This is a genomic window from Eoetvoesiella sp., from assembly GCF_035555955.1.
Classification (GTDB): domain Bacteria; phylum Pseudomonadota; class Gammaproteobacteria; order Burkholderiales; family Burkholderiaceae_B; genus Eoetvoesia.
This window is the reverse complement of record NZ_DATMGA010000016.1, coordinates 229,688-287,358: the sequence shown is the minus strand read 5'-3', so window position 1 is coordinate 287,358 and position 57,671 is coordinate 229,688. Positions and strand designations below refer to the sequence as shown.

The 57,671-nt window shown below is 60.2% G+C and carries 35 protein-coding genes (2 of these 35 running past the window's edge); 9 read left to right on the top strand and 26 right to left on the bottom strand.

Going from position 1 to position 57,671, the window contains the following annotated elements; translation table 11 throughout:
- Both VNT00_RS05645 and VNT00_RS05640 read right to left on the bottom strand, forming a co-directional pair.
- On the bottom strand, positions 1-395 hold the beginning of the coding sequence (locus VNT00_RS05645) for a TerC family protein (protein WP_325585345.1). The gene continues 1,183 nt to the left of window position 1, outside the view; the window shows 395 of its 1,578 coding nt (coding positions 1-395); the start codon lies at positions 393-395; the stop codon falls past the left edge of the window.
- Positions 396-502: 107 nt separating this feature from the next.
- A complete protein-coding gene (locus VNT00_RS05640; protein WP_325585343.1) occupies positions 503-1,294 on the bottom strand; it encodes an inositol monophosphatase family protein in 792 nt (263 codons plus the stop codon).
- A gap of 149 nt (positions 1,295-1,443) precedes the next feature.
- Here VNT00_RS05640 and VNT00_RS05635 point away from each other — a divergent pair, with 149 nt between their 5' ends.
- Positions 1,444-2,241, top strand: a complete 798-nt coding sequence (locus VNT00_RS05635; protein WP_325585341.1) for an RNA methyltransferase — start codon at positions 1,444-1,446, stop codon at positions 2,239-2,241.
- A gap of 79 nt (positions 2,242-2,320) precedes the next feature.
- Here the strand turns inward: VNT00_RS05635 and VNT00_RS05630 are convergent, their stop codons facing one another.
- Positions 2,321-3,154 (bottom strand): mechanosensitive ion channel family protein, encoded by an 834-nt coding sequence (locus VNT00_RS05630; RefSeq protein WP_325585339.1) that lies wholly within the window; start codon positions 3,152-3,154, stop codon positions 2,321-2,323.
- A gap of 444 nt (positions 3,155-3,598) precedes the next feature.
- On the opposite strand from VNT00_RS05630, the gene VNT00_RS05625 reads away from it, so the two are divergent.
- The 6 genes from VNT00_RS05625 to VNT00_RS05600 all read left to right on the top strand — a co-directional run bounded on the left by VNT00_RS05625 (position 3,599) and on the right by VNT00_RS05600 (position 13,034).
- Entirely contained in the window at positions 3,599-6,532 is a 2,934-nt protein-coding gene (locus VNT00_RS05625; protein ID WP_325585337.1) for a bifunctional diguanylate cyclase/phosphodiesterase, read from the top strand.
- Between the two features lie 551 nt (positions 6,533-7,083).
- Complete coding sequence (locus tag VNT00_RS05620) at positions 7,084-8,550, top strand: TolC family outer membrane protein (protein WP_414650893.1); 1,467 nt, start codon at positions 7,084-7,086, stop codon at positions 8,548-8,550.
- An 11-nt stretch (positions 8,551-8,561) separates the two neighbouring features.
- Positions 8,562-8,783, top strand: a complete 222-nt coding sequence (locus VNT00_RS05615) for a hypothetical protein (protein ID WP_325585335.1) — start codon at positions 8,562-8,564, stop codon at positions 8,781-8,783.
- Positions 8,758-10,977: a type I secretion system permease/ATPase gene (locus VNT00_RS05610; protein WP_414650890.1), complete on the top strand. Its 2,220-nt coding sequence runs from the start codon at positions 8,758-8,760 to the stop codon at positions 10,975-10,977. Before VNT00_RS05615 ends, VNT00_RS05610 begins: the two co-directional genes overlap by 26 nt.
- Positions 10,974-12,395, top strand: a complete 1,422-nt coding sequence (locus VNT00_RS05605) for an HlyD family type I secretion periplasmic adaptor subunit (RefSeq protein ID WP_325585331.1) — start codon at positions 10,974-10,976, stop codon at positions 12,393-12,395. The genes VNT00_RS05610 and VNT00_RS05605 overlap by 4 nt, the downstream gene beginning before the upstream one ends.
- A gap of 18 nt (positions 12,396-12,413) precedes the next feature.
- On the top strand, positions 12,414-13,034 hold the full coding sequence (locus tag VNT00_RS05600) for a helix-turn-helix transcriptional regulator (RefSeq protein ID WP_325585329.1): 621 nt from the start codon (positions 12,414-12,416) through the stop codon (positions 13,032-13,034).
- 28 nt (positions 13,035-13,062) lie between these two features.
- On the opposite strand, the gene VNT00_RS05595 is transcribed toward VNT00_RS05600, so the two are convergent.
- From VNT00_RS05595 to VNT00_RS05510, 18 genes are all read right to left on the bottom strand, one after another.
- Entirely contained in the window at positions 13,063-14,289 is a 1,227-nt protein-coding gene (locus tag VNT00_RS05595; protein ID WP_325585327.1) for a LapD/MoxY N-terminal periplasmic domain-containing protein, read from the bottom strand.
- 87 nt (positions 14,290-14,376) lie between these two features.
- Positions 14,377-15,060, bottom strand: coding sequence for a transglutaminase-like cysteine peptidase (locus tag VNT00_RS05590; protein WP_325585325.1), 684 nt, complete (start codon positions 15,058-15,060; stop codon positions 14,377-14,379).
- 79 nt (positions 15,061-15,139) lie between these two features.
- Positions 15,140-36,448: an Ig-like domain-containing protein gene (locus VNT00_RS05585; protein ID WP_325585323.1), complete on the bottom strand. Its 21,309-nt coding sequence runs from the start codon at positions 36,446-36,448 to the stop codon at positions 15,140-15,142.
- A gap of 229 nt (positions 36,449-36,677) precedes the next feature.
- A complete protein-coding gene (locus tag VNT00_RS05580) occupies positions 36,678-37,391 on the bottom strand; it encodes an ABC transporter ATP-binding protein (protein ID WP_325585321.1) in 714 nt (237 codons plus the stop codon).
- On the bottom strand, positions 37,381-38,139 hold the full coding sequence (locus VNT00_RS05575; RefSeq protein WP_325585319.1) for an ABC transporter ATP-binding protein: 759 nt from the start codon (positions 38,137-38,139) through the stop codon (positions 37,381-37,383). The genes VNT00_RS05580 and VNT00_RS05575 overlap by 11 nt, the downstream gene beginning before the upstream one ends.
- Positions 38,136-39,164 (bottom strand): branched-chain amino acid ABC transporter permease, encoded by a 1,029-nt coding sequence (locus tag VNT00_RS05570; RefSeq protein ID WP_325585317.1) that lies wholly within the window; start codon positions 39,162-39,164, stop codon positions 38,136-38,138. Before VNT00_RS05570 ends, VNT00_RS05575 begins: the two co-directional genes overlap by 4 nt.
- Positions 39,161-40,027 carry a branched-chain amino acid ABC transporter permease gene (locus VNT00_RS05565; protein WP_325585315.1) on the bottom strand — a complete coding sequence of 289 codons (867 nt, stop codon included), beginning with the start codon at positions 40,025-40,027 and terminating at the stop codon, positions 39,161-39,163. Before VNT00_RS05565 ends, VNT00_RS05570 begins: the two co-directional genes overlap by 4 nt.
- 220 nt (positions 40,028-40,247) lie before the next feature.
- Complete coding sequence (locus tag VNT00_RS05560) at positions 40,248-41,435, bottom strand: ABC transporter substrate-binding protein (protein ID WP_325585313.1); 1,188 nt, start codon at positions 41,433-41,435, stop codon at positions 40,248-40,250.
- Positions 41,436-41,514: 79 nt separating this feature from the next.
- Positions 41,515-42,474: a PDR/VanB family oxidoreductase gene (locus tag VNT00_RS05555; RefSeq protein WP_325585311.1), complete on the bottom strand. Its 960-nt coding sequence runs from the start codon at positions 42,472-42,474 to the stop codon at positions 41,515-41,517.
- Positions 42,475-42,559: 85 nt separating this feature from the next.
- The gene (locus tag VNT00_RS05550; protein ID WP_325585309.1) at positions 42,560-43,606 is read right to left on the bottom strand and encodes an aromatic ring-hydroxylating dioxygenase subunit alpha; all 1,047 of its coding nucleotides are present in this window, start codon (positions 43,604-43,606) and stop codon (positions 42,560-42,562) included.
- A 178-nt stretch (positions 43,607-43,784) separates the two neighbouring features.
- Positions 43,785-44,312, bottom strand: coding sequence for a MarR family winged helix-turn-helix transcriptional regulator (locus VNT00_RS05545; RefSeq protein WP_325585307.1), 528 nt, complete (start codon positions 44,310-44,312; stop codon positions 43,785-43,787).
- 113 nt (positions 44,313-44,425) lie between these two features.
- Positions 44,426-45,358 (bottom strand): helix-turn-helix domain-containing protein, encoded by a 933-nt coding sequence (locus tag VNT00_RS05540; protein WP_325585306.1) that lies wholly within the window; start codon positions 45,356-45,358, stop codon positions 44,426-44,428.
- A gap of 20 nt (positions 45,359-45,378) precedes the next feature.
- Positions 45,379-46,764 carry an amidase gene (locus tag VNT00_RS05535; RefSeq protein WP_325585304.1) on the bottom strand — a complete coding sequence of 462 codons (1,386 nt, stop codon included), beginning with the start codon at positions 46,762-46,764 and terminating at the stop codon, positions 45,379-45,381.
- Between the two features lie 41 nt (positions 46,765-46,805).
- A complete protein-coding gene (locus VNT00_RS05530; protein ID WP_325585302.1) occupies positions 46,806-47,534 on the bottom strand; it encodes an ABC transporter ATP-binding protein in 729 nt (242 codons plus the stop codon).
- Positions 47,531-48,250 carry an ATP-binding cassette domain-containing protein gene (locus tag VNT00_RS05525; protein ID WP_325585300.1) on the bottom strand — a complete coding sequence of 240 codons (720 nt, stop codon included), beginning with the start codon at positions 48,248-48,250 and terminating at the stop codon, positions 47,531-47,533. The genes VNT00_RS05530 and VNT00_RS05525 overlap by 4 nt, the downstream gene beginning before the upstream one ends.
- Positions 48,247-49,257 (bottom strand): branched-chain amino acid ABC transporter permease, encoded by a 1,011-nt coding sequence (locus tag VNT00_RS05520; RefSeq protein ID WP_325585298.1) that lies wholly within the window; start codon positions 49,255-49,257, stop codon positions 48,247-48,249. Before VNT00_RS05520 ends, VNT00_RS05525 begins: the two co-directional genes overlap by 4 nt.
- A complete protein-coding gene (locus tag VNT00_RS05515) occupies positions 49,257-50,123 on the bottom strand; it encodes a branched-chain amino acid ABC transporter permease (RefSeq protein WP_325585296.1) in 867 nt (288 codons plus the stop codon). Before VNT00_RS05515 ends, VNT00_RS05520 begins: the two co-directional genes overlap by 1 nt.
- 57 nt (positions 50,124-50,180) lie before the next feature.
- Positions 50,181-51,398: an ABC transporter substrate-binding protein gene (locus VNT00_RS05510; protein WP_325585294.1), complete on the bottom strand. Its 1,218-nt coding sequence runs from the start codon at positions 51,396-51,398 to the stop codon at positions 50,181-50,183.
- Positions 51,399-51,665: 267 nt separating this feature from the next.
- Here VNT00_RS05510 and VNT00_RS05505 point away from each other — a divergent pair, with 267 nt between their 5' ends.
- Together VNT00_RS05505 and VNT00_RS05500 are read left to right on the top strand one after the other, a co-directional pair.
- Entirely contained in the window at positions 51,666-52,118 is a 453-nt protein-coding gene (locus tag VNT00_RS05505) for a hemerythrin domain-containing protein (protein ID WP_325585292.1), read from the top strand.
- A gap of 195 nt (positions 52,119-52,313) precedes the next feature.
- Positions 52,314-53,762 (top strand): aldehyde dehydrogenase, encoded by a 1,449-nt coding sequence (locus tag VNT00_RS05500; protein ID WP_325585290.1) that lies wholly within the window; start codon positions 52,314-52,316, stop codon positions 53,760-53,762.
- On the opposite strand, the gene VNT00_RS05495 is transcribed toward VNT00_RS05500, so the two are convergent.
- The 5 genes from VNT00_RS05495 to VNT00_RS05475 form a co-directional block, all read right to left on the bottom strand.
- Positions 53,750-54,472, bottom strand: a complete 723-nt coding sequence (locus VNT00_RS05495; RefSeq protein ID WP_325585288.1) for a TetR/AcrR family transcriptional regulator — start codon at positions 54,470-54,472, stop codon at positions 53,750-53,752. The genes VNT00_RS05500 and VNT00_RS05495 overlap by 13 nt on opposite strands.
- Positions 54,473-54,666: 194 nt before the next feature.
- Positions 54,667-55,686: an SMP-30/gluconolactonase/LRE family protein gene (locus VNT00_RS05490; protein ID WP_325585286.1), complete on the bottom strand. Its 1,020-nt coding sequence runs from the start codon at positions 55,684-55,686 to the stop codon at positions 54,667-54,669.
- A 106-nt stretch (positions 55,687-55,792) separates the two neighbouring features.
- The gene (gene kce, locus VNT00_RS05485) at positions 55,793-56,758 is read right to left on the bottom strand and encodes a 3,5-dioxohexanoate:acetyl-CoA acetone transferase (RefSeq protein WP_325585284.1); all 966 of its coding nucleotides are present in this window, start codon (positions 56,756-56,758) and stop codon (positions 55,793-55,795) included.
- Between the two features lie 21 nt (positions 56,759-56,779).
- Complete coding sequence (locus VNT00_RS05480) at positions 56,780-57,556, bottom strand: cyclase family protein (RefSeq protein WP_325585282.1); 777 nt, start codon at positions 57,554-57,556, stop codon at positions 56,780-56,782.
- Positions 57,557-57,571: 15 nt separating this feature from the next.
- Positions 57,572-57,671, bottom strand: partial view of a TRAP transporter large permease gene (locus VNT00_RS05475; protein WP_325585280.1) — the 3' portion only. Its footprint extends 1,211 nt past the window's final position; 100 of the gene's 1,311 nt are visible here — the last part of the coding sequence; its start codon lies off the right edge, out of view; its stop codon occupies positions 57,572-57,574.

The following is a 57,671-nucleotide window of genomic DNA, read 5'->3' as shown; positions in this document are numbered from 1 at the left end:
ATTTGCGTCACGATGACGCCGAAGCTGGCATGCAGGCGCTCGCCCGACGCATGCTGAACCCGGCCTTCGATGCGGTCGTGCAGCTCGACCGTTCCCTTGAGGAGCAGGAAGAACCCCCCGACGATCAGAATGATGTCCCGGGCGGAGAAGCTGAACGGCCCCAGAAATGCCACCGGCTCGGTCAACTTTATGAGCCACGACATGATCGTCAGCAGCAGCAAGCGCATGATCAGCGCCAGCGACAACCCGAGTATCCGGGCCCGGTCGCGCAATTTGGGCGGCAGCTTGTCGACCAGGATCGCGACGAAGATAAGATTGTCGATGCCAAGGACAATCTCGAGAATGACCAGTGTGAGCAAACCGACCCATGCGGATGGGTCAAGCAACCACTCCATCAGGAGGCTCCGTTAAAAGCAAACGTAAATAGTAATCAAGAACGCCCGATCGCGCTTTGGCGTGCCATGCAGCAAGCTCCGCCCCGCACACGCTTGCGGCGCACGGATCAGGACTGCAGATGGCCCAGCATTTGCGCAAACACCTTGGGAGTGGCGGCAATGACGCTGCCGGACTTCATCCAGGTTTGCTCGCCTTCGAGGTCGGATACCAGGCCGCCCGCCTCCAGCACCAGCAGACTGCCCGCGGCCATATCCCATGGCTTCAGATGCATGCCGCAGAAACCGTCCACCCGGCCGCAAGCCACATAGGCAAGATCCAGCACCGTGGAACCGATGCGCCGCACGCTGGCGCACTCGGACAGCATGCCGGCGAATTTCGAAGGCGCGGCCGTGCCGCCGGCGGAGCCGGGCACATGGGCGCCGATCAGGGCATCGTGAAAACGAATCTGGCCCGAAACGCGGATGCGCCGGTCATTGAGGAAAGCGCCGCCCCCGCGGCTGGCGGTGAACATTTCATTGCGGGACGGATCGTAGATGACGGCTTGCGTGATTTGGCCGCGATGCGCCAGCGCAATGGAAACCGCATAGATGGGGAAGCCGTGGATGAAATTGGTCGTGCCGTCCAGCGGATCGATGATCCACTGATATTCGGCCTGGCCGCCCGCTGCCTGGCCCGGAGCCGGATGCTCGCCGGATTCTTCGCCCAGGAAGCCATGGTCGGGATACGCCGTACGTAAAATATCGATGACAGCCTCTTCGACAGCCCGATCGACCTCGGTGACGTAATCCTTGGGGCCCTTGCGTGCCACCTGCACGCGTTCCAGATCGATGCTGGCCCGGTTGATGATCGTGCCGGCACGGCGTGCCGCCTTGATGGCGGTGTTGAGCATGGGGTGCATAAAATTCCGTATAAAACGAGAAAGTGCCGGTATATGGCTCGCAAAAAGACAACGATGCCCGGGCTGCGGCGCCGGGCCGCGTACTCTCTGCGGCGCAAACTACTTGCACGTAAACTTGCTATTTTAAATGACATGAGCGCATTCTCTAAATGACCACGGCTTCTCCCTCGAAAACCGCCTCCATTTTCTCCCGGGTGCGCTTCGTCATGGTGCACCCCAGCCATCCCGGAAACGTCGGCGCGGCGGCGCGCGCCATAAAAACGATGGGGTTCCACGACCTGCACCTGGTGGCTCCGCGCTATCCCGATATATGCCAACTTGCCGAAGCCCAGGCGCTGGCCAGCGGCGCCACCGACGTCCTGACCGACGCCGGCATCGCCGGCACGCTGGAAGAAGCCCTGGCGCCGGTCACACTGGCCTTTGCCCTGACGGCCCGCGCGCGCGATCTCGGCCCGCCGCCCTGCGACATCCGCGAAGCCGCGACGGCCAGCCAGGCGCATCTGCGCGACCACGAACATGGAAAAATAGCCATCGTGCTGGGTACGGAGCGATCCGGCCTCACCAACGAAGACATCGCCCGCTGCCAGCGCATTTGCCATATTCCGGCCAATCCTGAATACAGCTCGCTGAACGTGGCCCAGGCCTTGCAACTGGCCGCCTGGGAACTGCGCTACGCCCTGGCCGTCGGGGCCAGCCTGCCCTTGCTGCCGTCCACCGACAAAGCGTCCCGTCCCGCGGGCAGCGAGCCCGCTCCCAACGAGAAAGTCCAGGCCTTGCTGGCCCATTGGGAACAAGCCCTCGTCGCCCTGCAGTTCCTGGATCCAAAGCATCCCAAAAAATTGATGCCGCGCATGCAGCACCTGTTTTCACGCAGCGAACTGAGCCAGGACGAAGTGGACATGCTGCGTGGCGTGTGCACCGCCATGATCAAGGCCGCCAATCACTGACGGCCTTCGGGCATCGCCCCGAAGTATGCGATACCGGAAAGCGGCGGCATGCCTGGCACCCCGCCGCCGGCCGAGCGCTTCAGGCCGCTTTGCCGGAGGCGGGCGCCGCAACCTCGTGCACGGGAATGGGCAAGCGCAAACCCGCGTTCTGCAGCACCATCGCCGCCGAGCGGTACAGGTCGAAGCGCAGGTTCCAGTAATCGTTCGCCAGGGCCCAGACCCGGATGGTGACGACCACCTTGCTGTCCCGGTACTCGGTGACCATGACCTGGGGCTTGGGATCTTGCAGTATCCACTTATGCCCCTCGACCAGCCGGGCCAGCTCGGACAGGGCCAGGTCCAGGTCGTCCCCGTATCGGACACCCACCTCGATGTCCAGGCGGCGCGTTGCATTGCGGCTGTAATTGATGATGGGATTGCCCCAGATGAGACTGTTCGGCAGGGTTATGTAGGTACCGTCCGATTGCTTGAAGAGCGTCAGGAACAGGCCCACCTCTTCCACGCTGCCGTCGGCCTTGCCCACCACGGACACCGACTCGCCGGCCCGGAGCGGCCGCAGCGCGAGCAGCATGATGCCCGAGGCAATGTTCTGCAAGGTTCCCTGCAGCGCCAAGCCGATGGCCAGCCCGGCTGCACCCAGCACAGCGATGATGCTGGCAGTCTGCACGCCCAAACGGGCCAGGACGGCAACGAGAACGAGGATGCGGATCGACCAGACCGTGACCGAATAGGCCATGGGCACAATGGTTATGTCGATTCTCGAGGAACGCTGCGCCAGCTTGCGCACCGTTCGGCCGGCCAGCGACGACAGCCACCAGCCCACCACCAGCATGCCCAGCGTCATGAGCAGGTTCATGCCGATGAAATCCAAAATGGGCGCCGCCAACTTGAGCCGGTTCAAAAATTCTTCCATATTGCCCCTCTCCAAGGATTGCTCTGGATTCGTTGTGCCATCATAATTCAAGCAAAGTATTTGCGAGGATGTTACACGCGGCAAACGGGCAGCCTCCATCAGGTTATCCACGCCGCATGTGGACAACCCCGCTAACAACCAGGCTGGTAGTGCAAATAGCCCTTAATAATCAAAACATTGAAAACAACGTACAAAAAACACCCAGGAGACAGATGACTTATCCACCAAAACTGTGGACAATCGCAAGGACAAGTCTTTAACTATCAAAAATATTGCTTCAATAACAAAGTCTTAGCACATATGTACCCACATGCGCCAAGCAATGGCCTCAGCCAGAGTCGTTAAAGTTTCAATAATTACCGTCGTTAACAGCCAAGCAAGCACGCGCCACAAGACGTCATGGCTGTCAGCACAACAAGGGAGCGGTCGATGCGGTTGCGACTCATGCATCTAGAAAGCATCTACACACGGATGTTCATTGTGATGTGCGCCGCCGTCGTGCCGATCGTCCTGGGGCTGTGCTTCTATGTGTACCAGCAACACAACTATCTGGTCGGCTACACGCAAAAAACCAGCCAGAGCCTCATCAACCTGGCCGCCCACGACGAAAGCGAACTCTTCAACAGCACGCACACGCTGTTGCGCTCCATGGCCGCCGTGCCCATCATCCAGTCCGGCGACTGGCAGCTATGCAGCAAATACCTGGCTTCGCTGCTGCAAAACCAGACCACCTACGTCAACCTGGGCGTCATTTCCCTGAACGGCGATGCATTGTGCGAAGGCACGCGCAGCCAGACAGTGCTGGGCACCAACTTCGCGGATCGCGGCTATTTCCAGCGCGCATTGGCCACGCGCGGCATCGTGGTCGGCGAATACCAGATCGGCCGGCTGTCCAAAGAACCCATGATCATGGTCGCCATGCCGCTGGTCAACGCGCGTGGCAAAACAACCGGCGTGCTCTACGCCGCGCTGGACCTGAACTCCATCGCCAGAAACCGCCATAAGGGGCAGCTTGCCGCCGACGCCCGCCTTACCGTGCTGGATAGAGACGGCACGGTGTTGAACACCATCCCCGCCAGCCCCTATATCGTCGGCAAGCCGTTTCCCGAACCGGACCTTCTGGCCCTGACCCGGGAATCGGCCCAAAGCGCCGATATCATCGAACGCTCCGACAAAAGCCAATGGCTGGTCAGCTACGCGCACGCAGGCGTGGGCAACGACCCCAGCGCCCTGACCCTCATCTACCAGGAACCCATCGCCTCGCTGCTATACCAGACCAATAAAAACTTCTGGGCGGGCGCAGCCATCATTCTCACGCTCACGGCACTTGCCCTGCTGATAGGATGGGGCGGCATACAGGCCCTGGTCGGACGCAACGTGCGCTACCTCACCGCCGCCGCCCGGCGCTACGGCCAGCGCAAGTTCAACACCCGCATCGGCAACATGCTCACCGGCATCGAATTCCAGGAAATCGGCCGTCGCTTCGACGCCATGGCGCGCGAACTAGGCAAGCAGGAGCGCCTGTGGGCCATGTCCATGCAGCGCCAGCAAGGCCAGAACCGCATTTTGCGCATGGTGGCGCAAAACACCAACCTGGACGACACGCTGGCCGAACTCGCCCGGTTCACCGAAGAACAGAACGAAGGCGTCATCGCAAGCATCATCCTGCTTGCCGCCGACGGCCAGCACGTCGAATCGTGCATCGCTCCCAGCCTTCCCGCGTCGTTCGGCGAGCAGATCGTCGGCTTGGCAATAGGCCCCAATACCGGCTCCTGCGGCACCGCCATGCACGAAAAGCGCGTCATCATCGCGCACGACATCAATCTTTCGCCTTACTGGGCCGATTACAAAAACGTGGCGCTGGCCTACGACCTCAGGGCGTGCTGGTCGCATCCCATACTGTCTCCCGAAGAGCGGGTCCTGGGTTCCGTCGCCATGTACAGCAAGACACCCCGCCGGCCCAGCCTCGAAGACCTGCAGGCCGGCCAGATGGTCGCCGAACTGGCCGCGGTGGCCATCGAGCACCGGCGCCAACGCCACATCCTGCGCTATCAATCCCGCCACGACATCCTTACCGGGCTGTACAACCGCACCGTTCTGGCAGACCACATTGCCCAGGCCATCAAAGAGGCCGCCAGCGCCGGCGGACAAGTCACGGTGCTTGTCATGGACCTGGACGGCTTCAAGGAAATCAACGACACGCTGGGCCATCTTCTGGGCGACAACCTGCTCCGGCAAGTCAGCGAGCGCCTGCGCTCCATCACCTACTTCGAGGCCGACATCGCCCGTTCAGGCGGAAACGAGTTCACCTTCCTCATCCGCAACCGGGACAAAACCGCCAGCATCCAGGAAATCATCGAAAACACGCTGGCCCTCGTCAAGCAGCCGTATCTCCTCGACGGCATACAGGTGCAGATCAGCGCCAGCGCGGGCGCCGCCCGCTACCCGGAAGCCGGGCTCGACGCCAATGCGCTCATGCTGCAGGCCGACAGAGCCATGCGCCAGGCCAAGCTGGAAGGCAGCGGCTATGTGCTGCACGATCCTTCGGTGGAAGACACCGAGCCGCAGCGCCTATTGATGCTGTCGCACCTGCGCAAAGCCCTGGCCAGCGACGAATTCATTCTGCACTACCAGCCCAAGCTCGATCTCACCAGCAACCAGATCGCCGGATTCGAAGCGCTGCTGCGCTGGCAGAACCCGGTACGCGGCATCATGTGCCCCATCGACTTCATCCCTACGCTCGAGCTCAGCGACCTCATCCATCCGGTTACTCTCTGGGTCATCGAAAATGCCGTCAAACAATGCAAGGCCTGGCACGACAAGGGATACCCATTGATCATGGCGGCCAATGTTTCCGCCCGCAACCTGCTCGATCTCCAGCTACCCGAAAAAATCGGCGACATTCTTGCCCGCAGCGGCCTGGATGCCGAATACCTCGAGCTCGAAATCACCGAAAGCTCCATCATTGCGGACCCCGACCGCAGCCTCAATGTATTGAAACGCCTGCACGACATCGGCATACAGATCTCCATCGATGATTTCGGCACGGGTTATTCTTCGCTGGCCTATCTGCAGAAGCTGCCGGTCGACAGCCTGAAAATAGACCGCTCTTTCGTCATCGCGGCCTCCCCAAAGACCGAAGGCCACTCCATCATCAGCTCGATCATCGGCCTGGCCCACAATCTTCGCCTGAGCGTCACCGCCGAAGGCGTGGAAAACGACGCCAGCCTGCGCTTGCTTCGGTACTTGAACTGCGACTACGCACAAGGCTATTACATCAGCCCGCCCCTGGCCGCCGACGAAGCCCTGGCCTGGCTGCGGGAGCACCCCGCCTGGGGAGCCCCCAGCCTGGGGCCCGTCGACACCCCGGCCGAATAAAAGAACGGCATGGCAATACAACTCTGCAGCGAGGATGCTGCCATATGGCCGGACGACGTCGCAAAATTGCGACAAATTTGCTTTTTCAACAGCAAGGATGGCGCTGGCGATTGGTATACGTTAGAATCCCCCATTACAAAGGCCAAGGTCTGTTCGCAAGTAGTTACAAATACAACTATGCGATCCATATGGATCCTAGCGCGCTTTTTGTACCAGGCAGCATCAAGACGCACGGTTATGCTTCAAGAATACAGGCCAGAAGCCTGTAGCTCCGCCGTGCCATACGGCGAGCGTAGCCGCATGGAATCCCCACTATTATCGAGCAGCGTCCGCCGCTGGCGGCAACGCTATTCCCATAAGCTTAGCCAGCTCTATCGGCGCACTCATGCTGCCCTCGCCTTGCGGGCCCGGCAAGGCGCTGCGCTGCGTCCGTCTGGCGTCCATGCGGAACCGGGAACTGGCTGCCTGCCCCGATCGCCATTGCTTTTTCAAAAGAAGGAATTTTCGTGCCGTTGATTCGACAGATTGCGCAGGCCGGCGCCGTTTCCGCCATGGCGCTGTATTTTTCACAGTCCGCCGGCGCGCAGCCCATCAACACCCTGCAACAGGCTGTCGAACGTACCGTACTCGCCAACCCCGAAATCCGGGCCCGTTTTCAAAGCCTGGAAGCGTCCCTGGCCGGCCAGGACATGGCCAAGGGCGGGCTGCTCCCCCAAATCGACGTCCAGGGCCAGGTCGGGCACGAATGGCGCACGCACATTCCGGATTCGCCGTCCTACAACTGGAACCGGCCCTCCTACACACTGCAGCTCAAGCAGCTTCTGTTCGACGGCAACACCACCCGCAACAACATCAAACAGCTGGGATTCGAAAAACTCTCCAACTACTACGAATTGCTGGCCACGACGGACAGCGTCGTCACCGATGCCATCAACGCCTATCTCGATGTAGAGCGCTACAGGGCAATGATCCAGCTGACAAAAGACAATTTCGCGGTGCACGAGAAAACCCTCAAGCTGCTGCAGGAACGGCAGGAGTCGGGCGTCGGCCGCGGCGTCGACCTCGATCAGGCAAAAGGCCGCCTTGCGCTGGCCCAGTCCAATTTCATGACCGAGGCCGGCAACCTCAACGATGTCATCCAGCACTACCGGCGCATCGTCGGCGAACCGCCCGCCGACAACCTGGTCGAACCCGAGGAAGTCACCGCCAAGCTGCCCAAGGCGCCCGCCAATTTTCAACAGTCACTGCTGAACAATCCCAGCGTGCTGTCCAAGCAGGCGCTGGTGCAGGCGGCCCAGGCCGGCAAGTCGGCCGCCACCGGGCGATTCGCACCCACCATCGAACTGCAAGCGTCCACGGGATCCGACCGGCAGTTGCCGGACGACTCGTATCGCGACGTCCACAGCACCAACGTCCAGGTGGTCCTGTCCTACAACCTGTACCGGGGCGGCGCCGACTCGGCCCGTCTGCGCCAGGCGTCGGCGCAATGGTATGCGGCCCGGGACGTGCGCGACTACACCTGCCGCAACGCCCAGCAGGAACTTTCCACCACCTGGAACAATATCCAGCGCCTGCGCCAGCAAATACCTTATTTGCGCATGCACGAACAGGCCATGAAACGGGTCGGCGTGGCAGCCGAACAGCAATTCAAGATCGGCCAGCGCACCTTGCTCGACCTGCTGGATGTCGCCAACGAGCTCTTCGACGCGCGCCGGGCCCTGCTCAACGGCAAATACGATCTGAAGCAGCTGGAATACCGCTGGCTTGCCCTGTCACACCAGATCCTGCCAGTCCTGGGCCTGAGCAATGGCGATCAGGCCATACCCGAAAACGCGCAATTGATTTTCCCCAAGGAAAGCCTGCAAGCATGCACGACGCCAACACCGGACACGCGAAACATGGAGCCACTGTCCATTACCTACCACGACGGAATGCTGCCGCCGACGCTCAGCCCGCTGTCCAGCGCGCCGCGCGGCCCGGTCCACGACGGGCCGAAGCAATCCGCAGCCAAACCCTGAACGGAGACCGCATGGACGAACGCCCCTCCGACAAACACGTACTTTCCGAGCTCGACGTAGACTTCATCCGGGTTCTGGAAGACTTGATCGACGCCCTGATCGCCAACGGTACTCTGCGCTTGACCGACCTGCCGCCCGAGGCGCTCGACAAACTGAACAAACGAAAAAGTATCCGCCAGCGGCTGCGCAATTCGCTGGACCTGCTTGATGACAATGATGAAACCCTTATCTGAAGCCAAGCCGCCCGAACTGGAGCCGCAAGCTTTACCGGCCAACGATTCGGACTGGCGGGTTCCGCCCCATACTGTCCATGACGACCCGCTTCTGGGCTGCCTGGTGGATATTACCCGGCTGCACGGCAACCCTCACACGCCCCAGGCGCTGTCCGCCGGACTGCCCCTGGTCGACAACCGGCTTACCCCTTCGCTTCTGGCTCGCGCGGCTGCCCGCGCGCAGTGTTCGACACGCATGGTGCGCCGCGCGCTGCCGGCGCTGCCGGCCAATATACTGCCGGCCATACTGCTGCTGAAAAACGGCCGCGCCTGCGTGCTGCTGGAGCTGCGCGGCAATGCCTACCTGGTGCAATATCCCGAAACCGGCTCTCCCATCGAAGTGCCCGCCGAAAGCCTGAATGCGCAATACACGGGCATCGTCTGCTTCGTCCATCCGCTTTTCCATTTCGATGCGCGCGCGCCCAAAGTCGCCCAGCCGACCAGCAGCCACTGGTTCTGGGCCGCCATCTTCGACAACCGAAGGCTGTATCGCGACGCCATCATCGCGGCCCTGCTGATCAATATTTTCGCGCTGGTCATGCCGCTGTTCACCATGAACGTGTACGACCGCGTCGTCCCGAACAATGCCGTCGAAACCCTATGGGTGCTGACCGTGGGCATAGCCTTGGCTGTGCTGTTCAATTTCGTGCTGACCACCATACGCGCCCACGTCGTCGACACCGCCAGCAAGCGCATCGACGTAACGCTCTCGGCGCGCATCATGGAACGGATACTCGACCTGCGGATGGAGAGCCGCCCGGTCTCGGTGGGATCGTTCGCGGCCAATGTCCGGTCGTTCGAATCCGTTCGGGATTTCATCGCCTCGGCCAGCCTTACCACCCTGGTCGATTTGCCGTTCATCCTGCTGTTCCTGGCCGCCCTGGCCTGGATATCTCCCTGGCTGTTGATTCCGCCTCTAGCCGCCATCGTGATCGTCCTGCTGGTTTCCCTGGCCGCGCAGTTGCGCATGGAAAAACTGGTCAAGGAAACCTTTCAGGCCAGCTCGCAGCGCAACGCCATACTCGTCGAGTCGCTGGGCACCCTGGAAACGCTCAAGACACTCAACGCCCAAAGCGCCGTACAGCGCAACTGGGAGCAATCCACCAAGTTCCTGGCGCACCTGGGGGCCCACATAAAGCTGATTTCCGCGGCGACCGTGGGCTTCGTGCAAACCGCCCAGCAACTGGTCACCATCGCCGTCGTCGTCACGGGCGTCTATCTACTGCACGATGCCGCCCTGTCGCTGGGCGGCATCATCGCCGCCTCCATGATTTCGGGCCGCTGCATTGCGCCGCTGGGGCAGGTGGCCGGCCTGATGATGCAATACCACAATGCCCGCGTATCGCTCGAATCCATCGACGAATACATGAAAATGCCCGTCGAGCATCCGAGTGCCAAAGTCTATGTGCCCCGCCCCGTCTTGCAGGGCGGCATCGAGTTCCGCAATGTAAGCTTCGGCTACCCGGCAAGCCGCGAAGCCGCCCTGCAACAAGTCAACCTGAAAATCGGTCCGGGAGAAAAAGTCGGCATCATAGGCCGCATCGGCTCGGGCAAGACCACCCTGGAAAAGCTGGTGCTCGGCTTGTACGCGCCCACGCAGGGCACCGTGCTGATAGACGGCATCGACATCGCGCAGATCGACCCCGCCGACCTGCGCCGCAACGTCGGCCACGTTCCCCAGGATCCCGTACTGTTCTACGGCAGCCTGAAGCACAACCTGACCATGGGCGCGCCATTCGCCGACGACGCCAGCATGCTGGCCGTGGCGCAGGTGGCGGGCGTGGACGAATTCGCGGCCTCCCACCCCGAGGGCTACGACATGAACATCGGCGAGCGGGGCGACTCGCTGTCGGGAGGACAGCGCCAGTCCATTGCCGTGGCGCGCGCGCTGATCAACGACCCGTCCATATTGCTGCTCGACGAGCCCAGCAGCAATATGGACCATCAAAGCGAAGCCGCCCTGAAAACACGCCTCAAGAACGCCTGCGCGGACAAAACCATGCTTATCGTCACGCACAGGATGGCGCTGCTCGAGCTGGTGGACCGCCTTATCGTCATCGATCACGGCAAAATCGTCGCCGACGGCCCCAAAGCCCAGGTTGTCGAGGCCCTGAAGCAAGGCCGGGTCAGCCGCGCCAGAGAGCATCACGCATGAACGCGCGCCGCCCCAACTTTGTCCTGCGCCTGCTGCGCCCATTCTGGGCCATCCCCCGCAATGCCATCGCCCGCCTGTTCGACCTGCTCATCGGCGGGCGCGACGCCAGCGAACAGTACTCACCCCGCGACCTTACCGCCGACGCCGAATGGGCGGTGGACCAGCAGCAGGCGCGCGGTTCCCGCGCACTGCTTTGGGTGTCGCTGCTGGTGATCGTCGCGCTGCTGACCTGGGCGTCGTTTGGCGAAGTCGACGAAGTCGTGCGCGGCGAAGGCAAGGTCGTCCCCTCGCGCCAGGTTCAGGTGGTGCAAAGCCTGGACGGCGGCATCGTCAAGGACATACTGGTGCGTCCAGGGCAAAACGTCGAGCCCGGCCAGCTCTTGCTGCGCATCGACTCGACCCGCTACTCGTCCTCGCTGGGCGAAAACCATGCCGAGTGGCTGGCCCTCACCGCCAAGGCGGCCAGGCTGCAGGCCCTGGCCACCGGCCAGCCCTTCGAATCTCCCGAAGCGGTCATGAAGGAGTCGCCCAAGGTCGTCGAAATGGAAAAACACGTCTGGGAGTCGCGCACGCAAGAGCTGAACGCCTCACTCGACGTCGCCCGCCAGCAATTGCATCAGCGCCAGGAAGAACAGCGCGAAACCCAGGCCAACCACGATCAGGCCAAGGCAAGCTGCAGCCTGACCTCGCGCGAGCTGCAGGTTACCAAGCCCCTGCTGCAAAGCGGCGCGGTTTCGGAAGTGGATCTGCTGCGCCTGCAACGCGACGTGGCGCGCTATTGCGGCGAGGAAAAAGCCAGCGCGGCCCAGCTTCTGCGCATTGGCTCGGCCATACTCGAAGCGCAAAGCAAGCTCGACGAAACCGAGCTCAATTTCCGCAACCAGGCGCGCAACGATCTCTCCGACACACGCGCCAAGCTGGCCACGCTGCATGAAGGCGGCCTGGCGCTGGCCGACCGGGTAAAGCTCACCGAAGTCCGCTCGCCGGTACGCGGCACCATCAAAACCCTCATGGCCAACACCGTCGGCGGCGTCGTCCAGCCCGGCAAGGAAATCCTGGACATCGTTCCCACCGACGACACCCTGCTGCTGGAAGTCCGGGTTCAGCCGCGCGACATCGGCTTCCTGCACGCCGACCAATCCGCCGAGGTCAAGTTCACCGCCTACGACTTCTCGATCTACGGCGGGCTGAAGGGCCATATCGAGCAAATCGGGGCCGACACCGTCACCGATGAAAAAGGAAATTCGTTTTATATCGTCAAGGTTCGCACCGATCGCGCCTACGTGGGCAACGACAAGCGCCCCATCATTCCGGGCATGATCGCCGAAGTCCATATGCTTACGGGCAAGCGCACCATCATGCAGTATCTACTCAAACCCATATTGCGCGCCAAGGAAAATGCATTTACCGAAAGGTAGGCAAGACATCACCTGACTATGCAACCCGAGCCGATTCTGTGCATTACCCACGACGACGCGGTGTGGCAACACTGGCGTCAGCTCCATGGTTCCCGCTGGATCCCGGCCCGCGGCCAGGCGCTGCAGGATCTGGATCGCTGGCGCAAGCAAGGCCGTTCCCTTGCCTTGCTCGATGGAAACCTGCCGCGCCTGCCGAGCTGGGGCGACCAGGCCTGGAAAACTCTGTCGCAGGACATGCAGATGCTGGTGGCCAGCACCAATCCCAACAACAACGAGGCTGCGCAAATACTGGCCGCCGGAGCCGGCGGCTACCTGCACGCCTACAGCCCCCCGGAAGTGCTGAGCCGGGCATTGAGTACCGTACAGGCCGGCAGCATCTGGGCCGGCCGCAGCCTCGTCGCGCAAATTCTGCACAACATCAACCAGCGCCTGCCCGGCGAAAGCGCATGGACGGACAACCTGACCCCTCGGGAAATCGAAGTCGCCCGGCGTGCCGCCTCGGGCATTTCAAACCAGGCCATCGGCGAGGACCTGGGCATCAGCGAGCGCACCGTGCGCGCGCATATGTCGGCGGTGTTCGAAAAGCTGGGCATCAACGACCGGCTGCTACTGGCCCTGAAAGTCCACGGCATACAGTAGATCCGGACGACACCAAGCGGGCCCGACGCTACACCTCCGGCGGCAAACCGTCCTGCTCGCCATCTCCCGCAGGTCCGATCACATGGATTTCATCGCTCTGCGGGCTCCCCAGACGCATCAGGCTCAGATCCAGCGTCAACAACAGGCCGGGTAGATCGTGTCCGGGAGCCCAGGATGCCAGAGCATAGGCCCAGCGGCTATGGCCGCCATCTTCCCACTCGACGCGCTGCCTTGAAAGTTCCGCGCGCACGGCATTGGCCAGCCGCAGCGCCTCGTCGCGCCCCGCCTTCTGAATGAACAAGGCAAAATCCGAACCATTCAAGCGAGCGACCAGGCAAGCCGCCTCGGCCCCGCTGCCTGTGGCCTGCACGATGCTCTGTCCAACCCCATATAGCCACTGATCGGTCCTGGGCCGGGTCATGGCCTGGTTGATGCGCGTCAGATCGCGTTGCCGGATAAGCAGCACATATGCCGAGCGCCCTGCCCGAGGACCTGCGCTTTCGGTTCCGCGCAGTATCTCATCAATGAAATACCTGCGGTTCGGAAGCTTGGTGACCGGATCGCGATTCACCTCGGTTTCAAGCGAATCGATGCGCTCGTTCAGCGCCTTGCTCGTGGCCCGCACCCTGGCTTCCGTGTCCTGGATAGCGGCGGACACATCGGCCAGCTCCCGCAAAGAGCTGGATTCCTTCTGGATCTCCAGATCGTGGCCCACCGCTTCCAGTTGATGCCGGATCTCCCGGGACAGCGCTCTTTCGAACCAATTGACAAGCAGCGCCACAAACAGCGCCCACACCACTCCAGCCAGGACGACCAGGACCAACAATTGCGAACTGCCCCGCCACAAGGCCTCGGCGGCAGAAGCGTCGTCCACGACAACCGTCAACTCTCCCACCTGCTTCCAGCCGTCGGTGATGTCACGCACCGCAGTGACTGGGGCAACCGGCAGCAAGCGGCGAAACCATTCAGGGACAGGCTTGCCGGAGGATGGCGCCAGGGTCCGGGCAAACAGCACGGCGCCCTCTTTGCTTTCGAGAGCAATCTTGCGGAACTGGCCGCTGTCGAACAAGGCCGTCATTAATGTCTCGCGCGTGGCCGGATCCTGGTTGGCGGGCTGCGACAGCAGCAACGCCAAAGCCGATGCGGCGTTGTCGCCTTGCGACTGCAGTTGTCCATTCAGGTATTGCCGCGCCGCACCCATGCTGACCACCATGGTTCCCACCAGAATGCACACCATGATAATGGTCACGCTCATCAAGAGCCGCTTAAGCAGAGACATTTTTCAACCTTTTCGCGTATCTGTCATAGAAACATATTGTCCAGCCGATTCGACGCCCGCACATCATGGCTGAAACCCCTCGCTGCGCATGCGCGCCAATAGCGACTTCCAGCGGCCAATACGGTCAACCGACGCCGGCCTGGCTCCCGGCACATATATGCCTCGGATATTGAAACTGAATACGGGAGTCAGGTCATGGCGACGGCTGGCCGAAACGATGCGTGACTCAAGGCTGTCCAGCACCAGAGGCTCCGAACCGGGAGTGGCGTAATAGCCCAGGACCATATGCGCAATGCTTTCCGTGCCAAGCCGGGCCTTCACGTAGATAAACCGCAGCTTTTCAGGCGGCATGCCCATGAAGACCAACGAAAAATATTTTCCGATCACGTAGTCTTCGCAATCCCCCGCTCCCTTGCCAAGGCTTTCCAGCGGCGTGGCCCAATAATCGTCCACCCCCCACACCGCCATGTCGTCGGCCGGCTTCAAATGGGAATTCCAGAAATTGTTGACAGCCCGAAGCTGCTCCAGCTCCGGCGCCGACCGCATTTTTTCCAGCAAGGACAGCCATCTGGATGACGCCGTCGCCGCCGAGGGTCCCAAAAGAACACGCGCGTTTTCGAGAACGACCGCAACCGCCACCCCTTCCGCGCGCGCCACCGCTGCCCCTCCCGAAGCGGCGATAAGAACGGCCAGCAGCGCGATGCGCAAGCACCGCGGAAAAAAACGTCTTGCCATGGGAACACGCATGCTGGCGCTCTTATCGCTCCGGTTTTTCTGTTACATCATAGTACCCAGTTTCACCGGCTTGCGAAACGCTTCGGATTGCTTATTGATCCACTTTGAGCTTGCCCTCGTTGATAAGGTTCTGGATAAGCTGCGACTGGTCATGGTAGCTGCCCATCAGATCGACGTTCTCGAGAACGATCTGATGATTGAACCCGGTGCCGTCGGCAGCCATGCCGCCATGCGTCGCCACGCTGATCACCGTGTTGGCCACCCCATTGTCGTGATTGACATCGATATGCAGGAAGCTCGTGAGGTCGCCGGAAGAATGTTCCCCAACCAGCAAATCGCGAAGATCCAGCACATCGTTGCCATTGGGATCGCTTGCATTCAGCCCGAAATCCTTCACGACATCTTGACCCGGCGTCGAGCCTTCGTCGCCCAGCTGCCATTTGAAGACATCGTCGCCGGCGCCACCATACAGTACATCGTTGCCGTGGTTACCGATAAGGATGTCGTTGCCGCTGGTGCCGACCAGGGTGTCGTTGCTGGTCGTGCCGACGATATTTGCCTGGAACAATTGAAGATTGGCGACCATAAGGTCATCGGTGTACTGACTGCCTTCGCTCTGCGGATCCCAACGCATCTCCAGTTGCCCACTCGACGCCACATCCTCCGGCAAGGTGATCTGCAAATGGTGGAAGCCGCTAAGATCCGATGGACTCAGGCCATTATTGCCATTAGCTGTGCTGTAGTCGTAAGACCAAGTCTCGATCTTGTCGATATTCACGCTGGCGCCATTCATAGCCGTCACCGTGGCATACCAGGAATCCCCGACTGCCTCGCCAGCGGACGGTGTGGTAATGATCGCATACACAACACCATCGAAGGAGATTTCCAGATGCATGGCATTGCCGGTATCCTTCGGCGCATTCCATGGGTCGTTCAAATCGCCGTTATTGGGGTTGTTCCAGGCAATATCCAGATCGAGACGGCTGCCGGCGGTAACCCCCGACACGTCCTGCGACAAGGTGATTTCGCGGCTGTCGTTGTTCCAGGCGCCAACATAAGGTCTATCGGCCATCAGCGATTTGCTCTCCAGGAATGGTCCGGTATACGCCCAGGCCTGGTAGCCTTGGTCGTTATTGCCGTCCCACCACTGGGTTTGATTGGCGAAATGCGAGAAGTCGCCATTGACCAACAGGCTGGTGTCGGAATAGGTGTATGCGGACGCCACGTGGCCAGCATCGGTAGAACCGGAGTCCGTGGAATCGGGCACGGTTGTACCGGAGTCCGTGGAACCAGAATCGGTTGACGTGTGTTCGCCACTTGCTGCCAATACTGCCGTGCTCGCACTCGAAGCCGTGGACCCATTGACCTCATACGCGCTGGCATGCACTGTCACGCCAGTAAAGTCGGCGCCCTCGGCTACGCCAGTGACTGTAAGCGTTACGTCTACATGTTGCATGGAGGCATGATCGGTGCCAGCATCCCAGCGCAGCTCCCACGTCTCGCCATTCTGGACCAGTGCAAGACCCGTCGGCAGAGTGCCGTCGACCGCGACAACCGCTCCCGCAGGTATGCCATCCAGCACCAGATTGCCCAGATATTCGCTGCCGTCCGTATCGGTGACTGCGGCAGAAACCGAAACTGCATACGAAACCTCGGTGCCCGTGGCGGCATGAACCGTGTTGAACGTGGTGTCATGGGAATCCGCCAAATAGGCGGTCTGGCCATTGCCGAAAATAACACCTTCCAATTGATTGCTGACCTGGCCGATCAACGACCCCGACCCATCGGGCCCCGAGTAATGCACCGTCACGCCATCCATCGTATTGACGTTGCTATCGTTATTATTGTTCGTGCTGTTGTTTACCGTGTACGAGTACCCATCCTCTTGCTGCACGAAGATGTAGTCCTTTTCTCCGCCTACGGCCGACATACTGTTGCCATGAACGGAGTCGAGGTGGCGCAACTGCTTCTGGTCCTCGGTCCAATCGCTTTGCCGATAGAAATAACCGCTCTGGGAATGCACGACAAAGATATCCGCATAGGAAGAATCGCCACCCACGTTGCCCTGAGTGTAATACTGGATCTGATCCGCGCTTGCCGCCTCGGGAACCGTATCCCCTTCCGTAAGCCAGACGCGGACGTTGTCGCCGATCTTGATGATCTTCCCATCCTGCACGTCGAAGCCATCCGGCGAGCCGCTGCCGCCGTTGACCTGGATGATGTCGGAACTGGAGCCCCCGGCAGGCGCGACCGTGGTTTCGGTGCTTACCACCGATACGCTGACATCGGGAGCATCCGCCACCGGCGTCACGTCCACCGTCAACACCGCCGCATCGCCGACATTATGCGCATCGACAGGCTGGTAGGTGATTTGCGCGTAGTCCACGTGGCCGTTGCCCAAACCTGCCGAACCCGAAGCGCTGCTCGACTCGTTCTCGGCCGGCACAAAGCGCAGCTTGCCGGCATCGATATCGGCCCGCGAGATGTCGTAGTGGCCATCCGTGAGTGTTACCGTCGTCCACACCGCATTGGCCGCGCCGGGGTCGCTGGAATACTCCAGTACGCCGTTGGTAGGCAGGCCCGTAATATGCAGCCCCTGCTCCGAAGACGAGGAATCGTCCGACACATTGAAGCTGTTCCAGGTCAGCACCAACGGCGTATCCTCCACGCCCTGCACGCTACCGTTTTGCGCCGTCGGCGCCGAATCCACGCTATAGGTATGCGTGTCACCGGCGACCGCCGTATTACCAGCCGCATCGCTAACCGCCACCGACGCAGTAATCGACGTACCGCCCACTAAGGCGGAGCCGGCCACGTCCACCGACCAGGTATTGTCTGCGTCGACCGTGGTAGTGAGCGTATGGTCGCCCACCGTCACGGTGACGACGTCACCCGCCTTCGCATCGCCACCCACCGAACCGGCAATAACGACCGGGCTGGACAATTCCGATGTGTCGATAACGTTATCGCCCGCCACATCGTTGATCATGATCGTCGCACTCGCGCTGGTATCGACGCTATAGTCATGGGTCGCATTGGCGGTTGTCGTATTGCCGCCCCCATCGCTGGCCGTCACCGAGGCGCTGATGGAGGCGTTGCCGGCCAATACAGAGCCATCGACACTCACCGTCCAGGTCTTGCCTTCGGCAACCGTCGCGACGAAGCTGTGATCCCCCACGTGAACCGTGACGGTATCGCCCACCTTGGCGTCACCGCCTACCGAGCCGGTCAGGACAACCGTGCTGGCCGCCTCCGTGGCATTGACCACGTTGTCGCCTGTCACGTTGTCGATCGTGATCGTGGCGCTGGCTTCCACGTCCACCGCATCTAGCGTCACTGTCGTCGTGCTCGAATTCGCACTCGCGCCGTATTCGCTGGAGGTCGCGCTGGCCGTCAGGCTGAACGGTTCCGTGCCGTTCGGAACACGCATCGTCAGGTGCGTATCCACCGTCAGCAGGCCCGAGCTGTTCGCCACGAACCAGTCGCCATTGCTCAGTTGCGTGGCGCCTTCTATCGTTACGCCTTCAGGCACCCCGCTTAGCGTCACCCCGGACAGCGACTCGCTGCCGTCCCGATCCGTCAGCGCCGCCACCACATGCACGTCCACATCGTGGTAGCCGCCCTCGACGGTCTGTGTATCCAGACCGGAAATATGCTTCGAGGCATCCCCGCCCACGCTGCCTCCGTCGCCAAACAATATTCCGCGGATATTGTTCAGGACAATGGTGATGCCGGTCGCCAGATCCTTCACCTGAGCTTCGATTTGCGGCACGCCGTCATGGACGTTGACCACAATGTGCACGATCTCGTAGGCGCTCTCCGGCTTGTTGAAGAACACATAATCGCCCTTGGCGTTGATCCCTTTCAAATCCTCCCAATCGTCGCCGTCCCGCCCAAGCACCACCTGGTCGAAATTGCCGATTACCGCAACAATGTCTGTCGCCGGATCCTTAACATGGAGGTTGCCGCCCGAATTCGCATCAAAAGGCGGCACGATCAAATTGCCCGACATCCCCGACGCGCTGACCGATGTGCCGTCGGAAGACATCACCAGCGTGATGCCGTCGAACGTGAAGGTCGTGCTGCCGCTGCCGCTACCTCCCTCACTGATATCGCCCAGCGACAGGCTTACCGTGGGCGCATCCGCCACAGGCGTCACATCCACCGTCAGCACCGACGACTGGCCGACGTTCTGGCCATCCACCGGCTGGTAGGTGATTTGCGCGTAATCGACATGGCCATTGCCCACGCCCGCCGCGCTCGAATCGCTCCAGCTCGACTCGTTCTCGCCCGGCACAAAACGCAGTTTGCCCGCCTCGATATCCGCCCGCGAGATGTCGTAATAGCCATCGGTAAGCGTCACCACCGTCCATACCGCATTGGCCGCTCCCGGATCGCTGGAATACTCCAGCACCCCATTGCCCGGCAAACCCGTAATATGCAGCCCCTGCTCCGAGGACGGCGAATCGTCCGTCACCTTGAAGTCGTTCCAGGTGAGCACCAGTGGCGTGTCTTCCACGCCCTGCACGCTGCCCGCTTGCACCGTAGGAGCCAGATCCACGCTGTACCCATGCGTAGCGCTGGCCGTCGCCGTATTGCCCGCGGCATCGGTCGCCGATATCGCCGCGCTGATGGAGGTGCTGCCCACCAGGGCGGAGCCGGCCACGTTCACCGACCAGGTATTGTCTGCACCCACAGTGGCGGTGAATGTATGGCCGCCCACCGTCACGGTGACGACGTCGCCCGCCTTGGCATCGCCGCCCACAGAACCCGAGATCGTTACCGTTTCGCCCGACTCCGTCGCATTCACAACGTTATCGCTGGTAACAGCATCAATGCTGATCGTCGCTTCCGCGGCCGTATCTACACTGTAAGTGTGGTTGGCGTTAGCTGTCGTGGTATTACCCGCCGCATCGCTGGCCGAAACTGAGGCACTGATCGACGTGTTGCCGGCTAGCACCAAGCCGGCAACATCCACCGACCAGGTGCCATTCTCTACGACCGTCGCTGCGAACTCATGTTCTCCGACATGAACCGTGACCGTATCGCCTGCCTTCGCGTCACCACCCACAGAGCCTGTAATCGTTACCGTGCCACCAGACTCCGCGGCATTCACCACGTTATCGCTGGTAACTGCATCAATACTGACCGTCGCATTCGCCACGGTGTCAACCGTATAAGATTGCGCCGCATTCGCCGTCGCCGTATTGCCAGCGGCATCCGTCGCCGTAATCGACGCACTCACCGAGGTATTGCCGGCCAAGATGGAACCCGCCACGTCCACCGACCAGCTCTTATCCGCGGTCACGTGTACGGTGAACTCTTGATCACCCACGTGAACCGTAACCGTATCGCCTTCCTTGGCATCGCCACCCACAGAACCCGTGATCGTTACCGTATTGCCGGATTCCGTCGCGTTCACAACGTTATCGCTCGTCACGTCGTTGATCGTGATCGTCGCGTTGGCGACAGTATCCACGCTGTAAGTGTGGTTGGCGTTGGCTGTCGTGGTGTTACCCGCGGCATCGCTGGCTGAGACCGAGGCACTGATCGATGTGTTGCCGGCCAAAATCGAACCTGCCACATCGACCGACCAGGAGCCATTTTCGGCCACCGTTGCCGAGAACTCACTCTCGCCAACATGAACCGTGACCGTATCGCCTGCCTTCGCATCACCACCCACAGAACCCGCGATCGTTACCGTATTGCCGGACTCCGCGGCATTCACCACGTTATCGCTGGTAACTGCATCAATGCTGATCGTCGCTTCCGCAGCTGTATCTACACTGTAAGTATGGCTGGCGTTGGCCGTCGCGGTGTTACCGGCCACATCGCTGACCGAAACCGAGGCACTAATCGACGTATTGCCGACCAAGACGGAACCTGCCACATCGACCGACCAGGTGCCACCTTCTGCCACCGTTGCCGCGAACTCGTGCTCTCCGACATGAACCGTAACCGTATCGCCTTCCTTGGCATCTCCGCCCACGGAGCCCGTGATCGTCACCGTGTCGCCGGACTCTGCCGCATTCACAACGTTATCCGAAGTAACCGAATCGATCGCAATCGTCGCGTTGGCCACAGTATCCACACTGTAAGTGTGGCTGGCATTGGCCGTCGTAGTGTTACCCGCCGCATCGCTGGCCGAAACTGAGGCACTGATCGACGTGTTGCCGGCTAGCACCAAGCCGGCAACATCCACCGACCAGGTGCCATTCTCTACGACCGTCGCCGCGAACTCATGCTCTCCGACATGAACCGTGACCGTATCACCTGCCTTCGCATCACCGCCTACCGTACCGGTAATCGTTACCGTACCGCCGGACTCTGCAGCATTCACTACGTTGTCGACCGCCACGTCGTTGATCGTGACCGTGGCACTGGCTGTGGTGTCAACCGTATAGGTGTGCGAGGCATCCGCTGTGGCCGTGTTACCCGCAGTATCCGTCGCCGTGATCGACGCACTCACCGACGTATTGCCGGCCAAGACAGAACCCGCCACATCGACCGACCAGGTGCCACCTTCTGTCACCGTTGCCGCAAACTCATGCACTCCAACGTGAATCGTGACCGTATCACCTTCTTTGGCGTCTCCGCCCACGGAACCCGTGATGGTTACCGTACCGCCAGACTCTGCCGCGTTCACAACGTTGTCAGCCGTCACGTCGTTGATCGTGATCGTGGCACTGGCTGTGGTGTCAACGGTATAGGTGTGCGAGGCATTCGCCGTGGCTGTATTGCCGGCGGCATCCGTCGCCGTAATCGACGCACTCACCGACGTATTGCCAGCCAAGACGGAACCCGCTACGTCGACCGACCACGTGCCACTTTCTGCCACCGTTGCCGCGAATTCATGTTCTCCAACGTGAACTGTGACCGTGTCACCTTCCTTCGCATCACCACCCACGGAACCCGTGATCGTTACCGTATCGCCGGACTCCGTCGCGTTCACAACGTTATCGCTCGTCACGTCGTTGATCGTGATCGTAGCACTGGCGACAGTATCTACGCTGTAAGCATGGCTGGCGTTAGCTGTAGTCGTATTGCCGGCGGCATCGCTGGCCGAAACCGAGGCACTTACCGACGTATTGCCAGCCAGAACAGAACCTGCTACGCCAACCGACCACGTGCCACCTTCTGTCACCGTCGCGGTGAACTCATGTTCCCCAACATGAACCGTGACCGTATCGCCTGCCTTCGCGTCACCACCCACAGAGCCCGTAATCGTAACCGTACCACCAGACTCTGCCGCATTCACAACATTGTCGGCCGTCACGTCGTTAATCGTGATCGTGGCATTCGCTGTGGTGTCAACGGTATAAGACTGAGCCGCATTCGCCGTAACCGTATTGCCAGCGGTATCCGTCGCCGTAATCGACGCACTCACCGAGGTATGACCGGCCAGGACGGAACCCGCTACGTCAACCGACCAGGTGCCACCTTCTGTCACCGTCGCGCTAAACGACTGCTCACCCACTGTGACTGTGACGGTATCACCAACCTTCGCATCGCCACCCACCGTGCCAGTAATGGCGACCATACCGTCGGACTCTGCAGCATTCACCACGTTGTCAGCCGTCACATCGTTGATCGTGATCGTCGCATTCGCCACAGTGTCAACCGTATAAGGCTGCGCCGCATTTGCCGTCGCCGTATTACCCGCGGCGTCCGTCGCCGTAATCGAGGCGCTCACCGACGTATTGCCGGCTAACACCGAGCCGGCAACATCCACCGACCAAGTGCCACCTTCTGCCACCGTCGCCGAGAACTCATGCTCTCCAACATGAACCGTGACCGTGTCGCCTTCTTTGGCGTCACCGCCAACGGAACCTGTGATGGTTATCGTGTCGCCGGACTCCGCAGCATTCACCACGTTATCGTTGGTAACAGCGTCAATACTGATCGTCGCTTCCGCTGCCGTATCTACACTGTAAGTGTGGCTGGCATTGGCCGTCGTAGTGTTACCCGCCGCATCACTGGCCGAAACCGAGGCACTGATCGAGGTATTACCAGCCAAGACGGAACCCGCCACACCGACCGACCAGCTGCCATTTTCTGTCACCGTCGCCGTAAACTCATGCTCTCCGACATGAACTGTGACCGTATCGCCTTCTTTGGCGTCACCACCCACGGAACCCGTGATCGTAACCGTACCGCCGGACTCCGCGGCATTTACCACATTGTCAGCAGTAATCGAATCGATCGCAATCGTCGCTTCCGCTGCCGTGTCAACCGTATAGCTATGCGAGGCATTCGCCGTAGCCGTATTGCCGGCGGCATCGCTAGCCGAAACCGAGGCACTAATCGACGTGTTGCCAGCCAAAATCGAACCTGCTACGTCAACCGACCAGGTGCCATTCTCTGTCACCGTCGCCGCAAATTCATGTTCTCCGACATGAACTGTGACCGTATCGCCTTCCTTGGCGTCGCCACCCACGGAACCTGTGATCGTTACCGTATTGCCAGACTCCGCAGCATTCACTACATTGTCGGCCGTAATCGAATCGATCGCAATCGTCGCGTTGGCTACAGTATCCACACTGTAACTATGGCTGGCGTTGGCTGTCGTGGTATTGCCCGCCACGTCGCTGGCCACCACCGAGGCGCTGATCGAGGTGTTTCCAGCCAGGATCGAGCCAGCCACGCCGACCGACCAGGTGCCACCTTCTTCCACCGTTGCCGTGAACTCATGCTCTCCAACATGAACCGTGACCGTGTCGCCTTCCTTGGCATCACCGCCAACGGAACCCGTGATCGAAACCGTACCGCCGGACTCTGCCGCATTCACTACGTTGTCGACCGTCACGTCGTTGATCGTGACCGTGGCACTGGCTGTGGTGTCTACCGTATAGCTGTGCGAGGCATCCGCCGTAGCCGTATTCCCGGCTGCATCCGTCGCAGTGACCGACGCACTCACCGACGTATTGCCGGCCAGAACCGAGCCGGCAACATCGACCGACCAGGCGCCATTTTCGGTCACCGTTGCCGAGAACTCATGTTCTCCAACATGAACTGTGACCGTATCGCCTTCTTTGGCATCCCCACCCACGGAACCCGTGATCGTTACCGTATCACCAGACTCCGCGGCATTCACCACGTTGTCACTCGTCACATCGTTGATTGTGATCGTGGCACTGGCGACAGTATCCACACTGTAAGTGTGGCTGGCATTGGCCGTCGTGGTGTTGCCCGCCGCATCGCTGGCCGAGACCGAGGCACTGATCGACGTATTGCCGGCCAAGACAGAACCTGCCACACCGACCGACCAGGTGCCACCTTCTTCCACCGTTGCCGTGAACTCATGCTCTCCAACGTGAACCGTAACCGTGTTGCCTTCCTTGGCGTCACCGCCCACGGAACCCGTAATCGTTACCGTATTGCCGGATTCCGTCGCGTTCACAACGTTATCCGAAGTAACCGAATCGATCGCAATCGTCGCTTCCGCTGTCGTATCAACTGTGTAAGTATGGCTGGCGTTGGCCGTCGTAGTGTTACCCGCCGCATCGCTGGCCGAGACCGACGCGCTCACCGACGTATTACCGGCCAGAACAGAACCTGCTACGTCAACCGACCAGGTGCCACCCTCTACCACCGTTGCCGAGAACTCATGCTCTCCAACATGAACCGTGACCGTATCGCCTTCCTTGGCATCGCCACCCACAGAACCCGTAATCGTTACCGTATTGCCGGACTCCGTCGCGTTCACGACGCTGTCGCTGGTAACAGCGTCAATGTTGATCGTCGCATTCGCAACAGTATCCACACTGTAAGTATGGCTGGCGTTGGCCGTCGTAGTGTTACCGGCGGCATCGCTAGCCGCCACCGAGGCACTAATCGATGTATTGCCTGCCAGGAGCGCACCATCCACGCCCACCGACCAGGTATTACCCTCAACCACTGTCGCGCTAAACGACTGCTCACCCACTGTGACCGTGACCGTATCGCCTACCTTCGCGTCACCACCCACAGAACCCGTAATCGTTACCGTACTGCCGGATTCCGTCGCATTCACAACGTTGTCGGCCGTAATCGAATCGATCGCAATCGTCGCTTCCGCTGTCGTGTCAACCGTATAGCTATGCGAGGCATTCGCCGTAGCCGTATTACCCGCGGCATCCGTCGCCGTAATCGACGCACTCATCGACGTATTGCCGGCCAAGACGGAACCCGCCACATCGACCGACCAGGTGCCATTTTCAGCCACCGTTGCCGAGAACTCATGCTCTCCAACGTGAACCGTGACCGTGTCGCCTTCTTTGGCGTCACCGCCAACGGAGCCCGTGATCGTTACCGTTTCGCCCGACTCCGTCGCATTCACAACGTTGTCGCTGGTAACAGCATCAATGCTGATCGTCGCTTCCGCAGCCGTATCTACACTGTAAGTGTGGTTGGCGTTAGCTGTCGTGGTATTACCCGCCGCATCGCTGGCCGAAACTGAGGCACTCACCGACGCATTCCCTGCCAGGAGCGCACCATCCACACCCACCGACCAGCTCTTATCCGCAGTCACCTCTGCAGTGAACTCTTGATCTCCCACGTGAACCGTGACCGTATCGCCTTCTTTGGCGTCACCACCCACGGAACCCGTAATCGTGACCGTATCGCCGGACTCCGCGGCATTCACCACATTGTCAGCCGTCACGTCGTTGATCGTGATCGTCGCGTTGGCGACAGTATCCACACTGTAAGTGTGATTGGCGTTGGCCGTCGTGGTATTGCCGGCGGCATCCGTCGCCGTAATCGACGCACTCACCGACGTATTGCCGGCTAACACCGAGCCGGCAACACCCACCGACCAGGTGCCGTTCTCTGTCACTGTTGCCGTGAACTCATGCTCTCCGACATGAACCGTGACCGTGTCACCTTCCTTGGTGTCTCCGCCCACAGAACCCGTGATCGTTATCGTGTCTCCGGACTCCGTCGCATTCACAACGTTGTCGCTGGTAACAGCGTCAATGCTGATCGTCGCATTCGCGACAGTATCCACGCTGTAAGTATGGCTGGCGTTAGCTGTAGTCGTATTACCCGCCGCATCGCTGGCCGAAACCGAGGCACTCACCGACGTATTGCCGACCAAGACAGAACCCGCCACGTCGACCGACCATGTGCCACCTTCTGCTACCGTCGCCGAGAACTCATGTTCTCCAACATGAACTGTGACTGTGTCACCTTCCTTGGCGTCACCACCCACGGAACCCGTAATCGTTACCGTATCGCCGGACTCCGCAGCATTCACGACGTTGTCGGCCGTAATCGAATCAATCGCAATCGTCGCTTCTGCTGTCGTATCTACACTGTAGGTATGGCTAGCGTTGGCCGTCGCGGTGTTACCTGCCACATCGCTAGCCACCACTGATGCACTGATCGATGTATTACCGGCTAGGACAGAACCTGCTACGTCCACCGACCAGGTGCCGTTCTCTGTCACTGTCGCGCTGAACTCATGTTCCCCAACATGAACTGTGACCGTGTCACCTTCCTTCGCATCGCCACCCGCGGAACCCGTGATCGTTACCGTCGCATTGGATTCAGCATGGTTGATCACGTTGTCGTTGGTAACAGCGTCAATGCTGATCGTCGCATTCGCTACAGTGTCAACCGTATAGGCGTGTGAGGCATCCGCCGTGGCTGTATTGCCGGCCGCGTCCGTCGCCGTAATCGACGCACTCACCGAGGCATTGCCGGCCAAGACGGAACCCGCCACATCGACTGACCACGTGCCACCTTCTGCCACCGTTGCCGCGAATTCATGTTCTCCGACGTGAACCGTGACCGTATCGCCTTCCTTGGCGTCACCGCCCACAGAACCCGTAATCGTTACCGTGCCACCGGACTCTACCGCATTCACGGCGTTGTCGGCCGTCACGTCGTTGATCGTGATCGTCGCGTTAGCGACAGTATCCACACTGTAAGTGTGGCTGGCATTCGCCGTCGCCGTATTGCCCGCGGCATCTGTCGCCGTAATCGACGCACTCACCGACGTATTGCCGGCCAAGACGGCACCTGCTACGTCAACCGACCAGGTGCCGTTCTCTGTCACTGCCGCGCTGAACTCATGTTCTCCGACATGAACCTTGACCGTGTCACCTTCCTTAGCATCACCACCCACGGAACCCGTGATCGTCACCGTACCGCCAGACTCCGTCGCGTTCACGACGTTGTCGGCCGTAACTGAATCGATCGCAACTGTCGCTTCCGCTGTCGTGTCAACCGTATAAGATTGCGCCGCATTCGCCGTAGCCATATTCCCGGCTGCGTCCGTCGCCGTAATCGACGCACTCACCGAGGCATTGCCGGCCAAGACAGAACCCGCCACGTCGACTGACCACGTGCCACCTTCTGCCACTGTCGCCGAGAACTCATGTTCTCCAACGTGAACTGTGACCGCGTCGCCTTCCTTGGCATCGCCGCCAACGGAGCCCGTGATCGTTACCGTATCGCCAGACTCCGCGGCATTCACAACGTTGTCAGCCGTCACATCGTTGATCATAATCGTCGCTTCTGCTGTCGTATCTACACTGTAGGTATGGCTGGCGTTGGCCGTCGCAGTGTTGCCAGCCGCGTCGCTGGCTGAGACCGAGGCACTGATCGATGTGTTGCCGGCTAACACCGAGCCTGCCACATCGACCGACCAGGTGCCGTTCTCTGCCACTGTCGCGCTGAACTCATGTTCTCCGACGTGAATCGTGACTGTGTCGCCTTCCTTAGCGTCTCCGCCAACCGTACCGGTAATTGTTACCGTCGTATTGGATTCAGCATGGTTGATCACGTTGTCGCTGGTAACAGCGTCAATGCTGACCGTCGCATTCGCTACGGTGTCAACCGTATAAGACTGCGCCGCATTTGCCGTAGCCGTATTCCCGGCTGCGTCCGTCGCCGTAATCGACGCACTCACCGAGGTATTGCCGGCCAGAAGCGCACCATCCACGCCCACCGACCAACTCTTATCCGCGGTCACCTGCGCGGTGAACTCTTGATCACCCACGTGAACCGTGACCATATCGCCTGCCTTCGCGTCACCACCCACGGAACCCGTAATCGTTACCGTATCGCCAGACTCTGCCGCATTCACAACATTGTCGGCCGTCACGTCGTTAATCGTGATCGTGGCATTCGCTGTGGTGTCAACGGTATAAGATTGCGCCGCATTTGCCGTGGCCGTATTGCCGGCGGCATCCGTCGCCATAATCGAGGCGCTCACCGACGTATTGCCAACCAGAACAGAACCCGCTACGTCGACCGACCAGGAGCCATTTTCGGCCACCGTTGCCGAGAACTCACTCTCGCCAACATGAACTGTGACCGTGTCGCCTTCCTTGGCATCGCCGCCAACGGAACCCGTGATCGTCACCGTGTCACCGGACTCCGTCGCATTCACAACGTTGTCGGCAGTAATCGAATCAATCGCAATCGTCGCTTCCGCCGTCGTGTCAACCGTATAGCTGTGCGAGGCATCCGCTGTGGCCATATTACCCGCGGCATCCGTCGCCGTAATCGACGCACTCACCGAGGTATGACCGGCCAGGACGGAACCCGCTACGTCAACCGACCAGGTGCCACCTTCTGTCACCGTCGCCGAGAACTCACTCTCGCCAACATGAACCGTAACCGTGTCGCCTGCCTTCGCATCGCCACCCACGGAACCTGTGATCGTTACCGTATTGCCGGACTCTGCGGCATTCACCACGTTATCGTTGGTAACTGCATCAATGCTGATCGTCGCTTCCGCAGCCGTATCTACACTGTAAGTGTGGCTGGCGTTGGCCGTCGTGGTGTTACCCGCCGTATCGCTAGCCGCCACCGAGGCGCTGACTGAGGTGTTTCCAGCCAGGATCGAGCCAGCCACGCCGACCGACCAGGTGCCACCTTCTTCCACCGTTGCCGTGAACTCATGCTCTCCAACATGAACCGTGACTGTGTCGCCTTCCTTGGCGTCACCGCCCACAGAACCCGTAATCGTTACCGTGCCACCAGACTCCGTCGCGTTCACAACGTTATCGCTCGTCACATCGTTGATCGTGATCGTCGCATTGGCTGTGGTGTCAACGGTATAGGTGTGCGAGGCATTCGCCGTAGCCGTATTGCCAGCGGCATCCGTCGCCGAAACCGACGCACTTACCGAGGTATTACCGGCCAAAACGGAACCCGCTACATCGACCGACCAGGCGCCATTTTCGGCCACCGTTGCCGTGAACTCATGCTCTCCAACATGAACCGTGACTGTGTCACCTGCCTTCGCATCACCGCCCACAGAACCCGTAATCGTTACCGTATCGCCGGACTCTGCGGCATTCACCACGTTATCGCTGGTAATCGCATCAATACTGACCGTCGCATTCGCAACAGTATCCACACTGTAAGTGTGGCTGGCATTGGCCGTCGTAGTGTTACCGGCGGCATCGCTAGCCGCCACCGACGCACTCACCGACGTATTGCCAGCCAGAAGCGCACCATCCACGCCTACCGACCAGGTGCCGTTTTCTGTCACCGTCGCCGTGAACTCGTGCTCTCCAACGTGAACTGTGACCGTATCGCCTTCTTTGGCGTCACCGCCCACAGAACCTGTGATCGTTACCGTCGCGTTAGATTCAGCGTGATTGATCACGTTGTCGGCCGTCACATCGTTGATCGTGACCGTCGCATTCGCCACGGTGTCAACCGTATAAGATTGCGCAGCATTCGCCGTCGCCGTATTGCCCGCAGCATCTGTCGCCGTAATCGACGCACTCACCGACGTATTGCCGGCCAAGAGCTCACCTTCCACCCCCACCGACCACGTGCCGTTCTCTGTCACTGTCGTGCTGAACTCATGTTCTCCGACATGAACTGTGACCGTGTCGCCTTCCTTGGCGTCCCCGCCAACAGAGCCTGTGATCGTTACCGTACCACCAGACTCTGCCGCATTGACAACGTTATCCGAAGTAACCAAATCGATCGCAATCGTCGCTTCCGCTGTCGTGTCAACCGTATAAGATTGCGCCGCATTCGCCGTAGCCGTATTACCCGCGGCATCCATCGCCGTGATCGACGCGCTCACCGACGTATTGCCAGCCAAGACAGAACCCGCTACGTCAACCGACCAGGTGCCGCCTTCTGTCACTGTAGCCGTAAACCCATGCTCTCCGACGTGAACCGTGACCGTATCACCTTCCTTAGCATCACCACCCACGGAACCCGTAATCGTGACCGTACCGCCAGACTCCGTCGCATTCACAACGTTGTCGCTCGTCACGTCGTTGATCGTGATCGTAGCACTGGCGACAGTATCTACGCTGTAAGTGTGGTTGGCGTTGGCCGTCGTAGTGTTACCCGCCGTATCGCTAGCCGCCACCGACGCACTCACCGACGTATTGCCAGCCAAGACAGAACCTGCCACATCGACCGACCAAGTGCCACCTTCCGCCACCGTCGCCGTGAACTCATGTTCTCCAACATGAACTGTGACTGTGTCGCCTTCCTTGGCATCACCGCCCACGGAGCCCGTGATCGTTACTGTGTCACCAGACTCCGCAGCATTCACCACGTTATCCGAAGTAACCGAATCGATCGAAATCGTCGCTTCCGCTGTCGTGTCAACCGTATAAGACTGCGCCGCATTCGCCGTCGCCGTATTGCCCGCGGCATCTGTCGCCGTAATCGACGCACTCACCGAGGCATTGCCGGCCAAGACGGAACCCGCCACATCGACCGACCACGTGCCATTTTCAGCCACCGTTGCCGAGAACTCATGTTCTCCAACGTGAACCGTGACCGCATCACCTTCCTTGGCATCGCCACCCACGGAACCCGTAACCGTTACCGTACTGCCGGATTCCGTCGCGTTCACGACGTTGTCGGCCGTAACTGAATCAATCGCAATCGTCGCTTCTGCTGTCGTATCAACTGTGTAAGTATGGCTGGCGTTGGCCGTCGTGGTATTGCCGGCGGCATCGCTAGCCGAAACCGAGGCACTAATCGATGTATTGCCGGCCAAAATCGAACCTGCCACGCCAACCGACCACGTGCCATTTTCTGCCACTGTCGCCGCGAACTCATGCTCTCCAACATGAACCGTGACTGTGTCGCCTTCCTTGGCGTCGCCACCCACGGAGCCCGTGATCGTGACCGTATCGCCGGACTCTGCGGCATTCACTACGTTATCGCTGGTAACAGCATCAATACTGACCGTCGCATTCGCCACGGTGTCAACCGTATAAGATTGCGCCGCATTTGCCGTGGCCGTATTACCCGCGGCATCCGTCGCCGTGATCGACGCGCTCACCGAGGTATTGCCGGCTAACACCGAGCCGGCAACATCCACCGACCACGTGCCGCCTTCTTCCACCGTCGCCGAGAACTCATGCTCTCCAACGTGAACCGTAACCGTGTCGCCTTCCTTGGCGTCTCCGCCCACGGAACCCGTGATCGTGGCCATACCGCCAGACTCTGCCGCATTCACCACGTTGTCATTCGTCACATCGTTGATCGTGATCGTGGCACTGGCGACAGTATCCACGCTGTAAGTGTGGTTGGCGTTAGCTGTCGTGGTATTGCCTGCCGCATCGCTAGCCGAAACCGAGGCACTAATCGACGTGTTGCCAGCCAGGAGCGCACCATCCACGCCCACCGACCACGTGCCACCTTCTGCCACCGTCGCCGCGAATTCATGTTCTCCAACATGAACCGTGACCGTATCACCTTCCTTGGCGTCACCGCCAACGAAACCTGTGATCGTCACCGTACCGCCGGACTCCGCGGCATTGACCACGTTGTCGCTGGTAACAGCATCAATGCTGATCGTCGCATTTGCTACGGTGTCAACCGTATAAGATTGTGCCGCATTCGCCGTAGCTGTATTGCCGGCGGCATCTATCGCCGTGATCGACGCACTTACCGACGTATTGCCAGCCAGAACAGAACCTGCTACGCCAACCGACCACGTGCCGCCTTCTGCCACCGTCGCCGAGAACTCATGTTCTCCAACATGAACCGTGACCGTGTCACCTTCCTTGGCATCCCCACCCACGGAACCCGTGATCGTGACCGTACCGCCAGACTCCGCGGCATTCACCACGTTGTCAGCAGTAATCGAATCAATCGCAATCGTCGCTTCTGCTGTCGTATCAACTGTGTAAGTATGGCTGGCATTGGCCGTCGTGGTGTTGCCCGCCGCATCGCTGGCCGAGACCGAAGCACTAATCGACGTGTTGCCAGCCAGAACAGAACCCGCCACATCGACCGACCAGGTGCCGTTCTCTGTCACTGTCGCGCTGAACTCATGTTCTCCGACATGAACCGTGACCGTATCGCCTTCCTTGGCGTCGCCACCCACAGAGCCCGTGATCGTTACCGTCGCGTTGGATTCAGCGTGGTTGATCACGTTGTCGGCCGTCACGTCGTTGATCGTGACCGTCGCACTGGCTGTGGTGTCTACAGTATAGCTGTGCGAGGCATCCGCCGTAGCCGTATTGCCGGCGGCATCCGTCGCCGTAATCGACGCACTCACCGACGTATTGCCAGCCAAGACGGAACCCGCCACACCAACCGACCACGTTCCATTTTCTGTCACTGTCGCGCTGAACTCATGTTCTCCGACATGAACCGTGACCGTATCGCCTTCCTTGGCATCGCCGCCCACGGAACCCGTAATCGTTACCGTATCACCGGATTCCGCGGCATTCACCACGTTGTCGGCCGTCACGTCGTTGATCGTGATCGTCGCGTTGGCGACAGTATCCACACTGTAAGTGTGATTGGCGTTGGCCGTCGTGGTATTGCCGGCGGCATCGCTAGCCGCCACCGACGCACTCACCGACGTATGGCCAGCCAGGAGCTCACCATCCACGCCCACTGACCACGTGCCATTCTCTGCTACTGTCGCCGAGAATTCTTGATCACCCACATGAACCGTGACCGTGTCACCTTCCTTGGCATCACCGCCCACAGAACCTGTGATCGTTACTGTACCGCCAGACTCTGCGGCATTGACCACGTTATCGCTGGTAACAGCATCAATGCTGATCGTCGCTTCTGCTGTCGTATCAACTGTGTAAGTATGGCTGGCATTGGCCGTCGTAGTGTTACTCGCGACATCGCTGGCCGAAACCGAGGCACTAATCGATGTGTTGCCGGTCAAGACGGAACCCGCCACGTCGACCGACCACGTGCCATTTTCGGCCACCGTTGCCGTGAACTCACGCTCTCCAACGTGAACCGTAACCGTGTCGCCTTCCTTCGCGTCTCCGCCAACGGAACCCGTAATCGTTACCGTACCGCCGGACTCTGCGGCATTGACCACGTTATCGCTGGTAACGGCATCAATGCTGATCGTCGCACTCGCCGAGGTATCTACGCCATAGGACTGGCTGGTGCTGGCCCTGGTGGTATTGCCAACAGCATCGCTGGCCGAGACCGAGGCGCTGATGGATGTGTTGCCGGCCAGGACGGAACCATCGACACTCACCGACCAGGTGTTGCCTTCGACCACGCGCGTCGTCAGAACTTGATCGCCAATTTGTACTGTAACCGTATCGCCAACGCTGGCATCGCCGCCCACGGCGCCCGTGATCACTACTGAACCCGCGGACTCCGCCGCATTCACAATATTGTCGGCGGTGACCGAGTCAATCGTGATCGCGGCATTTGCCGAAGTGTCGACACCATAGGCATGCGTGGCGGAAACTGTGGTCGTATTGCCGCCTGCATCGCTGGCCGTCACCGAAGCGCTGATCGACGTGTTGCCGGCCAATACAGAGCCATCGACACCCACCGTCCAGGTCTTGCCTTCGGCAACCGTCGTGGTGAAGCTGTGATCCCCAATGTGAACCGTTACCGTATCGCCGGCCTTGGCATCACCGCCCACCGAGCCAGTCACGGCAACCGTGCCGGCCGCCTCCGCGGCGTTGACCACGTTGTCGCCTGTCACGTTGTCGATCGTGATCGTGGCGCTGGCTTCCACGTCCACCGCATCCAGCGTCACCGTCGTCGTGCTCGAATTCGCACTCGCGCCGTATTCGCTGGAGGTCGCGCTGGCCGTCAGGCTGAACGGTTCCGTGCCGTTCGGAACACGCATCGTCAGGTGCGTATCCACCGTCATCTGGTTCGAGTCGTTGGCCACGAACCAGTCGCCGTTGCTCAACTGGATGGCGCCATCTATAGTGACCCCCGCGGGCACCCCGCTTAGTGTTACGCCCGACAGCGACTCGCTGCCGTCCCGGTCTGTCAGCGCCGCCACCACGTGGACATCCACATCGTGGTAGCCGCCCTCTACGGTCTGTGTATCCAGACCGGAAATATGCTTCGAGGCATCCCCGCCTACGCTGCCTCCGTCGCCGAACAATATCCCGCGGATATTGTTCAGGTTCATCGAAATGCCAGTAGCCAGATCCGTCACCGTCGCCGAAATCTGCGCCACGCCATTGTTGACGTTGATCACCTCGTTCGTGATCTGGTAGGCGCTTTCCGCCTTGCTGAAGAACACGTAGTCGCCATTGCCGCTGATGCCGTGCAGGTTCTCCCACTCATGGCCGTCCCGGCCATGCACGACCTGATCGAAATTGCCGATTACGGCAATCACATCTGTATGGGGATCGTTGTCGTTGATGTTCCCGCCCGTGGAGGCATCAAAGGGGGACGTCTGCAAGCTGCCGGTCAAGCCCGAGCCCGACGCACTGACCGAGCCATCCGCGCCCACCTGCAGCGTGATGCCGTCGAACGTGAACGTCGCCCCGCCGCTGCCCCCTTCGCTGATGTCGCCCAGCGACAGGCTTACCGTGGGCGCATCCGCCACCGGCGTCATGTCCACCGTCAGCACCGACGACTGGCCGACGTTCTGGCCATCCACCGGCTGGTACGTGATTTGCGCATAGTCGGCATGGCCGTTGCCCACGCCCGCCGCGCCCGAGCCGCTGCTCGACTCATTCTCGCCCGGCACGAAACGCAGCTTGCCCGCCTCGATGTCGGCCCGCGAGATGTCGTAGTGGCCGTTCGTCAGCGTTACCGTGGTCCATACCGCATTGGCCGCGCCCGGATCGCTGGAATACTCCAGCACGCCGTTGCCCGGCAGGCCCGTAATGTGCAGGCCCTGCTCCGAAGCCCGGGAATCATCGGTAACCTTGAAATCGTTCCAGGTGAGCACCAACGGCGTATCTTCCACACCCTGCACGCTGCCGGCTTGCGCTGTAGGGGCCAGGTCCACGCTGTATGCATGCGTAGCGCTGGCGGTCGCGGTATTGCCTGCTGCGTCGCTGGCCGATATCGCCGCGCTGACGGAGGTGCTGCCCACCAGGGCGGAGCCGGCCACGTTCACCGACCAGGTATTGTCTGCACCCACAGTGGCGATGAATGTATGGCCGCCCACCGTCACGGTGACGACGTCGCCCGCCTTGGCATCGCCGCCCACTTTCCCGGTTATGGCGATTGTGCCGGCGGACTCCGCCGCATTCACGATGTAGTCGTTCGCAACACTGTCAATGGTAATGGTTGCCGTGGCGCTTAGATCGGTGGCGTACGACTGTTCCACAGTGGCCGACGTCGACTGGGTGTCAGCGCCGGTAGTGGCAACCTGGGCGCTGATGCTGCCATGGCCGGAAAGCAACGAGCCGGGAACATTCACCGACCAGACGGACCCCTCCTGCACGCTGGTTACATAAACGACGTCGCCAACTGTGACCCTGACGAGATCGCCGGCCCGCACATCGCCGCCGACACTTCCCGAAACCAGTACATCGCCGCGTGCCTCGATGCTGTTGATGATGTTGTCGCCGGCGATGGTGTCGAACGCTATGCTGGCCCTGGCGGGAACCAGGGCTGGAGAATTGCCCGAGACAGCCAGGGAAGAGATCGATCCGGAACCCGAGCCGGAGCCGCTGTCGTTCCCGCTGGCATCTCCGTGGCTGCCCGACCCATGGGTGAAGAAATTATCCAGGGTTCCCACCAGTGGTGTCGTGAACCCGGTGGTTTGTTCGTTCAGCGGCAACGACGACAATTGAATGCCCAACAGGCGAACCAGGCCGCTTACATGGTCGAAATTGCCGGCCGACCCAAGATTGGATACATGTATGGAAAACGCCCTGTCGTCGGGCTTGGTGGCTGCGGTGGCTTCCAGGACCGCGAAGGGATCCTGGCCGCTGTTGAGCAGCGTGGCCAACGTATTGAGCGCCGGAGTGTCGCTTACGGCCGAGTCGGCCGAATCGACATTTGTTTGAACGACATCGCCGCTGAACACGAACTCACGGTTTGCGCCGACCATGATGGAAGGCACGCCATCCGCGGACAATTGCACGCTGGCCCCGTCGCCCGTGATGATTACCGTATCCAGGGGAATGCGCTGCCCTTCGTGCACTGCAACAAGTTGCCCGTCATCGGTACGGATCCAGGCTTGGCCCGTAACTTTTGTAACAACTGCGACTTCTGCGGCCATGAGTAAGGCACTCCGTAAATACTTGTCCATAGGCCAGACGTAGTCCGGCAAATTAATGACACGATATTAGGAGAACGGCCGCACTATCGGTATTGGCGTCGACGACAGGTTGATGAAGAAAGTTGTTCCACCTATGAAAAAACCGGTTCGGATCCTGGAGATCCGAACCGGTTTTTGATGAAACGTTTGTGGGAGCGGCCATCAGGCCGCCCACAAGACCTGCAAGCCGTTATGCCACCGCCACCAGGCGGTCGAGCTTTTCCCGATCGTCCAGAAGAACCTGGCTGTCGGAATCGTGCACGATTTGTCCACGGTCGAGCACGATCGCCCGATTGGTAAGCCCCAGCGCCATGCGGGCGTGCTGCTCGACCACGATGACGGTCATGCCGCTATCGGAAACCAGGCGCTTGATGACCTCGAGCAGCTCCTGCACGATGATGGGGGCCAGGCCTTCCATGGGTTCGTCCAGCAGCAGCAATTGCGGATTGATCATCAGCGCGCGGGCAATGGCCACCATTTGCTGTTCACCGCCCGACAACTGGTTGCCCATATTGCCGCGCCGCTCTTCCAGCCTGGGGAACACCTGATAGATTTTCTTCAGGTCCCATTCGCCGGGACGGGCCACCACGGTCAAGTGCTCTTCCACCGTAAGCGACGGGTACATGAGGCGTTCCTGGGGAACCCAGCCCAGGCCGGCATGCGCCCGCCTATAGGTGGACACGCGGGTCATGTCCTTGCCGCGCCAACGCAGCGAGCCGCTATGCAGGCGGGTAATGCCCATCATGGTCAGCAGCAGGCTGGACTTGCCCACCCCGTTGCGGCCCAGCAGCGCCAGGCTGTCGCCCTCGTTCAGGGCCAGGGAAATACCCTCGAGCACCACGGATTCGCCGTAGCCCGCACTGACGTTTTCGAGCGCCAGCAGCTCTTTGCCATTACTCTTCATGCTCGGCCTCGCCCAAATATACTTCCTTGACCCGCTTGTCGGCGGCTATCTCGGCAGGTGTGCCTTCTGTGAATACCTTGCCGCCCACCAGCACGGTGATGCGCTCGGCAAAACGGAACACCAGCCCCATGTCGTGCTCGATGAACACGATGGTGACGTCGCGCGGCAATTGCGCAATGACCTCGAAGAGCTCGGCGCTTTCGGCCGAGGGAATGCCCGCGGCAGGTTCGTCCAGCAACAAGACCTTGGGTTTGGTGGCCAGCGCCAGGGCGATTTCCACCAGGCGCTGCTTGCCGTACGGCAGGCTGCGCGTAATGGTGTTGGCGTCGGCGCTTAGCTTCAGCGTGGCGAGCAGTTGCGCGGCTTCTTCGATGGCCGCGGTTTGATGCTCGACGGTTTTATACCAGGCCTTCTGCAGCCCTTCACGCTCGCTGATGGCCAGAATGACCGATTCAAGCACGGTCAGGCCGCCGAACAGGGTGTTGATCTGGAATGTGCGCGTCATGCCCAGCTTGACCCGCTGGTGCTGGGGCAGGCTGGTGATGTCGCGGTCGCCGAAAAACACCTTGCCGGAGGTGGGCGCAAGCGCCCCGGTCAGCAGGTTGATGAAGGTGGTTTTACCGGCCCCGTTGGGCCCGATGAGCGCATGGCGCGCGCCGGGCGCGAATGAAAGCGACACATCGCTATTGGCCCGGAAAGTACCCCAGACCTTGCTTATGCCTTCTGTGCGCAGAGTCGTGTCCGTCATGCTCGACCTCCTTGTCCGGCCGCGCGTACGCGACGATTCTCGCGGAACCGCTCGATACTGCCCAAAATGCCTCCTCGTCCCACCATTACGATGACGATCAGCAGCAGGCCGATCCAGAACTGCCAGTACACAGGGTTGATATTGGCGATTTGATCTTTGGCGATCATGAACACCACGGCGCCGATCAGCGCGCCGTACAGGCGGCCCGTACCGCCCAGCACGAGGACGATCAGCAAGTCGGCCGAACGGTCGAAACCCAGGGAGTCCAGGCCGACGAATTGCGTTGTCTGGGCCAGCAGCGCCCCCGCGATGCCCGCGAGGAAGGCGCTGATCGTATAGACAACGACCAGACGGCGGTTGACGTCGACCCCGATTGCCGGCATGCGCTTGACACCTTCGCGGATGCCGATAAGGCTAAGCCCGAACGTGGAGCTGACCAGGCGCCGGACGCCCAGGAACACGATGAACAACATGGCGAAGCTGTAGAAGAACGCGGTGCGGCCGGCCAGATCGAATTCGAACACGCCGAACAGCTTCCACATGCTGACACCCCACAGGCCGTCGACGCCCCCGGTAATGAACGCCGCCTTGTTGGCCACTTCGTAGAGCATCAGGCAGATGCCCAGGGTAACCATGAGGCGTGTCAGGTCGTGCCCGCGCACGACCAGGAAGCTGCACAGGAAGCCGAACACGCCGGCCACCACGGCACCAAGCAGCATGCCGCTGATGGGTTCGCCCCAGCCATGCACTGCAAGCAGGCCGGCGGTATACGCGCCCAGGCCGAAGAAAGCGGCATGGCCCAGCGAAACGACGCCCGCGTAACCCAGCAGCAAATCAAGCGACAAGGCAAAGATGCCGAGAATCATGATTTGGGCCGCCAGGACCAGATAGCCCTGGAGCAGGAAGAACACCGCAAACGGAATCAGCCAGAAAACGATTTCGAGCTTGTGCCAGCGATCGTTGGGCACACGAGGCGCCGGCAGCATGTTGGCAATGGATAGGGAAGACAGGGATAGATTCTTCATGAGCGCCTCGAGATCAGTCCGGATGGGAACAGAAGCAACAACACCACCATCAGCCCATAGATGACGAAGGCGCCGATAACCGGCACGTAGTATTTGCCGGCCACGTCAAACACACCCAGCAGCACGGCCGCCAGCAAGGGGCCGCGGATGGTGCCCGCGCCGCCCACCGCGACGACGATCAGGAAGTACACCATGTACTTGAGCGGAAAAGTGGGGTCGAGCCCCAGCACGTCAATGCCCAGGCCTCCGCCCAGGCCGCCCAGGCCCGAACCCAACGCGAACGTCAGGCTGAACACCTGGCTGACGTTGATGCCCATGCCCGCCGCGGCCTGCTGGTTGTCGACCGAAGCACGGATCTTCGCGCCGAAGCGGGTGCGTTCGATGAGCAGGCCCAGGGCCAGCGTAATGAGGATGACGACGCCGATAAGGAACAAGCGGTACACGCCGACGGCCAGGCCCAGAATGGTGACTTGGCCTTTAAGCCAATCGGGCAAGTGAACCGGCTGCTGCGACGGGCCCCAGAAATACGTTGCCGCCGCCACGACCATGAAGGTCAGGCCGATGGAAAACAGCACTTGGTCGAGCGCGTCGGCCTCGTACAGCCGCCGATACAAGGTGCGTTCCAGCACGAAGCCGACAAAGGCGCTTACCAAAAAAGCGATGGGCAACGTGGCCAGGAACGGAACGCCCATGCGGTTCATGAGTTCGACGCAAACATAGCCGCCAACCATCGCAAATGCGCCGTGGGCCAGGTTCACGAAATTCATCAAGCCCATCGTGACCGACAAACCGACACTGATCAGAAACAGCAAGCTTCCGTATGCAATGCCGTCGAACAATACGCCGACGAAATTTCCTAGCATGGCGGCCACCTATGCGCCCTGGACGGCAGCTGTGCGCTGCCGGCTGCATGTTCTAGCATGGTTTATTCACTCCTTGTGGGATGTCTGAACGTACTTGAATTATCAAAAATGCAAACTGCGATACAAAAGTACGTACTTGAATCTCGCCCCGTTCTGGGAAGACTCAAGCACGTCTTGGGGGTGAACGCCTTGAAACCGGCGCACATTGCAATAATCCAGTCTAGACGCCCGGATCCTTGAACTGGGCAATCTTGTCGAATTCGACGTTCCACATCTGCCCATCCACCTCTTCGGATTTGCGGATGTAGATGTCCTGGATGACATCGCGGGTTTCGGCATCGATGGTCATGGGGCCGCGCACGCTCGTCCACGATGCGCCCTTCATGGCCGCGAGTATTTTATCCCCATTTGCATCACCGTTGGTTTTTTTCAGTGCCTCATAAATGAGATGCATGCCGTCGTAGCCGCCCACCGAATGGAAATTGGGCCGCATTCCGTTGTTGTCGCGGGCGAAGCTGGCCACGTATTCCTTGTTTTCCGGCGAAGGATGGGCCGCGGAATAGTGGTGGCTGCTGACGATGCCCTTGGAGACCTCGCCGATGCTGACCATGAGATCGTCGTCGAGCACGTCGCCGGTGCAGATCAGGCGGATGCCCTCGGCCGCAAGGCCGCGTTCGTTGAACTGCTTGATCAGCGAAGCGCCTTCACCGGACGGCACGAACACGAACAGCGCCTCGGGCTTGGAGTCTTTGACACGCTTCAGGAACGGCGCGTAGTCGGGATTGAGCAGCGGCGTGCGGATGCTGTGCATGATGGAGCCGCCGCCGGCCGTGAATTGCTTGACGAACACTTTTTCGGCGTCGATGCCGGGGCCGTAGTCGGCCACGAAGGTGATGGCCGACTTGATGTTGTTCTTGGTTGCCCAGTCGGCCATCGGAGCCGTAACCTGCGGCAGGGTGAAGCCGGTGCGCACGATATACGGCGAACGCTTGACAATGACCGAAGTGGCTGCCGCCATGACCACCATGGGGGTCTTGGCCTGCGTGGCGACCGGCGAGGCGGCGAACGCCAGGGGGGTCAGGCCGAAGCCGGCCAGGATCTGCACGCCGTCGCGCGTGACCAGCTCCTGGGCGATGCGCTTGGTCATGTCGGGGGCAACCCCGCCATCGTCCTTGAGGATGACCTCGACCTTGCGCCCCGCGACGGTGTCACCGTATTTTTTTTGATACAGGCTCACGGCCGCCGCAATTTGCTTGCCGGTGGAGGCAAACGGCCCCGACATGGGAACGATCAGGCCCACCTTGACGGGATCGGCGGCGAAACTGCGCATGGGTACAAGACTGGCTGTAGCCGCGGCGGCGCCACCCAGAATCAGGTGGCGGCGTTGCACGTTCACAGGATGTGTCATCTAACTCTCTCTACTATTCAATAAAACTAATAAAATGGCCCCCCGAGGGGGGCCATGGCTCCACAAAAAAATGTCGGGCTCAGATATCGAGCACTAGCAGCGGCGTCTTGGAGCGCGAGCAGCAGGGTGTGAACTGGTCGTTCGCGGCGTGCTCGGAATCGGTGAGATACAGATCGCGATGATCGGGTGTGCCTTCCAGCACGCGAGTCAGGCAGGTGCCGCACACGCCCTCTTCGCACGAAACGGGAACGAAGACGCCGTTGTCTTCCAAGACCCGGGTAATGGGTGTGTCGGCCGGAATATCGAATACCTGGCCGGTGCTGGCGATCTTGACCTGGAAGGAGACGTCGCCGCTGGTGTCTTGTTCGGCCGCGCCGAAGTATTCACGGTGCACCTGGCTATCGGCCCAGCCCAGATTCTTGGCGGTGCCGAGCACGTAGTCGATGAACCCGGTGGGACCGCAAACGTAGATGTGCGTCTCGGGATCGGGCTTGGCGATGACGCTTTCCAGTTTGAGCTTTTGGTCATCGGCGCCGTTATCGTAGTGAAAATGCACTTTGTCGACGAAGGCCGATTTCGAGATGGCCTCACGGAACGCCGTGCGCTCTGGGGAACGCGCACAGTAGTGCATTTCGAAATTGCCGTCGATTTTGCTCAGGCGCCGCGCCATGCACAGGATAGGCGTGACGCCGATGCCGCCGGCCAGCAGCACCGTGCGCTTGGCCTGCACCAGGCCGAAATGATTGCGGGGCTCGCTGATGTTGATGGTGTCGCCGACCTTGATGCTGTCGTGCACGGCAATGGAGCCGCCCCGCGACGCCGGGTCGCGCAGGACGCCGATCATGTAGCGATGCTGTTCGGATGGGTCGTTGAGAAGCGAATACTGGCGGGTAAGGCCGCCGGGCGTGACTTCGACGTCGATATGCGAACCGGCGCTGAATGCCGGCAGGGGCTGGCCGTCGACACTGGCAAGTTCGAGGCTGACGATGTCCTCGGCTTCCAGCACCTTATTAACTACTTTTACGGAAAGTTGTCTCATCAAGTTATACGGTACAAAGCGGATTTACCCGCATTTCTGCGGGTATGGGAAATACTGGCACGCAAAGAAAGCGCGGCTACAAGCCTTAAGCGGGCTCAGCGGCGGGGGTTTGTTCTGCCTTGATCATACGATCGAGGATACGACGTGATTGTACGCCACCCGTGTCGATATTCAACATCAACAGGCGCCGATCCGGGTAATCCTGCAGATTGCGCTGCTGCGCTTCCAGTACTTCGAGGTCCTGACTGAAGATGTGGCCCTGGCCCTCGCGGATGCTTTTCGTGAGCTCGGCGTCTTCGGGCTTGAAGTTGCGCGCCATGCCCCAGAAGTACCAGTGCGAGGTTTCGGTTTCGGGCGTCATGAAGTCCACCACGATGGCCGCCGCCTTGTGTTCCTTGGGGGCATTGATGCCGCCATTGCCCGCATGGGCGACCCCGACATCGATCAGGACGTGGCTGGGAGGAGAGAAAACCGAGATCTGCCAGCGATCGACAGGCACTTTGTCGTCCAGCCCATTGGCGCGCAGTGCGTTTGCCCAGAAAGGTGGCGCCATGATGTTGTCCATATAGCGGCTGGTATAGACGTGGTCGCCTTCGACCTTGGTGTTAACCGGCGATTCGTCGATCTCGTCCTGGCCGATGCTGCCGGTATGCACATACGCCTCGTGGGTGAGATCCATGAGGTTGTCGATCATGAGGCGGTAGTCGCAATTGATGTGATACAGCCCGCCGCCGTAGGCCCATTCGGGGCTGACCGCCCATTCGAGGTGGGGAATGAGCGAATCGTCGGCCAGCTCGGCCTCGCCGGGCCACACCCAGATGAAGCCGTAGCGCTCCACGACCGGATAGGACTTGACGCAGGGGAAGCCGGCAACGCGCTGCATGGGCATGGAAACAACCTTGCCGTCGCAGCCCATGACCAGGCCGTGATATCCGCAAACCAGGTTGCCATGTTCGACATAGCCCAGCGACAGCGCCGCGCCGCGATGAGGGCAGAAATCCTCGACAGCGGCCACCTTGTTTTCGGCGCCGCGGTAAAACGCGATTTTCTGACCGCAAATTGTCCTTCCCAATGGCTTGCCATCGATTTCATCGGGCGTACAGGCGACATACCAGGTATTTTTAGGAAACATAGTTGCCTCGCAAAAAGTAGAAACGACCGGACTTGCCATGCAACCGCAGTCATCGGAAATCTTTATCCATTATGCACTGCCCGCGGCGTGGCGGCGCATTTGCCGCAACCAACATTCAGTGCACTGAACCTAAGGTTATTTTTACCCTTGCATGGATATATATCTACTAGGGTTTTCCCTAGATTTCAGCTTGATTGGTGTCGGCTTCGCGGGCGACAGCCGGCCCGGCCTTGAGGCGGGACAAGGGCGCGCGGCTTTGAAAGTTGTTGATATGCACCAGTTTTTGCAGCAACTCCATGAAGGTTGCTTCCTCTTCCTCGGTAAAACCCTCGAACAATCGGTCATGCAGGCGGGCAATGCCCTCGCCCGTGCGCTGCAACAGCTCTTTGCCGGCGTCCGTAAGGTAAAGCGCCCGCTGGCGGCGGTTGTTGGGATCGATGTGGCGGACGAGCAGCTTTTTTTCTTCGAGCCGGATCGCTACGCTGGCAGCGGTTGAAGTGTCCATGGCAACCAGCCCCGCCAACGAAACCTGGTCGATTCCCGGATGCTCGATAAGAATGCGCAAGATCGCGTACTGGATGGGGGTGACGAACTGGCCGAGCTCATCGTGGAAAATCGACGCGGAAATTTGCTGCGCCCGGCGCAACAGATGCCCAGGCTGAATATAAAGATCGGTCAGCGACTCGTCCGACGCTTGCTTCGTCATTGTTTGCCTCGCAGGTATATCAACTTCTTTGGCCTAATTCTAGCAACGATTTCACAGCCGTGAGCAAAGAAGAAACGCATGAGCGCCAGCGGCCGCATATGCCGCGGCTATGCTCAGCCCAAGCGGGCCCGCCGAAAGACCTGCGGGGGCTCGCCGGTGTTATCGACAAAAAAGCGGCTGAAATTAGAGGGATCCTTGAATCCCAGATAATAGGCAATCTCGCTGACGGTAAGGCTGGAATACAGCAGCAGCCGCTGCGCTTCCAGAACCATTCTGCGATGCGCGATCTTCAGGGGCGACTCCCCCGCCACCTCGCGGCATGCCCGGTGCAGGGTTCTTTCGGTGACCGCCATCATGCCCGCGTAGCTGGCAATAGGAAGCTGCTCGCGGTAATGCCGCTCGAGCAACTCGCGGAAATCGGCGTACAGCTGGCTCCGGCGCTTCGTTTCGGAGCCTGGAGCCAGTTCTTCGCGCGCATATCGGGAAAGCAGACCCAAAATAGCCAGAAGATTGGCCGAAAGAATGGCGCCCCGGCCCCGACGCGCTGATGACAGGTTGTCGCCTATGGTTTTCAATGCCGTTTCGATATGCGCCAGATCGCGGCCCGCCTCGTGCAGCGCATGCACCATGGGATGCATCAGCATTTCCGGCAATTGCGGTTCGCCCGCAAAACGGGCCAGCTCATGAATATAGCTGTCGGAAACCGTCAGAATCTGGCCCGCCGCCCCGGGGTCATAACGAAAACTGTGCACCACCAGCGGCGGCACCAGAACAATGGAAGGCGCCTCGAACGTGTCCTCCGACAAGTCGAAATTGAAATGCCCGCATCCCGTCTGCAGCACGACCATCTGGAACAGATCGCGATGGCGATGGGGGAACAGCTCCCAGTTGTATTTGCGGACGCGCGTCGAAATTCTCTCTACGTGCAGGAAACGCAGATCGCCGCCGGGAAGGCGGTCGTCGTAATGAATGAATGGCGGGCCGTCGGCAGCGCCTCCCGTCGGGGAGACGCTGCCGTTGCGGCTGCCTTGTGCGGAGGCGCCCACTTATGCGATACAGAGAGCGGCTACAGCGCGGCTACGGATGCCGCCCCGATAACCCGCTCTACCGCGGCGGCGGCCTCAAGCGCCTGCGCCTCGTGGAACCGCCGGCCCACGATCTGTATGCCGTTGGGCAAGGCCACGCTGGGAATACCCATCAGATTTACCCAAGGGATATTGCGCATCTGGTCGAACAGATGCAGAGTTTGCGCTTTGTCGAGCAGATGATCGAACGCGAGCGATGGCGTGGGCATGCCCGCCACAGGGCAAAGCACCAACGGATACCCCTCCATCCACAAAGCCGCTTCGCGAACGATTTTGCGGCGCTCTTCGAAGGCCTGAATGAAGCGCCGGCTGTCTTTGCCCAAGCTATAGATGCCAAACAGCGCTTCAATATGCTGCCGGTTGCTTTCGCCCAGCTTGTCCCCGAACACAGGCATGCCTGCCTCCATCAGCTCGGTGCCGATAAGCTCCGCCCAGACCTCCGGAGCGCGCCGCGCGTTGGGAATGGCGGCGTCCACCACCTCATACCCGGCCTCCTGCAAAATACGGGCCACCGCATCCAGGCGAGCAACGATTTCGGGAGAAACCTTGGCTCCCGTCTGATCGACCATCCGCGCCACACGCGGGCGGACGGCTCCGGGTTCAGAGCGGGAAACCGGAATGGGCAAGGTCGCGGGGTCGGCAGGATGCGCACCGGCGATAACCTGGTATGCCGACCACAGGTCTTCCACACAACGCGCCAGGGGCCCGATGGATGCCATCAAGTCGACGGTCGGCGGACTGTCGAACGGCGGCAGCGACGGCACCGCGGGCGTGCGCCCCGCCGAAGGACGCAAGCCGTAGATTTCGCAAAACGTCGCCGGCACCCGGATGGATCCGCCGTAATCCAGGCCCAGGCCAATCGGAGCCATGCCCGCCGCGACGGCGGCCGCATCGCCCCCCGACGAACCACCGGCGGTGTTTTCAAGATTGCGTGGATTGCGCGTGGCGCCATATAAATGGCTGATGGTGTTCCAGCGGATTTGGAGGTCGGGCTGGTTGGTCTTGCCGATGATCATTGCGCCGGCTGCCTTGAGACGCTGGATCACCACCTCGTCGGCGGGCGAGCGGACATCGGCAAGTGCGGGCAGGCCCTCGGTATGCTTCATGCCCTGGACATCGAAGTGATCCTTGATGCTAAGGGGAATGCCGTCCAGCGCAAGCCCCGAGCGATCTGCATGATTCCGGTCGGCGGCCTCGGCTTCGGCCAGCACTTGATCGGCTCGCGGCTCGACCACCGCATTGATGCTGGAATTGACGTTTTCAAGGCGATCCAGATGCGCCCGCACCAACTCGACGCGACTGACCTCCCGGCTCTGCACGAGTTTGCGCATCTGCTGCGCGGTCAATCCCCACAAATTTTCCGCCATGGTTTGTATCTCCGATTTATATAACGGGCGCTCGGCCCTGTTCAAGCTTGCGTGCCTTCAAGGCCGATGAATTCGTCCACCGTGTCGGGGTCGAGCAATTGGCCGGGCAACAATTCTTTGACTATTTCGCCTTTTTGCAGCCACAACACCCGGCTTGCAATGGCGCCGATAAACCCGACGTCCTGCTCCACCACCACCACAGCCAGTGATTTTTCTTGTGCCTGGCGCAAAAGGTGGTCTTCGATCTCTTCGACGATGGAGGGTTGTATACCCTCGGTGGGTTCGTCCAGCAACAGCACCTTGGGTTCACCGCAAAGCGCGCGCGCCAAGGCAAGAATCTGCTGTTCGCCGCCGCTGAGCGCGCCGCCTTTACGGTCGAGCAGACGTTCCAGAACCGGAAAGTCGCTGACCGAACGCTCGATGGCACGCTCGCGGTTGAGGCCCGCCGCCGCCGCGCCGATGGCAAGGTTTTCGCGCACCGTCAACGACCCGAAGATATCTCGCCCCTGCGGCACATACCCCAGCCCCTGATGCGCCCGCACATGAGGAGCCGCATGCGCCACGTCGCGCCCGCACATGAGGAGCTGGCCGTCGGTCACAGGCAGGAGCCCGGCCAGAGCTTTCATGAGCGTAGTCTTGCCCATGCCATTATGGCCCAATACTCCGACTATTTCCCCCTCCCCTATCTGAAAAGAGATTTGCCGCAAAATGGGGATGGAGCCGTACCCAGCGCACAGCCCCGATACGCGCATCAAGATTTCACCGCTCATCGCGCCTCCTTGCCGTGCTGCCCCAGATAGGCATCGCGCACTTCCGTGTTGCGCACGACCGCTTCCATCGTGTCCTCGACCAGGACCCGCCCGCGATGGAATACCGTTACTTTCTCGGCAATGCGGCGGATGAAGTGCATGTCGTGCTCGACAATGATGAATGTTCGCTGGCCGCGCAGTTCGTTGAGCAAGGCAATGGTGCGCTCGACCTCGCCCGCCGTCATTCCCGCCGCGGGCTCGTCCAGCAGCACCAGTTGAGGCCCGCTGATCAGGATCATGCCCAGCTCGACCCATTGGCGATGGCCATGCGCAAGCTTGCCGGCAAGTGTCTGCGCATGCGCCGTCATGTGGATTTTTTCCAGCATGGCATCGACCGCCTCGAGGGCCGGCTTGCGCCCCATGACGCGCTGCGCCGACATGAACAGGTTTTCCCGGACACTAAGGCCGTTGAAAAGATTGGGAACCTGCGTCTTTACCCCGACCCCCATGCGGGCGATCGCATGCGAAGGCAGATTGGTCACGTCCTTGCCGAACAGCGTGATACGGCCGGAGGTGGGCTTGATCTGGCCGGTCAGCATTTTGAAGAAGGTGCTCTTGCCTGCCCCGTTTGCCCCAATGAGGCATCGCAATTCGCCCTTCTTGAGATTGAAGTTGATGCCGGAAACAGCGGCGACTCCGCCGAATGTGCGCCACAAATCATGCGTCTGGAGAATCATGGCGTCTCCTTGCTGACCAGGCCTGCCGGCCTGCGCCGGCGAAGATGCTGCTGGATGGACGGCACGATGCCGCTGGGAACCAGCAGGACGGCCGCAATGAAAAGCAGGCCCAGCGCGATTTCGGGGCTGACGCCGCTGGCGCTGCCCAGCCATGTGGACAAGGCCTGGACGACAAAGCATCCCAAGATGGGGCCCAGCAACGTTCCCATGCCTCCCAGCAATACCCAGATCACGATCTGCGCCGAAAAAGAAAGCGAAAAAGCGGTCGGCCCGACGGACGCGCCCCATGCGGCATAAAGGGCTCCCGCCAGCCCGGCGATAGCCGCGCCGATGCAGAACACACCCAGCTTGTAGTAGCGCACGTCATAGCCAAGCAGTTCGGCGCGCAATTCATTTTCGCGCACGGCCGCGACCACCCGGCCGAACCGGCTGCGCACCAAGATGCGTAGAACCAGGTATACGGCGACAAGGACAAGCGCCGAGGCGTAGTACATGCCGTCGAAACCAAGGACATCGCTGAGGTCGAAGGGATTGTTCAAGGGCGGCACGCCGGGTATGCCGTTATACCCGCCCAAATGCGCCTTGCCGAACTGATAGGCCGGCCCTGAGGCGCTGTTGATCAGGCTGAGCAGGATCAATGGTATGGTCAGCGAAATGACGGCAAAATACACATCGCTGATACGCCCGAAAAACGTGAAATAGCCAAGCAGCGCCGCCACGCAAACCGGCATCAGCACCGACGCGGCCAAGGCCCAGGTGCTATCGCCCATATTGACAGCAATCAACGCATAGACATAGGCACCGATGCCGAAAAAGGCCGATTGGCCCAGGGCCAATATACCTCCCACCCCCCAGACCAGCCCCAAGCTGAGGGCCAGTACGGCCATAATGGCAAAGACGGTAAGGGTATACAGCGTGTAGGTTTCGGCAAACAATGGAATGCCGAAAACCAGAGCCAGCGCCACAATGGCCGCCCACCAGAATCCCGGGCTTTTTACTTCGCACATCAGATGCCTCGCTTGAAGAATCTGCCCGTAATACCCGAAGGCAATACCCGCAGCAGTACGATAGCCGTAACCAGGAGCATGACCTCGCCCAGCACGGATGTGCTGACGAGTGTCGTGGCCTGGCTGACTGTTCCCAACAACGCCGACGACAGCGCCGCACCGGTCAATGGCAGGGCTCCGCCCAGAATGACGGTGATGAACGCCTTGGCGATATAGGTAAGCCCGCTAATCGGCAGAACCCCCGTCAATGGCGCGAAAATGGCGCCGGCCAGGCCCGACAGCGCAGCGCCGATGCCGAAAGTCACAGAATAGACACGCTTGACGTTGACGCCCAGGGCGCTGGCCATGTCGGCGCTTTGCATGGTGCCGCGCGCGATGAGGCCGAATGGCGTGTGGCGCAGCAAAAAATACAGGCCCACCGCGACCGCCACGGCCACGCCGATCACGAAGAAGGTATACCCGCCCTCTTGATAGGCGCCGATTTGCACGCTGCCCAGTGGCGGGCTGACGCCCATTTGGTAATAGCCGAAAAGCGACGAAGCCAGACCGATGAGCAGCAGGCTGAGCCCCCAGGTGGCCAATATGGTCTCGACGATGCGGCCATACAGGTGGCGGATGATGAGGCGCTCGATGACAACGCCGATAAACGCCACCGCCAGCGGCGCCACCACGAACATGGCCACCCAGAAATTCACTCCGGCACGCACGGACAAGATAAAGGCGAATCCGCCCAGCATCAGAAATTCGCCATGGGCGAAATTGATGACGCCCATCATCCCGAAGATGATGGCCAAACCGACACTGATCAGGAACAGACTGGCTATGGCATACAGGATTTGTATGCCAGCCAACATGGCTAGATCCATGGATACTCCTTGCTTCTTGTATAAAACGCTATCTTGCCGTGCTTGCTTTCGAGGAGATCAAAGCGGCATCTTCAACACGTCGCAGCTATCGTCGCCGGCGCTTACCGGGGGAACCTGCTTCCAGGACTCCTGCACCTTGAACCGGCTGTTCTGGATTTCCGCCAGGTACATGTCCATAGTGCAGTAATGCGTGGCTGGATGCGAGGCCAGCCTGCCGCTGGGGCCGTCGATGGCGATCCCCGACTCGAATGCTTCGATGACTTTCCTGCGATCCACCGAACCCGCCTTGCGGACCGCCTCGGCCCACAACAGCATGCCCTGGTAGTCGGCCACGCCCAAAGAACCGACATAGGTATAGTCGTCGAACCGTTTTTTGAAGCGCTCGATAAACGCCTTGCTCGCGGGCGTGTCGAGCTCGTCGAAGTAATTTTTGACAGTAACGATACCCTCGCTGACATCAGGAGGCATACGCAACTGCTCGCCCGAATCGCCGATGGTGTGCGAAGCCATGGGAATGCGCTTGTTCATGCCCGCCGACGCCCATTGCCCATAGAACGCCGCATGGGCCGGGCCGACGAACACATTGAAGACAAAGTCGGGCTTGGCGGCCTGTATCTTGCCGATGGTGGAACCAAATTTGTCGACGTCCATGGGAAACAGATCCAGGCCCACGACCTCGCCGCCGTTTTCCTTGGCGATGCGTTCAGCCCACTTGGCGGACAACTGGCCGAAAATATAATCGGCGGCCAATATGTACACTTTCTTCCCATGTTTTTTGATCATGTAGGGAATCAGGTTGTTCAGCAATTGCTGCGGCGTGGGGCCCGTGGTGAACATATTGCGGTCGCACGCGCCTTCGGGGCCTTCGTTGATCATGTTCATGATATACAAGGTTTTGGCCCGCGCCAGCACCGGCCTTGCCACTTCGCGCGCCGCGCTGGTAATGGCTCCGTGCACTACGGCCACCCTATCCTTCAGCGCAAGCTGTTGAGCATACTGGCCGTACAGCTGGTTATTGGACTGCGTGTCGTATTTCACAAGCTCGATCTTTTTACCCAGCAAACCGCCCTTGGCGTTGATTTCTTCCGTCGCCAGCTCCAGGCACTGCGCCTTGACGTGGCCATAAAGCTGCAGGGGGCCGGAGAGATCCAGTAACACCCCGGCCTTGATCGTGTCGGCCGCCAGGCTGGCCGAAGGAAACCCGAGCCCGCCCACCAGCGAACCCGCGGCACCGCCCAGGCCGTAGCCCAGGAATTGTCTCCTGCTTATCTGCATGTCGTCCCCCATAAGAGTGATTGTTTTACGTTGCCTTGCGTGCATCGTTGCGTATTAAAGCAATCGGCAGCGGCAAAGAACATGCCAAAAGCCGTCTCAAACCGGTAGATTTCAGACATCTGGGGTTAACCCTTAATCGACGCGGGCGGCGATGGCTGGTATCGCCGTTGACTACAACAGCAATCGAAGCGCCTTGATTTTGCTATGATTGTGCAATAATCAACTGCGCAAATACGGCCAGCCGCCCTGCAGGCCCCAGAGACAATCATGATAGCTACCGAAGACCTTATCTGGACTGATGCCTTCCTGGCGGGCTACGGCCCCATGGACGAAACGCACCGCGAGTTCGTCGATATCGTCGGAGCCATGCTGCGCGGGCCGGACGAAGCCCTTCTGGAAAGTCTGCGGCAGCTTATCACCCATACCGAGCATCACTTCTCGCAGGAAGAAGGCTGGATGAAAAAAACGGCCTTCCCCGCCACGGAATGCCATAGCAACGAGCACGCAGCGGTGCTGAAATCCATGCGCGACGTTGAAAACTACGTGGCGAACGGCGGCGAACCCGCCGAAGCCCGCCGCCTGGCCACCGAGCTGGCCCGCTGGTTTCCCGGCCACACCGACTACCTGGATGCCTCTCTGGCCCAATGGGTCGCCAAAAAGCAATTGGGCGCGGTGCCCATCGTGGTAAGACGCGGCGTCGCGTATCACGAAGACGAATAGCCCCTCCCCTCGCGCCTGAGTCGGCCAACAGACATAATGCGCCGGCCGACGCCGGCAAGCATCGTCCGATTGCATCGTTCGTACGGCGACACCTAATTTCGAGAGTCCTCACGATAATGGTTTGTCCCGATGGCGGACAGTTTTTTCTTGTGAAACCATACAAAAATCGAGAGCAATCTCGAAAATGGAGGGCGTATGGAATCTTACCTCATCATCGACAATCAGGCTATCCCGGCTGGTTCGGCCAAAACCTTTCGACGGCACAGCCCCGCGAACGATAGTCTGGCGTCCACCAGCGCCGCCGCCACAGTAGAAGACGCAAGGGCTGCCGTTGAATCATGCGCAAGCGCCTTTACCGAGTGGTCTGCCACTGCACCAGCAGAACGGCGCAATATCCTGCTGGAAGCCGCCGACCTGCTCGACCAGCGTGCTGACGCCCTTATCGAGCAAATGCGCCTCGAAACGGGCGCTTCCCTTCCCTGGAGCAGGTTTAACGCACGCCTGGCATCCGATATGCTGCGCGAGGCTGCCGGCTTGACCACCCAGATAAAAGGCGAGGTCATTCCCAGCAACAAACCTGGGACATTATCACTGGCAATACGACGTCCCGCCGGAGTTGTTGTCTCCATCGCCCCCTGGAATGCTCCCATTATCCTGGCCGTGCGCTCTTTTTCCACGGCACTGGCCTGCGGCAACACAGTCGTCCTCAAGGCATCCGAGTTAAGCGCCGGAACACAGTACCTGCTTGCGCAGATCATGGTGGATGCGGGGCTGCCCCCAGGGGTCCTTAACTTTCTAACCAATGCTCCCGCCGACTCGGCAGCCATTGCAGAGGCCATGATTTCCCACCCCGCCGTGCGCCGGGTTAACTTTACCGGCTCTACACGCACTGGTCGCCAAGTTGCGGCGACATGCGCAAAGTATCTGAAGCCGGTGCTTCTGGAGCTGGGTGGCAAAGCGCCAATGATCGTGTTGGCGGACGCTGAAATCGATCATGCCGTGCGTGCCGCATTCTTCGGCTCCTACATGCACTATGGCCAAATCTGCATGTCGACGGAACGAATCGTTATCGTCGAAAGCATTGCGGATCAGTTCGCAGAAAAATTGGCAATCAAAGCCGCGGATTTACCAGCCGGCGACCCCGCTGAAAATGACGCATCGCGGGGCACCATGATCGATAAATCCTCATGCGACCGCACTCAGCGATTAATCGACGATGCCGTCGGCAAGGGAGCGCTACTGCGGGTAACCGGCCATGTCCAGGGCGCCGTCATGGGGCCATCCCTTCTCGATTACGTAACACCTGATATGGACATCTATCATGAAGAATCATTTGGGCCTGTAGTAAGCATCATCCGCGTAAAAGACTACGAACAAGCGATCTGCGTCGCAAATGACACCGAGTACGGGCTCTCTTCTTCCATCTTCACGGCAGATGTATCGCTCGCGCTGAAGCTGGCACAACAGCTTGACTTTGGTTGCTGCCATATAAACGGCCCGACCGTTTTCGACGAGGCGCAAGCACCTCTTGGGGGCATGAAATCCAGCGGCTATGGGCGTTTCGGCGGCTTGCCCGGGATTCACGAATTCACTGAGGTCCAGTGGGTTTCTGTTGAAGACCCAACCCAATCCTACCCTATCTGAGCGGGTGACAAACCTTCATCGTACGATTTAAGCACCGCCGCTTGCCCAAGCGCCTCGTCAACCCAGCCCGTGGCACGTTGGGCAAGAGCCTTCGCCCTGCCGCGAGGCAAACCCAACACTCTGAGCATTGACTCACAGGCCAGGGTATCCGTACCCCGCGCTTCAGGATGCTCAAGAAGGTCATGCATTGCAGCACCAACTATGCCGAAAAGCATGGCGTGAAGTGCGGGCGTCGCCGCCACGTCAAACTCTCCCTGGTCTATGCCCATTTGGACATCCTTTCGGATGCCGGAAGAGATTTGTTCGCGAAACTCCCCTAAATCGGCGATAGCCCGCACGATCAGGCGTCCCCAGACCGGCTCCGCGACGCCGCGGCGTATAAAAAACGTCGATCCGAATGCGACGCGCTCGGAGCCTCGTTCCATATGGGACATTGCGTCGTCGGTCTCGCGCACCAGCGTCGCCGCGACAGCCCCCCCGACTGCTTCGACGAGCGCCGCCTTGTCCCGAAAGTGATAATAAAAGCTGGCATTGGCCAAACCTGCCGCCTCTGTGATTTCGAGGATCGACGCAGAATCGATACCTTGCCTCGCAAACACCATGATGGCGGTGTCCAGCAACAGAGCACGGGTACGCGATTTCTTGTTATCACCAACACTGACCTCTTGGAAATAACGCGTGGGTGATTCGGCAATTGCTTTTCTTGACATAATGCGGCGTCTATCCGGGTGCCGGGGTCAGCGGCAAAAAAACCTTGATATAGAAGAGATTCTCTGACCCTTGATGATAGACCATCTTCGAGAATGCCTGAAATGCCGGGGTGTCCAAGACCGCTAGGCAATGGGATAAATAGGAAACAGTTCTAGACCGGCATCCGCCGATACGGACTAGTCCCCTCCGATCTTCACCAATGCGCCATCGGCAACCCGGCCACAGGCGAACGGAAGTACGGGATCCGCGTCCCGCGCAGGCTGCCTATATACACGTTGCGCAGATCCGGCCCGCCGAAAGTCACGCTGGCGAACCACGGGGCAATGCTTCCGCCGCAGGCCAGCATCAACTCGGGCGTGGCCGTGTCCTGCTCGAACGCAGCCATCAAGGCCCGGCCGGCCGGGCTGTCGCCATCGTCGTCCAGAACGATGCGCAGCTCACCCTGGGGGGTGATGGCGAATACACGATCCGTCATGACGTGGGTGCCCCAAAGATTGCCGTAGGCGTCGAAGGCGATGCCGTCGATGAAGGCACCGTGATCCGAGGGGCCGAAGAGTTCTCGCCCCGAGAGGCTGCCGTCATCGAGCACCCTTAGGCGGCATATGCGCCGGCCGCAGGTTTCAACCACATAAAGCCATTCTTCATTCGCATCCAGGCGGATCTCGTTGGTGAAGCGAAAGCCGTCGGCCACGATGCGCAAGCGTCCCTCATCGTACAAAGCGATGTACCCGTCGGCGATGGCGGGGCTCATGGCCCGCATCCAGTTTTTGGTTCGAGTCGATATGGTCAGCCATAACCTGTCGCGGCTGTCGCGCAACACAAAATTGACTTTGCCGATGGGCGCCCCGTCTATCGAGTCGGCCAAAACACGGCTTGAGCCGTCGCGTGCCATGAGTTCGAGCCTGTCGGTGCCAAAGTTGGAGATAACAACGTCGCCGTTGCGCGCAAAGGCCAGGCCATTGGGCAGCGTGCCCGAAACATAGCGGGCTTCGTCGCTGGCGGCTTGAGCGAACGAGCTGTCGGTTTGCTGCGAAATCAATTGCTGGCTGCCGTCCGGACGAATATGCATGACGCCGCCGCGCGCGTCCGCCGACCAGAGCGAGCCATCGCGTTCAGCCAGGATGCATTCGGGGCGCTGCAGATCCTGGCCGATATACTTGATGGCAGACGGATCGACCACAAAACCATCAATAGGATTAATGACTGACTCCATAGCGATCCCTTTTGCCGTTCGCCGTTCGCAACGGCCTATGTCTTATGCGCTGCTTGAGCAGCCCCCCAACGCACGAAGGCCACACCGCCCAGCATCCCCGCCCTGTTTAAAATCCGACGTTGCCGGCGCCTTTAAGATTCAACATGGCGCGGGCCTCGTCGGGCGTGGCAACTTCCAGCCCCAGGCTCTCGACGATGCCGCGCACCTTGGCAACCTGCTCGGCATTGGATGCCGCCAGCGCGCCCTTGCCGATATACAGGCTGTCTTCCAGGCCGACCCGCACGCTGCCGCCCAGCAAAGCGGCCTGCGTCGCGAAATTCATTTGATGCCGCCCCGCCGCCAGCACCGACCAGCGGTAATCGTCGCCGAAGAGCTTGTCGGCGGTGCGCTTCATGAAAAGCAGGTTGTCGAGTTCGGCGCCGATGCCGCCCAGGATGCCGAAAATCATCTGCACGAAGAACGGCGGCTTCAGCAGGCCCCGATCGACGAAATGGGCAACGTTGTACAAATGGCCGACGTCGTAGCATTCGTGCTCGAAGCGCGTGCCGTGTTCTTCGCCCAGCATCTTGAGAATGCGTTCGATGTCGCGGAAGGTATTGCGGAAGATGAAGTCGTCGGTATTGCGCAGATAGCTTTCTTCCCAGTCGAACTTCCAGTTCTTGTATCGGTCCGCCATTGGGTAGATGCCGAAATTCATCGACCCCATGTTCAGGGAGCACATCTCGGGTTTGGCAATCAGCGGCGCGGCCAGGCGCTGCTCGACGGTCATGTTCAGGCCTCCGCCCGTCGTCACATTGATGACGGCGTCGGTGGCTTCTTTGATGCGCGGCAAAAATTGCATGAATACGTCGGGGTCGGGCGTTGGCCGCCCGTCTTTCGGGTCGCGCGCGTGCAAATGGAGAATGGCGGCCCCCGCCCGGGCCGCGTCGATCGCCTGGCTGGCAATGTCTTCGGGCTTGTAGGGCAGCGCGTCCGACATGGTGGGCGTATGGATGCCGCCGGTCACCGCGCAAGTAATGATGACTTTGGGCGCCGGGGATTTCTTGGGTTTTGCTGCGGATGCTTCAGGCACGGTTGGCTCCTTGTGAATGGCTTAGTCTTCGAATATGGCTACCGCGCGGGTAAACCCGGCCGAGGCGCCGCGTATCTTGTACGGAAAGCAGGCGATCATGAAACCATTCGGAGGCAGGCTGTGCAGGTTGCCGAGTTTTTCCAGATGGCAATAGGCGCGCTTCATGCCGGCGCGGTGCCCCTCCCAGATGATGGAGGCGTCGTGGTTTTCGGCAAAGCGCTTGGCCGTATGCACGAAGGGCGCATCCCAGCTCCAGGCGTCGGTGCCCGTGACCCGCACGCCGCGCTCGGTCAGGTAAAGCGTGGCCTCGTCGCCCATGCCGCATCCGGCTGAAACATAGTCCGGCTGCCCATAGCGCGCGCCGGCCGCGGTATTGACCACGACAATATCGTACGGCTTGAGCGTATGGCCGATGCGCGCCAGTTCGGCCTCGACTTCGGCGGCGGTGACCACATGGCCGTCGGGAAGATGCCGGAAATCAAGCTTCACGCCCGGATTGAAGCACCATTCCAGCGGCACTTCGTCGATGGTGATGGCCCGCTGGCCGTTGTCCATGGTCGAATGAAAGTGATAGGGAGCGTCCAGGTGGGTGCCATTGTGGGTGGACACGTTGAGCCTTTCTATGGCCCACCCCTCGCCACCCGGCAGGTCTTCGACTTTTGCCCCGGGAAAGAACGAGACGACGTTCTCCGCCGTGGCATGGTGGTTGAAGTACTTGACCTCGGGCATGTGGCCCGGCGGATCCGAGGCGATATCCGAATCGAGGGACACCGAAATATCGATAATGCGGCGTGGCATGAATGGTCTCCTGGATCAGCGTCCCAGAACGCCGACGGCAAGTGTGGGGAAAATGATGATCAAAACCAGAACCGCCACCATGATGGCTGCGAAAGGCATGGCGCCGGTGAATATC

Coding starts and splice junctions, on each gene's coding strand:
- VNT00_RS05640 (WP_325585343.1), bottom strand. CDS start 1,294: ATGCACCCCATGCTCAACACCGCCATCAAGGCGGCACGCCGTGCCGGC.
- VNT00_RS05635 (WP_325585341.1), top strand. CDS start 1,444: ATGACCACGGCTTCTCCCTCGAAAACCGCCTCCATTTTCTCCCGGGTG.
- VNT00_RS05630 (WP_325585339.1), bottom strand. CDS start 3,154: ATGGAAGAATTTTTGAACCGGCTCAAGTTGGCGGCGCCCATTTTGGAT.
- VNT00_RS05625 (WP_325585337.1), top strand. CDS start 3,599: ATGCATCTAGAAAGCATCTACACACGGATGTTCATTGTGATGTGCGCC.
- VNT00_RS05620 (WP_414650893.1), top strand. CDS start 7,084: ATGGCGCTGTATTTTTCACAGTCCGCCGGCGCGCAGCCCATCAACACC.
- VNT00_RS05615 (WP_325585335.1), top strand. CDS start 8,562: ATGGACGAACGCCCCTCCGACAAACACGTACTTTCCGAGCTCGACGTA.
- VNT00_RS05610 (WP_414650890.1), top strand. CDS start 8,758: ATGACAATGATGAAACCCTTATCTGAAGCCAAGCCGCCCGAACTGGAG.
- VNT00_RS05605 (WP_325585331.1), top strand. CDS start 10,974: ATGAACGCGCGCCGCCCCAACTTTGTCCTGCGCCTGCTGCGCCCATTC.
- VNT00_RS05600 (WP_325585329.1), top strand. CDS start 12,414: ATGCAACCCGAGCCGATTCTGTGCATTACCCACGACGACGCGGTGTGG.
- VNT00_RS05595 (WP_325585327.1), bottom strand. CDS start 14,289: ATGAGCGTGACCATTATCATGGTGTGCATTCTGGTGGGAACCATGGTG.
- VNT00_RS05590 (WP_325585325.1), bottom strand. CDS start 15,060: ATGCGTGTTCCCATGGCAAGACGTTTTTTTCCGCGGTGCTTGCGCATC.
- VNT00_RS05585 (WP_325585323.1), bottom strand. CDS start 36,448: ATGGCCGCAGAAGTCGCAGTTGTTACAAAAGTTACGGGCCAAGCCTGG.
- VNT00_RS05580 (WP_325585321.1), bottom strand. CDS start 37,391: ATGAAGAGTAATGGCAAAGAGCTGCTGGCGCTCGAAAACGTCAGTGCG.
- VNT00_RS05575 (WP_325585319.1), bottom strand. CDS start 38,139: ATGACGGACACGACTCTGCGCACAGAAGGCATAAGCAAGGTCTGGGGT.
- VNT00_RS05570 (WP_325585317.1), bottom strand. CDS start 39,164: ATGAAGAATCTATCCCTGTCTTCCCTATCCATTGCCAACATGCTGCCG.
- VNT00_RS05565 (WP_325585315.1), bottom strand. CDS start 40,027: ATGCTAGGAAATTTCGTCGGCGTATTGTTCGACGGCATTGCATACGGA.
- VNT00_RS05560 (WP_325585313.1), bottom strand. CDS start 41,435: ATGACACATCCTGTGAACGTGCAACGCCGCCACCTGATTCTGGGTGGC.
- VNT00_RS05555 (WP_325585311.1), bottom strand. CDS start 42,474: ATGAGACAACTTTCCGTAAAAGTAGTTAATAAGGTGCTGGAAGCCGAG.
- VNT00_RS05550 (WP_325585309.1), bottom strand. CDS start 43,606: ATGTTTCCTAAAAATACCTGGTATGTCGCCTGTACGCCCGATGAAATC.
- VNT00_RS05545 (WP_325585307.1), bottom strand. CDS start 44,312: ATGACGAAGCAAGCGTCGGACGAGTCGCTGACCGATCTTTATATTCAG.
- VNT00_RS05535 (WP_325585304.1), bottom strand. CDS start 46,764: ATGGCGGAAAATTTGTGGGGATTGACCGCGCAGCAGATGCGCAAACTC.
- VNT00_RS05530 (WP_325585302.1), bottom strand. CDS start 47,534: ATGAGCGGTGAAATCTTGATGCGCGTATCGGGGCTGTGCGCTGGGTAC.
- VNT00_RS05525 (WP_325585300.1), bottom strand. CDS start 48,250: ATGATTCTCCAGACGCATGATTTGTGGCGCACATTCGGCGGAGTCGCC.
- VNT00_RS05520 (WP_325585298.1), bottom strand. CDS start 49,257: ATGTGCGAAGTAAAAAGCCCGGGATTCTGGTGGGCGGCCATTGTGGCG.
- VNT00_RS05515 (WP_325585296.1), bottom strand. CDS start 50,123: ATGGATCTAGCCATGTTGGCTGGCATACAAATCCTGTATGCCATAGCC.
- VNT00_RS05510 (WP_325585294.1), bottom strand. CDS start 51,398: ATGCAGATAAGCAGGAGACAATTCCTGGGCTACGGCCTGGGCGGTGCC.
- VNT00_RS05505 (WP_325585292.1), top strand. CDS start 51,666: ATGATAGCTACCGAAGACCTTATCTGGACTGATGCCTTCCTGGCGGGC.
- VNT00_RS05500 (WP_325585290.1), top strand. CDS start 52,314: ATGGAATCTTACCTCATCATCGACAATCAGGCTATCCCGGCTGGTTCG.
- VNT00_RS05495 (WP_325585288.1), bottom strand. CDS start 54,472: ATGTCAAGAAAAGCAATTGCCGAATCACCCACGCGTTATTTCCAAGAG.
- VNT00_RS05490 (WP_325585286.1), bottom strand. CDS start 55,686: ATGGAGTCAGTCATTAATCCTATTGATGGTTTTGTGGTCGATCCGTCT.
- VNT00_RS05480 (WP_325585282.1), bottom strand. CDS start 57,556: ATGCCACGCCGCATTATCGATATTTCGGTGTCCCTCGATTCGGATATC.